This is a genomic window from Streptomyces sp. NPDC006384 (assembly GCF_042870695.1).
GTDB lineage: Bacteria > Actinomycetota > Actinomycetes > Streptomycetales > Streptomycetaceae > Streptomyces.
Map to the genome: position 1 here is coordinate 55,465 of NZ_JBIAHR010000017.1, position 56,853 is coordinate 112,317.

Annotated in this window: 47 protein-coding genes, 1 pseudogene and 1 riboswitch (1 of these 49 only partly in view); of the genes and pseudogenes, 35 read left to right on the forward strand and 13 right to left on the reverse strand. The window is 72.5% G+C overall.

Going from position 1 to position 56,853, the window contains the following annotated elements:
* Positions 1-8 precede the first annotated feature (8 nt).
* The 5 genes from ACFYOJ_RS23135 (at position 9) to ACFYOJ_RS23155 (ending at position 5,018) form a co-directional block, all read left to right on the forward strand.
* The gene (locus ACFYOJ_RS23135) at positions 9-371 is read left to right on the forward strand and encodes a YraN family protein (protein ID WP_356553716.1); all 363 of its coding nucleotides are present in this window, start codon (positions 9-11) and stop codon (positions 369-371) included.
* Positions 371-1,990 carry a YifB family Mg chelatase-like AAA ATPase gene (locus ACFYOJ_RS23140; protein ID WP_356553714.1) on the forward strand — a complete coding sequence of 540 codons (1,620 nt, stop codon included), beginning with the start codon at positions 371-373 and terminating at the stop codon, positions 1,988-1,990. The genes ACFYOJ_RS23135 and ACFYOJ_RS23140 overlap by 1 nt, the downstream gene beginning before the upstream one ends.
* Complete coding sequence (dprA, locus tag ACFYOJ_RS23145) at positions 1,987-3,186, forward strand: DNA-processing protein DprA (RefSeq protein ID WP_388597675.1); 1,200 nt, start codon at positions 1,987-1,989, stop codon at positions 3,184-3,186. The genes ACFYOJ_RS23140 and dprA overlap by 4 nt, the downstream gene beginning before the upstream one ends.
* A gap of 283 nt (positions 3,187-3,469) precedes the next feature.
* Entirely contained in the window at positions 3,470-4,312 is an 843-nt protein-coding gene (gene whiG, locus ACFYOJ_RS23150; RefSeq protein ID WP_356553713.1) for an RNA polymerase sigma factor WhiG, read from the forward strand.
* Positions 4,313-4,463: 151 nt separating this feature from the next.
* Positions 4,464-5,018 (forward strand): helix-turn-helix domain-containing protein, encoded by a 555-nt coding sequence (locus ACFYOJ_RS23155; protein ID WP_356553809.1) that lies wholly within the window; start codon positions 4,464-4,466, stop codon positions 5,016-5,018.
* Between the two features lie 217 nt (positions 5,019-5,235).
* On the opposite strand, the gene ACFYOJ_RS23160 is transcribed toward ACFYOJ_RS23155, so the two are convergent.
* Complete coding sequence (locus tag ACFYOJ_RS23160; RefSeq protein WP_356553807.1) at positions 5,236-5,748, reverse strand: M23 family metallopeptidase; 513 nt, start codon at positions 5,746-5,748, stop codon at positions 5,236-5,238.
* Positions 5,749-6,168: 420 nt separating this feature from the next.
* Here ACFYOJ_RS23160 and rpsB point away from each other — a divergent pair, with 420 nt between their 5' ends.
* The 5 genes from rpsB (at position 6,169) to ACFYOJ_RS23185 (ending at position 10,885) form a co-directional block, all read left to right on the forward strand.
* Positions 6,169-7,074 carry a 30S ribosomal protein S2 gene (gene rpsB / locus ACFYOJ_RS23165; protein WP_356553711.1) on the forward strand — a complete coding sequence of 302 codons (906 nt, stop codon included), beginning with the start codon at positions 6,169-6,171 and terminating at the stop codon, positions 7,072-7,074.
* 93 nt (positions 7,075-7,167) lie between these two features.
* A complete protein-coding gene (gene tsf, locus ACFYOJ_RS23170; protein ID WP_356553709.1) occupies positions 7,168-8,004 on the forward strand; it encodes a translation elongation factor Ts in 837 nt (278 codons plus the stop codon).
* Positions 8,005-8,209: 205 nt separating this feature from the next.
* Positions 8,210-8,968, forward strand: coding sequence for a UMP kinase (gene pyrH, locus ACFYOJ_RS23175; protein WP_356553707.1), 759 nt, complete (start codon positions 8,210-8,212; stop codon positions 8,966-8,968).
* A 187-nt stretch (positions 8,969-9,155) separates the two neighbouring features.
* Positions 9,156-9,713: a ribosome recycling factor gene (gene frr, locus ACFYOJ_RS23180; protein ID WP_356553705.1), complete on the forward strand. Its 558-nt coding sequence runs from the start codon at positions 9,156-9,158 to the stop codon at positions 9,711-9,713.
* Positions 9,713-10,885 (forward strand): phosphatidate cytidylyltransferase, encoded by a 1,173-nt coding sequence (locus ACFYOJ_RS23185; protein ID WP_356553703.1) that lies wholly within the window; start codon positions 9,713-9,715, stop codon positions 10,883-10,885. The genes frr and ACFYOJ_RS23185 overlap by 1 nt, the downstream gene beginning before the upstream one ends.
* A gap of 94 nt (positions 10,886-10,979) precedes the next feature.
* On the opposite strand, the gene ACFYOJ_RS23190 is transcribed toward ACFYOJ_RS23185, so the two are convergent.
* Positions 10,980-11,618 carry a DinB family protein gene (locus ACFYOJ_RS23190; RefSeq protein ID WP_356553702.1) on the reverse strand — a complete coding sequence of 213 codons (639 nt, stop codon included), beginning with the start codon at positions 11,616-11,618 and terminating at the stop codon, positions 10,980-10,982.
* Between the two features lie 155 nt (positions 11,619-11,773).
* Here ACFYOJ_RS23190 and rlmN point away from each other — a divergent pair, with 155 nt between their 5' ends.
* The 5 genes from rlmN (at position 11,774) to ACFYOJ_RS23215 (ending at position 17,744) form a co-directional block, all read left to right on the forward strand.
* Entirely contained in the window at positions 11,774-12,880 is a 1,107-nt protein-coding gene (rlmN, locus tag ACFYOJ_RS23195) for a 23S rRNA (adenine(2503)-C(2))-methyltransferase RlmN (protein WP_356553701.1), read from the forward strand.
* 35 nt (positions 12,881-12,915) lie between these two features.
* A riboswitch (TPP riboswitch) is annotated at positions 12,916-13,021 on the forward strand.
* A 78-nt stretch (positions 13,022-13,099) separates the two neighbouring features.
* Complete coding sequence (locus ACFYOJ_RS23200) at positions 13,100-14,185, forward strand: thiamine ABC transporter substrate-binding protein (RefSeq protein ID WP_356553700.1); 1,086 nt, start codon at positions 13,100-13,102, stop codon at positions 14,183-14,185.
* A gap of 77 nt (positions 14,186-14,262) precedes the next feature.
* Positions 14,263-15,861, forward strand: a complete 1,599-nt coding sequence (locus tag ACFYOJ_RS23205) for an iron ABC transporter permease (protein WP_356553805.1) — start codon at positions 14,263-14,265, stop codon at positions 15,859-15,861.
* 2 nt (positions 15,862-15,863) lie between these two features.
* A complete protein-coding gene (locus ACFYOJ_RS23210) occupies positions 15,864-16,883 on the forward strand; it encodes an ABC transporter ATP-binding protein (RefSeq protein WP_356553699.1) in 1,020 nt (339 codons plus the stop codon).
* A 24-nt stretch (positions 16,884-16,907) separates the two neighbouring features.
* A complete protein-coding gene (locus ACFYOJ_RS23215) occupies positions 16,908-17,744 on the forward strand; it encodes a maleylpyruvate isomerase family mycothiol-dependent enzyme (protein WP_356553697.1) in 837 nt (278 codons plus the stop codon).
* A gap of 72 nt (positions 17,745-17,816) precedes the next feature.
* Here the strand turns inward: ACFYOJ_RS23215 and ACFYOJ_RS23220 are convergent, their stop codons facing one another.
* The 5 genes from ACFYOJ_RS23220 to ACFYOJ_RS23240 form a co-directional block, all read right to left on the reverse strand.
* Entirely contained in the window at positions 17,817-18,224 is a 408-nt protein-coding gene (locus ACFYOJ_RS23220) for a VOC family protein (RefSeq protein ID WP_356553695.1), read from the reverse strand.
* Positions 18,225-18,366: 142 nt separating this feature from the next.
* Positions 18,367-19,815 (reverse strand): hypothetical protein, encoded by a 1,449-nt coding sequence (locus tag ACFYOJ_RS23225; RefSeq protein ID WP_356553693.1) that lies wholly within the window; start codon positions 19,813-19,815, stop codon positions 18,367-18,369.
* On the reverse strand, positions 19,797-20,564 hold the full coding sequence (locus ACFYOJ_RS23230) for an ATP-binding cassette domain-containing protein (RefSeq protein ID WP_356553691.1): 768 nt from the start codon (positions 20,562-20,564) through the stop codon (positions 19,797-19,799). Before ACFYOJ_RS23230 ends, ACFYOJ_RS23225 begins: the two co-directional genes overlap by 19 nt.
* 235 nt (positions 20,565-20,799) lie before the next feature.
* Positions 20,800-22,173, reverse strand: a complete 1,374-nt coding sequence (locus ACFYOJ_RS23235) for an aspartate aminotransferase family protein (protein WP_356553689.1) — start codon at positions 22,171-22,173, stop codon at positions 20,800-20,802.
* 2 nt (positions 22,174-22,175) lie between these two features.
* Entirely contained in the window at positions 22,176-22,691 is a 516-nt protein-coding gene (locus tag ACFYOJ_RS23240; protein ID WP_356553688.1) for an Lrp/AsnC family transcriptional regulator, read from the reverse strand.
* Positions 22,692-22,898: 207 nt separating this feature from the next.
* Here ACFYOJ_RS23240 and ACFYOJ_RS23245 point away from each other — a divergent pair, with 207 nt between their 5' ends.
* From ACFYOJ_RS23245 to ACFYOJ_RS23255, 3 genes are all read left to right on the forward strand, one after another.
* Positions 22,899-24,338 carry a gamma-aminobutyraldehyde dehydrogenase gene (locus ACFYOJ_RS23245; RefSeq protein ID WP_356553686.1) on the forward strand — a complete coding sequence of 480 codons (1,440 nt, stop codon included), beginning with the start codon at positions 22,899-22,901 and terminating at the stop codon, positions 24,336-24,338.
* Between the two features lie 230 nt (positions 24,339-24,568).
* Positions 24,569-25,687: a Gfo/Idh/MocA family oxidoreductase gene (locus tag ACFYOJ_RS23250; RefSeq protein ID WP_356553685.1), complete on the forward strand. Its 1,119-nt coding sequence runs from the start codon at positions 24,569-24,571 to the stop codon at positions 25,685-25,687.
* Entirely contained in the window at positions 25,684-26,643 is a 960-nt protein-coding gene (locus tag ACFYOJ_RS23255; RefSeq protein WP_356553684.1) for a PmoA family protein, read from the forward strand. The genes ACFYOJ_RS23250 and ACFYOJ_RS23255 overlap by 4 nt, the downstream gene beginning before the upstream one ends.
* Before the next feature lies 1 nt (position 26,644).
* Here the strand turns inward: ACFYOJ_RS23255 and ACFYOJ_RS23260 are convergent, their stop codons facing one another.
* Both ACFYOJ_RS23260 and ACFYOJ_RS23265 read right to left on the reverse strand, forming a co-directional pair.
* Positions 26,645-27,379: a glycerophosphodiester phosphodiesterase gene (locus ACFYOJ_RS23260; protein WP_356553683.1), complete on the reverse strand. Its 735-nt coding sequence runs from the start codon at positions 27,377-27,379 to the stop codon at positions 26,645-26,647.
* Positions 27,379-28,440, reverse strand: a complete 1,062-nt coding sequence (locus tag ACFYOJ_RS23265; RefSeq protein WP_356553681.1) for an adenosine deaminase — start codon at positions 28,438-28,440, stop codon at positions 27,379-27,381. Before ACFYOJ_RS23265 ends, ACFYOJ_RS23260 begins: the two co-directional genes overlap by 1 nt.
* Positions 28,441-28,596: 156 nt before the next feature.
* Here ACFYOJ_RS23265 and ACFYOJ_RS23270 point away from each other — a divergent pair, with 156 nt between their 5' ends.
* On the forward strand, positions 28,597-29,319 hold the full coding sequence (locus ACFYOJ_RS23270; protein WP_356553679.1) for a DUF4190 domain-containing protein: 723 nt from the start codon (positions 28,597-28,599) through the stop codon (positions 29,317-29,319).
* 75 nt (positions 29,320-29,394) lie between these two features.
* Positions 29,395-29,844 carry a DUF4190 domain-containing protein gene (locus ACFYOJ_RS23275; RefSeq protein ID WP_356553678.1) on the forward strand — a complete coding sequence of 150 codons (450 nt, stop codon included), beginning with the start codon at positions 29,395-29,397 and terminating at the stop codon, positions 29,842-29,844.
* Between the two features lie 131 nt (positions 29,845-29,975).
* On the opposite strand, the gene ACFYOJ_RS23280 is transcribed toward ACFYOJ_RS23275, so the two are convergent.
* On the reverse strand, positions 29,976-30,671 hold the full coding sequence (locus tag ACFYOJ_RS23280; protein ID WP_388597687.1) for an NADAR family protein: 696 nt from the start codon (positions 30,669-30,671) through the stop codon (positions 29,976-29,978).
* A gap of 179 nt (positions 30,672-30,850) precedes the next feature.
* Between ACFYOJ_RS23280 and ACFYOJ_RS23285 the strand changes: the two genes are divergently transcribed.
* The 7 genes from ACFYOJ_RS23285 (at position 30,851) to ACFYOJ_RS23315 (ending at position 38,653) form a co-directional block, all read left to right on the forward strand.
* Positions 30,851-32,386, forward strand: coding sequence for a gamma-aminobutyraldehyde dehydrogenase (locus tag ACFYOJ_RS23285; protein WP_356553674.1), 1,536 nt, complete (start codon positions 30,851-30,853; stop codon positions 32,384-32,386).
* A 55-nt stretch (positions 32,387-32,441) separates the two neighbouring features.
* Positions 32,442-33,689, forward strand: a complete 1,248-nt coding sequence (locus tag ACFYOJ_RS23290) for a spermidine/putrescine ABC transporter substrate-binding protein (protein WP_356553672.1) — start codon at positions 32,442-32,444, stop codon at positions 33,687-33,689.
* Between the two features lie 5 nt (positions 33,690-33,694).
* Entirely contained in the window at positions 33,695-34,861 is a 1,167-nt protein-coding gene (locus ACFYOJ_RS23295; RefSeq protein ID WP_356553803.1) for an ABC transporter ATP-binding protein, read from the forward strand.
* Positions 34,861-35,790 (forward strand): ABC transporter permease, encoded by a 930-nt coding sequence (locus tag ACFYOJ_RS23300; RefSeq protein WP_356553670.1) that lies wholly within the window; start codon positions 34,861-34,863, stop codon positions 35,788-35,790. Before ACFYOJ_RS23295 ends, ACFYOJ_RS23300 begins: the two co-directional genes overlap by 1 nt.
* Entirely contained in the window at positions 35,791-36,600 is an 810-nt protein-coding gene (locus ACFYOJ_RS23305; protein ID WP_356553668.1) for an ABC transporter permease, read from the forward strand. It begins immediately after the preceding gene.
* A gap of 39 nt (positions 36,601-36,639) precedes the next feature.
* The gene (locus ACFYOJ_RS23310) at positions 36,640-38,067 is read left to right on the forward strand and encodes an FAD-dependent oxidoreductase (RefSeq protein WP_356553666.1); all 1,428 of its coding nucleotides are present in this window, start codon (positions 36,640-36,642) and stop codon (positions 38,065-38,067) included.
* A 127-nt stretch (positions 38,068-38,194) separates the two neighbouring features.
* Complete coding sequence (locus ACFYOJ_RS23315) at positions 38,195-38,653, forward strand: hypothetical protein (protein WP_356553664.1); 459 nt, start codon at positions 38,195-38,197, stop codon at positions 38,651-38,653.
* Between the two features lie 121 nt (positions 38,654-38,774).
* Here the strand turns inward: ACFYOJ_RS23315 and ACFYOJ_RS23320 are convergent, their stop codons facing one another.
* The gene (locus ACFYOJ_RS23320; protein ID WP_356553663.1) at positions 38,775-39,452 is read right to left on the reverse strand and encodes a phosphatase PAP2 family protein; all 678 of its coding nucleotides are present in this window, start codon (positions 39,450-39,452) and stop codon (positions 38,775-38,777) included.
* Positions 39,453-40,019: 567 nt separating this feature from the next.
* Positions 40,020-41,354: a 4-aminobutyrate--2-oxoglutarate transaminase gene (gene gabT / locus ACFYOJ_RS23325; RefSeq protein ID WP_356553661.1), complete on the reverse strand. Its 1,335-nt coding sequence runs from the start codon at positions 41,352-41,354 to the stop codon at positions 40,020-40,022.
* A gap of 250 nt (positions 41,355-41,604) precedes the next feature.
* Between gabT and ACFYOJ_RS23330 the strand changes: the two genes are divergently transcribed.
* The 4 genes and pseudogenes from ACFYOJ_RS23330 to ACFYOJ_RS23345 form a co-directional block, all read left to right on the forward strand.
* Positions 41,605-43,800 carry an ATP-binding protein gene (locus ACFYOJ_RS23330; RefSeq protein ID WP_356553659.1) on the forward strand — a complete coding sequence of 732 codons (2,196 nt, stop codon included), beginning with the start codon at positions 41,605-41,607 and terminating at the stop codon, positions 43,798-43,800.
* Between the two features lie 209 nt (positions 43,801-44,009).
* The gene (locus tag ACFYOJ_RS23335) at positions 44,010-45,692 is read left to right on the forward strand and encodes a PucR family transcriptional regulator (protein ID WP_356553657.1); all 1,683 of its coding nucleotides are present in this window, start codon (positions 44,010-44,012) and stop codon (positions 45,690-45,692) included.
* Between the two features lie 213 nt (positions 45,693-45,905).
* Positions 45,906-47,357, forward strand: a complete 1,452-nt coding sequence (locus tag ACFYOJ_RS23340; RefSeq protein WP_356553655.1) for an aldehyde dehydrogenase family protein — start codon at positions 45,906-45,908, stop codon at positions 47,355-47,357.
* A gap of 789 nt (positions 47,358-48,146) precedes the next feature.
* Positions 48,147-48,713 (forward strand): annotated as a pseudogene (locus ACFYOJ_RS23345) (class I SAM-dependent methyltransferase); the annotation flags it as partial.
* A gap of 90 nt (positions 48,714-48,803) precedes the next feature.
* On the opposite strand, the gene ACFYOJ_RS23350 reads toward ACFYOJ_RS23345, so the two are convergent.
* Positions 48,804-51,650, reverse strand: a complete 2,847-nt coding sequence (locus ACFYOJ_RS23350; RefSeq protein ID WP_356553654.1) for a glycoside hydrolase family 3 C-terminal domain-containing protein — start codon at positions 51,648-51,650, stop codon at positions 48,804-48,806.
* 389 nt (positions 51,651-52,039) lie between these two features.
* Here ACFYOJ_RS23350 and ACFYOJ_RS23355 point away from each other — a divergent pair, with 389 nt between their 5' ends.
* The 4 genes from ACFYOJ_RS23355 to ACFYOJ_RS23370 form a co-directional block, all read left to right on the forward strand.
* Positions 52,040-53,728, forward strand: coding sequence for an extracellular solute-binding protein (locus tag ACFYOJ_RS23355; RefSeq protein WP_356553652.1), 1,689 nt, complete (start codon positions 52,040-52,042; stop codon positions 53,726-53,728).
* A 26-nt stretch (positions 53,729-53,754) separates the two neighbouring features.
* Positions 53,755-54,792 (forward strand): ABC transporter permease subunit, encoded by a 1,038-nt coding sequence (locus tag ACFYOJ_RS23360; RefSeq protein WP_356553650.1) that lies wholly within the window; start codon positions 53,755-53,757, stop codon positions 54,790-54,792.
* Positions 54,789-55,757 carry a carbohydrate ABC transporter permease gene (locus tag ACFYOJ_RS23365; RefSeq protein ID WP_356553648.1) on the forward strand — a complete coding sequence of 323 codons (969 nt, stop codon included), beginning with the start codon at positions 54,789-54,791 and terminating at the stop codon, positions 55,755-55,757. The genes ACFYOJ_RS23360 and ACFYOJ_RS23365 overlap by 4 nt, the downstream gene beginning before the upstream one ends.
* A 153-nt stretch (positions 55,758-55,910) precedes the next feature.
* Positions 55,911-56,853: the 5' portion of a WD40/YVTN/BNR-like repeat-containing protein gene (locus tag ACFYOJ_RS23370; protein ID WP_388597696.1), read on the forward strand. It continues 1,280 nt past the right edge of the window; only the first 943 of its 2,223 coding nucleotides appear in the window; the start codon lies at positions 55,911-55,913; its stop codon lies off the right edge, out of view.

Genomic DNA, 56,853 nt, shown 5'->3' on the forward strand with positions numbered 1-56,853 from the left:
GTGCCGACATGAACGCACGAGGTGCGCTGGGCAAGTACGGCGAGACGCTCGCCGCCCGCCGGCTGGGGGAGGCCGGACTGACGGTCCTGGAGCGCAACTGGCGCTGCGGACGGACCGGCGAGATCGACATCGTCGCCCGGGACGGGGACGTCCTGGTCGTCTGCGAGGTCAAGACCCGCAGGGCCGGTTCGTTCGAACACCCGATGGCCGCGGTGGGCCCCGAGAAGGCCGAGCGGCTGCGGCGACTGGCCGCGCGCTGGATCCAGGCCCACGGGGGAGCCCCGCCCGGAGGCGTCCGCATCGACCTGGTGGGCGTGGTCCTGCCGCGGCGCGGCGCGCCCGTCGTCGAGCACGCGCGGGGGGTGGCGTGATGGGATTCGCACGCACCTGTTCCGTGGCCCTCGTCGGCGTCGAGGGCGTGGTCGTCGAGGTCCAGGCCGACCTGGAACCGGGCGTGGCCGCGTTCACGCTGGTCGGACTGCCCGACAAGAGTCTGAGCGAGAGCCGGGACCGGGTCAGGGCGGCGGTGGTGAACTCGGGCGCCGAATGGCCGCAGAAGAAGCTGACGGTGGGACTCAGTCCGGCATCCGTGCCGAAGAGCGGCAGCGGTTTCGACCTCGCCGTCGCCGCAGCAGTGCTCGGCGCCGCCGAGCGCATCGATCCGCGGGTGCTGTCCGACATCCTGATGATCGGCGAGCTGGGCCTGGACGGGAGGGTGCGTCCGGTGCGCGGCATCCTGCCGGCGGTGCTGGCCGCGGCCGAGGCCGGGTACGAGCAGGTCGTCGTGCCCGAGTGCGCCGCCGCCGAGGCGTCCCTGGTGCCGGGTGTCTCGGTGCTCGGCGTACGCAGCCTGCGCCAGCTGATCGCCGTCCTCGCCGACGAGCCCGTCCCGGAGGAGGAGCAGGACCGTCAGTGCGGGCCCGACCCGCTCATGGCCGGCCTGCGCATGCCCGGCACCGGCGCCGCCACGGGCATGCACAGCATGGGTGCGGCCCAGCACGACCACGACCTCGCCGACGTGGTCGGCCAGACGTCGGCGCGCACCGCCGTGGAGGTCGCGGCGGCCGGCGGGCACCATCTGTTCCTGGAAGGGCCGCCGGGCGCCGGAAAGACCATGCTCGCCGAGCGGCTGCCCGCCGTCCTGCCCAGGCTGGGCCGGGCGGAGTCGCTGGAGGTCACCGCGGTCCACTCGGTGGCCGGCCTGCTGCCGCCCGGCAAACCCCTCATCGACGTCGCCCCCTACTGCGCGCCGCACCACTCCGCCACGATGCAGGCCCTCGTCGGCGGCGGCCCCGGCACGGCCCGGCCCGGCGCGGTGTCGCTCGCACACCGGGGGGTGCTTTTCCTGGACGAAACCCCCGAATTCAGCAGCCACGCCCTCGACGCGCTGCGCCAGCCGCTGGAGTCCGGGCACGTCGTCATCGCGCGCAGCGCGGGCGTCGTGCGGTTCCCGGCACGCTTCCTGATGGTGCTGGCCGCCAACCCCTGCCCGTGCGGGCGCTTCACGCAGAGGGACGGCCTGTGCGAATGCTCGCCCGCGTCGATCCGCCGCTACCAGGCAAGACTGTCCGGCCCGCTGCTCGACCGGGTCGACCTCCGCGTCGAGGTGGACCGGGTCACCCGCCGGGAGCTCGCGGGGGACGGCGCCCGGGGCGACTCCACCGCGACGGTCGCCGATCGGGTACGGACTGCGCGCGAAAGGGCCGCCACCCGCCTCGCCGGCACCCCTTGGCGCTCCAACAGCGAGGTGCCCGGCCGTGAGCTGCGCAGCCGCTGGCACGCGGCGCCGGGCGCGCTGGACGAGGCGGAACGCAGCCTCGAACGGGGCGTGCTCACCGCCCGGGGCCTCGACCGCGTCCTGCGCGTCGCCTGGACCGTCGCCGACCTCGTCGGCCACGGCCGGCCCGACGCTGGGGACGTCGCCCTGGCGCTGCAACTGCGCACCGGGGTGCCGCGCGGCGTGCCCATGGCGTTGGGGGCGCTGACATGACAAGGGACGACGCGATGATCACCAGTGACGGCGACGGCGACGGCAATGGCTCCGCGGAGGCGGAACTGCTCGGCCGGGTCTTCCTCACCCGGGTCATCGAGCCCGGTGACGAGACCGCCGGAAGGTGGGTGCGCGAACACGGCGCCGTGGAAGTGGCGCGGCGGCTGCGGGAGGGCGGGACCGCCCTGTCAGGGGTGAGCGCGAAGCGGTGGGCCGGACTCCGGGCCCGGGCCGAGCGGGCCGATCCGGGCAGGGACCTCGCCGTCGCACGGGCGGCGGGGGTGCGGTTCGTGACGCCCGGCGACACCGAATGGCCCCGGCAGCTCGACGACCTGGGGGACGCCAGACCGCTCGGACTGTGGGTGCGCGGCCGGCCCAGCCTGCGCATGTGGGCGCTGCGGTCGGTGGCCGTCGTCGGCGCCCGCGCCTGCACCGAGTACGGCGCCCACATGGCGGCCACCCTCTCCGCCGGCCTCGCCGAACGCGGCTGGGTCGTGGTGTCCGGCGGTGCCTACGGCGTCGACGGCGCCGCGCACCGGGGCGCCCTCGGTGCCGGCGGGGCGACCGCGGCCGTCCTCGCCTGTGGTGTCGACCGACCGTATCCGCCCGGGCACGCCGGGCTGCTCGCCCGGATCGCCGAGCAGGGACTGGTGGTCGGGGAGCTGCCGCCGGGCGACCATCCCACGGCGAGCAGATTCGTCCTGCGCAACCGCGTGATCGCCGCGCTCACCCGGGGCACCGTGGTCGTCGAGGCCGCCCTCCGCAGCGGTTCGCTGGTCACCGCACGGGCGGCGCAGCGCCTGGGCCGGCACACGATGGGGGTGCCCGGGCCGGCCACCAGCGGACTGTCCGCGGGAGTGCACGAGCTGCTGCGCGGCGATGCCGTCCTCGTCACCGACGCCGCGGAGGTGGTGGAACTCGTCGGTGACATCGGCGAACTGGCCCCGGACCGGCGCGGGCCGGTCCTCCCCACCGACCTGCTGGAGCCCCGGTCCCGGCAGGTGCTCGAAGGGCTCCCGGCACGCGGGGCGGCGGGGGCGGAGGAGATCGCCTGCCGCGCCCAGACCACGCAGGACGACGCGGTCGCGAGACTGTACGAACTTCGAGCACTCGGTTACGTCGAACGACACGGCGACGGCTGGAAGTTGACACGCCAGGCGATGATCTCGGTCCGGGGCGGACGCAGCCCGCGCTGACACAGCGTGTTCGGCCGTCCGGGGGAATCCCTACGCCCTTGGGAATTCCCGTAGTTGAGGCACACGAGTGATCACACCGAGTGATTGCCGTCCCCTCTGCAGAGCGTTCAGCGGAACGTATCTGCGCACGGTCACCCCGCCGCTCTTCGCACACCGCGACACCCCAGTCACGCTACGCTCACGCATACCCCCCACGCGGATCGGCGACAACAGCGACAACCAGACAGCAGACCGGCGACCTGATCCAGGCGCCAGATCACGGCAGAACGGCACAAGGCGACGAATGCCCCAGCACACCTCCGGGCCCGACCGGGCGGCGATCCCCCCAGCCGCCCGCGACGGTGGCAGCGTGCGACCGCCCGCCCCCTCGACGCTCGACGAACTGTGGCGGTCGTACAAGGCGACGGGGGACGGGCGGCTGCGGGAACAGCTGATCCTGCACTACTCGCCCCTGGTGAAGTACGTGGCGGGCCGGGTGAGCGTGGGGCTGCCGCCCAACGTCGAGCAGGCGGACTTCGTCTCCTCCGGGGTGTTCGGACTGATCGACGCGATCGAGAAGTTCGACGTCGACCGGGAGATCAAGTTCGAGACGTACGCGATCACCCGGATCCGGGGCGCCATGATCGACGAGCTGCGGGCGCTCGACTGGATCCCGCGTTCGGTGCGGCAGAAGGCGCGGAACGTGGAGCGGGCCTACGCGACCCTGGAGGCGCGGCTGCGGCGCACTCCGTCGGAGGGCGAGGTGGCCGGCGAGATGGGGATCGCGGTGGAGGATCTGCACGCCGTCTTCAGCCAGTTGTCCCTGGCCAACGTGGTGGCGCTGGAGGAGCTGCTGCACGGCGGGGGCGAGGGCGGGGACCGGCTCAGCCTCCTGGACACCCTGGAGGACACGGCCGCCGACAATCCGGTCGAGGTCGCCGAGGACCGGGAGCTGCGGCGGTTTCTGGCACGGGCGATCAACACTCTGCCCGAGCGGGAGAAGACCGTCGTCACCCTGTACTACTACGAGGGTCTGACCCTCGCCGAGATCGGCAATGTGCTGGGCGTCACCGAGAGCCGGGTCAGCCAGATCCACACCAAGTCCGTACTGCAACTGCGGGCGAAACTGGCGGGATTCGGCCGCTGACCTCGCCGGACGCCACGCGGCCGGCCGCCGCCGCGAAGGGCCCGGCGACCGGCCCGGCGACGGCCCGGTGCCCCCGGCGCCGGGCGGGCGGCTCCCGCACGGGGCGGCGCCTCCGTAAAGTGGTGGCGTGCCAAGGATTCGAGCGGCCTCCGTGGCCGAGCACCGGTCGATGCAGCGTGCCGCCCTGCTGGACGCGGCACGCTCCCTGCTGTCCGACGGCGGGACGGAGGCGCTGACCTTCCCCGCCCTCGCCGAGCGGACGGGCCTGGCCCGTTCCTCCGTCTACGAGTACTTCCGGTCGCGGGCGGCGGTCGTCGAGGAGCTGTGCGCCGTCGACTTCCCGGTCTGGGCCGCGGAGGTCGAGGCGGCGATGGAGCGCGAGGCCACGCCCGAGGGCAAGATCGAGGCGTATGTGCGCACCCAGCTCGACCTGGTCGGCGACCGGCGGCACCGGGCCGTGGTGGCCATCTCCGCGAGCGAACTGGACGCCGGGGCACGGGAGAAGATCCGGGCGGCGCACGGCGGGCTGGTCGCGATGATCGTCGAAGCGCTGGGCGAGCTGGGGCACGGACAGCCGCGGCTGGCGGCGATGCTGCTGCAGGGGGTCGTGGACGCGGCCGTGCGGCGCCTCGAGCTCGGGGCGGAGGAACCGGCGGTGATCACGGAGGCGGCGGTCTCCATGGCGCTGCGAGGCGTACGGGGCTGACCGCCCGGACGGCGGGAGCCACCCCGGCGCCGGACGGGCGCGGCCGGCCGCGGGCCCAGGGCCTCTCGTTCGGCTCAGGCCGGGCTCGTGGGCCCCGGCACCACGCCTCGCCGCGTTGTCGTCGGTTGCCCTGGCTCCGCCATGACGCCCTCCTCCGCCTTGCGATGCACGGCACCGGACCCCGCTCCCTGATCCGGCCTGAGCCGAACGAAAGACCCTAGGCCCGTGGCCGGCCGGGAAGGGGGACTCCCAGCACCGGCAGCAGCCTCGACGGGCCGGTGTCGAGCAGCCAGGGCGGGAGCAGGGAGAGCGGGTCGAGGTAGACGTCGCCGCGCAGCAGGCCCCAGTGCAGGCAGCCCGTGCAGTGCGAGCCGCTCGCCCCGACCGTGCCGAGCACCTCGCCCGCCGCGATCTCCTCGCCCTTCTCCACCGACGCGGTCACCGGCTCGTACGTCGTCCGCAAGGGTGGTTCGCCCGTCCCCGACAGTTCCAGCGAGACCACGCCCCGGCCCGCCACCCGCCCCGCGAAGGACACCCTTCCCGCCGCCACCGCCCGCACCGGGGTCCCGGCCGGTGCGGCGAGATCCACACCGCGGTGCCCCGGACCGTACGGGGACGCCGGGGGCTCCCAGCCCCGCAGGACGGCGGGCCGGGAGCCGACCGGCCAGACCCGGGCCAGAGCCGGCACCGCCGGCGCCGGCTCCCGCAGAGGATCCGCCACCGGGACCATCGCCGCCCCCGCCGAGCCCGCCGAGCCCGCCGAGCCCGTCGAGCCCGAGTCCGCCGGCCCCGGAAGCCCGGGGTGCGACGGCCCGGCGAGCACGACGGCCGACAGCACCGCCACCCACGTACACACACCCACGCATCGTCTCGCTCGCATACGGGAACCGTCCCGCACCGGCACCGGCCGCCGCCCGGCCCTGTGGACCACGCCCCGCTTGTGGAAAGCCGCGTCACCCGGCGCCCCTCGGGTCCCGTACACTTCTGGTGGCGACCCGGGTGACCGGGTCGACTTCGCACGCCCCGACACGAAGCCCCCCAGGCTCGTGGCAGCGCCCCTCGGTCCTCAGCGGCACGGCGCATCGCGGGCGTCAGGCGTGGAGGCCGTCCGGCTTCCGCGGCACAACCGAGAACTCAAGGAGATACGGCCATGGCCGTCGTCACGATGCGGGAGCTGCTGGAGAGCGGCGTCCACTTCGGTCACCAGACCCGTCGCTGGAACCCGAAGATGAAGCGCTTCATCTTCACCGAGCGCAACGGCATCTACATCATCGACCTGCTCCAGTCGCTGTCGTACATCGACCGCGCCTACGAGTTCGTCAAGGAGACCGTCGCCCACGGCGGCACGGTCATGTTCGTCGGCACGAAGAAGCAGGCGCAGGAGGCCATCGCGGAGCAGGCCACCCGCGTCGGCATGCCCTACGTCAACCAGCGCTGGCTGGGCGGCATGCTCACCAACTTCTCGACCGTCTACAAGCGCCTGCAGCGCCTGAAGGAGCTCGAGCAGATCGACTTCGAGGACGTGGCCGCCTCCGGCCTCACCAAGAAGGAGCTGCTGGTCCTCTCCCGCGAGAAGGCCAAGCTGGAGAAGACCCTCGGCGGTATCCGCGAGATGTCCAAGGTGCCCAGCGCCGTCTGGATCGTGGACACCAAGAAGGAGCACATCGCGGTCGGCGAGGCCCGGAAGCTCAACATCCCGGTCGTCGCCATCCTCGACACCAACTGCGACCCCGACGAGGTCGACTACAAGATCCCGGGCAACGACGACGCGATCCGCTCCGTCACCCTGCTCACCCGCGTGATCGCCGACGCCGTGGCCGAGGGCCTCATCGCCCGCTCCGGTGTCGCCACCGAGGGCAAGGGCGACAAGGCCGCCGGCGAGCCGCTGGCCGCGTGGGAGCGCGACCTGCTCGAGGGCGAGAAGAAGGCCGACGAGGCCGAGAAGCCCGCCGAGGCCGCTGCCGAGGCTCCGGCCGAGGCCCCCGCCGAGACGCCCGCGGAGGCTCCGGCCGAGGCTGCCGCCGAGGCCCCCGCCGCGGACGCCGAGCAGGCCTGACCCCTCACCCCCTTCGGGTTCTGGACGGCGGGGATCACACAGTCCCCGCCGTCGGCCCGTAGATCTTCAGACTTCGAGAGAGATTCCGGAATCATGGCGAACTACACCGCCGCCGACGTCAAGAAGCTCCGCGAGCTCACCGGCGCCGGCATGATGGACTGCAAGAAGGCGCTGGACGAGGCCGAGGGCAACGTCGAGAAGGCCGTCGAGGCGCTCCGCATCAAGGGCCAGAAGGGCGTCGCCAAGCGCGAGGGCCGCTCTGCCGAGAACGGTGCCGTCGTCTCGATCATCGCCGACGACAACACCTCGGGCGTCCTCGTCGAGCTGAAGTGCGAGACGGACTTCGTCGCCAAGGGCGAGAAGTTCCAGAACGTCGCCAAGGCCATCGCCGAGCACGTCGCCAAGGCCGCCCCGGCCGACATCGAGGCGCTGCTCGCCTCCGAGATCGAGCCCGGCAAGACCGTCCAGGCGTTCGTGGACGAGGCCAACGCCAACCTCGGCGAGAAGATCGTCCTGGACCGCTTCGCGCAGTTCTCCGGCGGCTTCGTGACCGCGTACATGCACCGCACGATGCCCGACCTGCCCCCGCAGATCGGTGTCCTCGTCGAGCTGGACAAGCCGAACGCCGAGATCGCCAAGGGCGTCGCCCAGCACATCGCCGCCTTCGCGCCGAAGTACCTCTCCAAGGAGGACGTGCCGGCCGAGGTCGTCGAGTCCGAGCGCCGCGTCGCCGAGGAGACCACCCGCGCCGAGGGCAAGCCCGAGGCCGCCCTGCCGAAGATCGTCGAGGGCCGCCTCAACGGCTTCTTCAAGGACGCCACGCTGCTGGGCCAGCCCTACGCGCTCGACAACAAGAAGTCCGTCCAGAAGGTCCTGGACGAGGCCGGTGTCACCCTGAAGCGCTTCACGCGCATCAAGGTCGGCATCTGAGTCCGTACCGCGACGGACGCGCGACCCCGGTAGGGTCGGCAGCAGTCGTCCGCGCCGTTGCCGTCCGCCGCCGCGCACACGCGTGCGGCGGCGGACGACAGCAGAACTGACGAGGAGGCCATTGCCGCGTACGGGATGCGAACACGCCCCCACCGGCAATGGCCTTCTTCGTGTGTGTGACCCACGTAGAAGAGGCGAGATCTCCATGACCACCAAGGCCGAGAAGAGCGACGACGGCAAAGTACGCGGCCGCTTCATGCTGAAGCTGTCCGGAGAGGCCTTCTCCGGCGGCGGGGGCCTGGGCGTCGACCCCGACGTGGTGCACGCCATCGCCCGCGAGATCGCGGCCGTCGTCCGCGACGGCGCGCAGATCGCCGTCGTCATCGGCGGCGGCAACTTCTTCCGCGGCGCCGAACTGCAGGTGCGCGGCATGGACCGCGCCCGCTCCGACTACATGGGCATGCTCGGCACCGTCATGAACTGCCTGGCCCTCCAGGACTTCCTGGAGAAGGAGGGCGTCGACTGCCGCGTGCAGACCGCCATCACCATGGGCCAGGTCGCCGAGCCGTACATCCCGCTGCGCGCCGTGCGCCACCTGGAGAAGGGCCGCGTGGTCATCTTCGGCGCCGGTATGGGCATGCCGTACTTCTCCACCGACACCACCGCCGCCCAGCGCGCCCTGGAGATCGACGCCGAAGCCCTGCTCATGGGCAAGAACGGCGTGGACGGGGTCTACGACTCCGACCCGAAGACCAACCCGGACGCCGTGAAGTTCGACGCGCTCGGCTACGGCGACGTCATCACCCGCGACCTGAAGGTCGCCGACGCGACGGCCGTCACGCTCTGCCGTGACAACAGCCTCCCCATCGTCGTCTTCGAGCTGCTGAAGGAGGGCAATATCGCCCGCGCCGTCAAGGGTGAGAAGATCGGCACGCTCGTGGGCGACCACGGCAGCCGGGACTGACCGGAGAACCACCCCCTGTCCGCGGACGCCACCTGTCCGGGGGACGGACGGGACGGGACCGGGCCGGGGGATGGACAATGTCCCGCCGGTCGGGAACCGTGCAGGAAGAAGACGCGACGCAGCCGGCCGCGGCTCCGACCAGGAGCAGAAAGCGGCCGGGCCTACTCAAGACACGCAGGAGCAAGTGGTGATCGAAGAGACCCTCCTCGAGGCCGAGGAGAAGATGGAGAAGGCCGTCGTGGTCGCCAAGGAGGACTTCGCCGCGATCCGCACCGGCCGTGCGCACCCGGCGATGTTCAACAAGATCGTGGCCGACTACTACGGCGCGCTGACGCCGATCAACCAGCTGGCCTCGTTCTCCGTGCCCGAGCCGCGCATGGCCGTGGTGACCCCCTTCGACAAGAGCGCCCTGCGCAACATCGAACAGGCGATCCGCGACTCCGACCTGGGCGTCAACCCCAGCAACGACGGCAACATCATCCGGGTCGTGTTCCCCGAGCTGACCGAGGAGCGCCGCCGCGACTACATCAAGGTCGCCAAGAGCAAGGGCGAGGACGCCAAGGTGTCCATCCGCTCCGTGCGCCGCAAGGCCAAGGACACCATCGACAAGATGGTCAAGGACGGCGAGGTCGGCGAGGACGAGGGCCGCCGTGCGGAGAAGGAGCTCGACGACACCACCGCCAAGTACGTCGCCCAGGTGGACGAGCTCCTGAAGCACAAGGAAGCCGAACTGCTCGAGGTCTGATGAACGACTCTTCCTGGGGAGCGCCGCCACAAGCCGGGTACTGGGGGCCGTCCGGCCAGGGGCCCGTCCAGGGGGCCGCCCCGGCGGGTTCCGCGTACGATGCGCACCACGCGCAGCAGACTCGCCCCATGCCCATCGTGCCCGACCTGCCCGAACACGGCGGAGACCAGGATGACGACCGGGGGGCCGCCCAGCCGGGCGGCCCCCTGTTCCGAGACGAGCCGTTCCGCGACGACCCGTATCGCGGCGAGAACCCGTCGGCGCAGCCGTATGCGGCGGCGGCGCCGCAGAATCCGGAGCCCATGCCCGACGCCTCCCGGCCGGCACAGCAGCCGCCGCCGTCGCAGCCGCAGAAGAAGAGCGCGGGGCGTGACCTGGGGGCCGCCATAGGGGTGGGCGTCGGACTCGGCGCGGTGATCGTCGCGTCGCTGTTCGTCGTCAAGTCCGTCTTCGTCGGCGTCGTCGCGGTGGCCGTCGTGGTGGGCCTGTGGGAACTGACCACGCGGCTGCGGGAGCGCAAGGAGATCAAGGCGCCCCTCGTGCCGCTCGCGGCCGGCGGCGCGGCGATGGTCGTCGCCGGGTACGTGCGCGGTGCCGAGGGCGCGTGGGTCGCCATGGCGCTCACGGTGCTGGCCGTCCTCGTCTGGCGGATGACCGAACCGCCGGAGAACTACCTCAGGGACGTCACGGCGGGTGTCTTCGCGGCGTTCTACGTGCCGTTCCTGGCCACCTTCGTCACGATGATGCTGGCGGCCGACGACGGCCCCTGGCGCGTCCTGACCTTCCTGCTGCTGACGGTCGTCAGCGACACCGGCGCGTACGCGGTCGGGTGGCGCTTCGGCAGGACCAAGCTCGCCCCGCGCATCAGCCCCGGCAAGACCCGCGAGGGCCTGCTCGGAGCGGTGGCCTTCGCGATGGCGGCGGGCGCGCTGTGCATGCAGTTCGCCATCGACGGCGGCACATGGTGGCAGGGGCTGCTCCTCGGCCTCGTGGTCGCCGTCAGCGCCACCCTGGGCGACCTCGGCGAGTCCATGATCAAGCGGGACCTCGGCATCAAGGACATGGGCACGCTGCTGCCGGGCCACGGCGGCATCATGGACCGGCTGGACTCGCTCCTGCCGACGGCACCGGTGGTGTGGCTGCTGCTGGTGGTCTTCGTCGGGGCGGGCTGACCCGCTGCTCCGTCCGGCCTGTTCGAGAGGGACCCGTTGCGCCACAGGGCGCCGGGTCCCTCTTCGTACGTCCGGACGGTGGCGCCCCGGCGTGTCACGCGCTCCGTGTGCCGTACCAGCGCCACTCGGTGAGGCGTGGGCGATCGGGCAGGGCGGTGCGGCCCGTCGCCCACAGCAGGGTCTCCCATGCGTCGGGACCCATGGGGACATGAGGAAAGAGCCTCTTCAGGACCCGTTCGCACAGCTCCCTCGGCGGCGACCACTCCAGGTTCAGTCCCTGGCCGATGTCATGGGTGTGCACGAGGGTCTCGACGACGGCCATGGCGGCGAACCCCTCGGGGTCCGAGGGCCCGAAGACGTGGTGGGCGACGGTGTCCGAGGGGGCGGTGTGCAGGACGGACGCGAGCAGGCCACCGCACGCCTCCAGGACGGTCAGGATCCCTTCGAGGCCCGAGTCCCGCTCGACGAAGAAGACGTTGGCCGGCCCGCCGTCCCGGTCGCTGCTCGTCCTGAAGGGCAGCAGCGAGGACATCGGCGGCTTCGCGAGCCCGAACCTCGCGGCGTAGGTGAACAGGTCGTCGGCCAGGTGCTCGAGCGTCTCCCAGCACGTCCACTCGAGCGTTCCCGCCCTGGCGTCCAGGTCCCCGGGGTCCGCATGCCGCAGGGTCTCGACGGCCAGGCGGACGACCCGGCGCACATCCTCACCGTCGACCGCGGTGTCCGTTTCACACATGCCGAAGATCGTAACAATGCGTGTACATGCCGAACGGCCGGTCCGTCCCGGCATGCTTCCGCGCTGCCGCCGGAGGCCACCGACCGTCGCCGGCGGCGGCCATGACGGGCGACGGACGCAGGTCACCCGAGTGGATCTGCGACACTGGTCGAGTCATGCCTAAGCCCGGAGAACTCACATTCGTCGCCCCGCGCGGAGCCAAGAAGCCGCCGCGGCACCTCGCCGACCTCACGCCCGCCGAGCGCAAGGAGGCCGTCGCCGCGATCGGCGAGAAGCCGTTCCGCGCGAAGCAGCTCTCGCAGCACTACTTCGCGCGGTACGCCCACGACCCCGAGCAGTGGACGGACATCCCGGCCTCCTCGCGCGAGGGTCTCCGGGACGCGCTGCTGCCCGACCTGATGTCGGTCGTGCGGCATCTGTCGACCGACCAGGGCACCACCCGCAAGACGCTGTGGAAGCTGTTCGACGGGACGCTCGTCGAGTCCGTGCTCATGCGCTACCCGGACCGGGTGACCATGTGCATCAGCTCCCAGGCGGGCTGCGGCATGAACTGCCCCTTCTGCGCCACCGGGCAGGCCGGCCTGGACCGGAACCTGTCGACCGCCGAGATCGTGCACCAGATCGTCGACGGCATGCGGGCGCTCCGGGACGGCGAGGTCCCCGGCGGCCCCGCGCGGCTGAGCAACATCGTGTTCATGGGCATGGGCGAGCCCCTCGCCAACTACAACCGGGTCGTCGGAGCCATCCGCCGCCTCACCGACCCCGAGCCCGACGGGCTGGGGCTGTCCCAGCGCGGCATCACCGTCTCGACGGTCGGTCTGGTCCCCGCGATCCACCGGTTCGCCGACGAGGGCTTCAAGTGCCGCCTCGCCATCTCGCTGCACGCCCCCGACGACGAGCTGCGCGACACCCTCGTCCCCGTGAACACGCGGTGGAAGGTGCGCGAGGTGCTGGACGCGGGCTTCGAGTACGCCGCGAAGTCGGGGCGCCGGCTGTCCATCGAGTACGCGTTGATCCGCGACATCAACGACCAGGCGTGGCGCGGCGACCGGCTCGGACGGCTGCTCAAGGGCAAGCCGGTGCACGTCAACCTGATCCCGCTCAACCCGACGCCGGGCTCCAAGTGGACCGCCTCGCGGCCCGAGGACGAGAAGGCGTTCGTGGAGGCCATCGCGGCGCACGGTGTACCGGTGACCATCCGGGACACCCGTGGACAGGAGATCGACGGGGCGTGTGGTCAGCTCGCCGCGAGCGAGCGGTAACCTGACCGGCGTACAACTTCACATCCGACATCTTCATATTCCGACAGGGGAGCGCCACAGCGCTGAGAGTGCGGCACCGGCCGCAGACCCTCCGAACCTGGCCCAGGTCATTCTGGGTAGGGAGATCGGTCATCACTCGAGCTGTTGCGCCCTGCCCGGGATCCTCGTCAGAGGTCCCGGGCAGGGCCGCGTCTTCTCCTGGTCACCCAGGAGGAATCAGTGAGCATCACCAAGAAGGCCAGTGTCCTCGCCGTCGGGCTCGGGCTCGTCGGCGGGCTGACCGCCTGCGGGTCGTCGTCCGGCGGCGACGGCGACGGGTCCGGTTCGAAGACCGTGACCCTCGTCAGCCACGACTCGTGGGCCGCGTCCGAGAAGGTCATCGCGGACTTCGAGAAGAGCTCCGGCTACAAGGTCAGGGTCCTGGAGGACGGCGACGCCGGGCAGGCCGTCAACAAGGCCCTCCTGACCAAGGACAACCCGCAGGGCGACGTCTTCTTCGGCGTCGACAACACCCTGCTGTCCCGGGCCCTCGACAACGGGCTGTTCCAGCCGTACGAGCCCAAGGGCTCGGACACGCTCCTGCCCGAGTACCGGGCCGACCAGGGCAAGCACCGGGTCACGCCCGTCGACACCGGGGACATCTGCGTCAACTACGACAAGGCGTACTTCAGCGAGCACAAGCTGACCCCGCCCGACTCCTTCGACGACCTGACCAAGCCGGAGTACAAGAACCTCCTGGTCACCGAGGACGCCGGCAGTTCCTCGCCCGGGCTCGGTTTCCTGCTCGGCACCGCCGCCGAGTACGGGGACGAGGGCTGGCAGGACTACTGGAAGAAGCTGAAGGCCAACGGCGTCAAGGTCGTCGACAGCTGGGAGCAGGCGTACAACGAGGAGTTCTCCGGCTCGGCCGGCGGCAGGAAGGCGAAGGGCGACCGCCCGCTCGTCGTCTCCTACGCCTCCTCGCCGCCCGCCGAGGTCATCTACGCCGACCCGAAGCCGGACACCGCGCCCACGGGCGTCGCCGCCGGCACCTGCTTCCGCCAGGTCGAGTACGCGGGCCTGCTGAGCAACGCGAAGAACCCCGAGGGCGGCAAGGCGCTGCTGGACTTCCTGATCAGCAAGGAGTTCCAGGAGGACATGCCGCTGAACATGTTCGTGTACCCGGTGCGAAAGGAAGCCCAGGTCCCGCCGGAGTTCGCGAAGTACGGGCCGCAGGCCGAGGACCCGCGGACCATGGCCCCGGAGAAGATCGCCGACAACCGTGACCGGTGGGTCAAGTCGTGGACCTCGCTCCTCCTGAAGTGACCCAGGTGACCAAGTCCGCCGGGTCCGCCCGCGCCGCCGGCACCCGGCGGCGCGGGAACGCGGCGCGGCTCGCCCTGATGGCCGGCCCCGTCGCGTTCTTCGCGGTCTTCTTCGCCTACCCGGTCGCCGCGATCGTCGCGCGCGGACTGAAGGCCGACGGGACCTGGCAGCTCGGACGGGTCTGGGACGTCCTGGCCCAGCCCGACGTCCGGCACGTGCTGTGGTTCACCACCTGGCAGGCCCTCGCCTCCACCGCGCTCACCCTGCTGGTCGCCCTGCCCGGCGCCTACGTCTTCGCCCGCCTCGACTTCCCCGGCAAGCAACTGCTGCGGGCCGTGGTGACCGTGCCGTTCGTGCTGCCGACGGTCGTGGTGGGCACGGCGTTCCTGGCGCTCGTCGGACGCGGCGGGCTGCTCGACGAGCTGTGGGGCGTACGCCTGGACACCACGGTGTGGGCCATCCTGCTCGCGCACGTCTTCTTCAACTACGCCGTCGTCGTGCGCACCGTCGGCGGGCTGTGGGCACAGCTCGACCCGCGCCAGGAGGAGGCGGCGCGGATGCTCGGCGCCTCCCCCCTGCGGGCCTGGCGGCGGGTCACCCTGCCGGCGCTCGCGCCCGCCGTGGCCGCCGCCGCGCTGATGGTGTTCCTGTTCACCTTCACCTCCTTCGGCGTCGTCCAGATCCTCGGCGGGCCCGCCTTCTCCACCCTGGAGGTGGAGATCTACCGGCAGACCTCGCAGATCTTCGACCTGTCCACGGCCGCCGTGCTGACGCTGATCCAGTTCGCCGCGGTCTGCGCCGTCCTCGCCGTGCACGCCTGGACGGTACGGCGGCGCGAGAGCGCCCTGCGGCTGGTGGACGCCTCCCGCACCGCGCGCCGGCCGCGCGGGGCCGGACAGTGGACGCTGCTGGCGGGCGTCCTCGTCACCGTCGCCGTCCTCGTCGTGCTGCCGCTCGCCGTGCTGGTGCAGCGGTCGTTCGGCGGCGGCCTCGGCTACTACCGGGCGCTGACCCGGGAGGACGGCGGCACCTTCCTCGTCCCGCCGGTGCACGCGGTCGGCAACTCCCTGCAGTACGCCCTCGTCGCCACCGTCATCGCCGTGGCCGTCGGCGGTCTGGCGGCGGCCGCGCTGGCCCGGCGCGACGCGGGCCGCCTGGTGCGCGGCTTCGACGCGCTGCTGATGCTGCCGCTCGGCGTGTCCGCCGTGACGGTCGGCTTCGGGTTCCTGATCGCGCTGGACGAGCCCCCGCTGGACCTCAGGTCCTCCTGGATCCTGGTGCCGCTCGCCCAGGCGCTGGTCGGCGTCCCCTTCGTCGTACGGACCATGCTGCCGGTGCTGCGGGCGGTGGACGTACGGCTGCGGGAGGCGGCGGCGGTGCTCGGGGCGTCGCCGTGGCGGGTGTGGCGGGAGGTCGATCTGCCGATGGTGCGGCGGGCGCTGCTGGTCGCCGCCGGGTTCGCCTTCGCGGTGTCGCTCGGGGAGTTCGGGGCGACCGTGTTCATCGCCCGGCCCGACAACCCGACGCTGCCGGTCGCCGTGGCGCGGCTGCTGGGGCGGCCCGGTGACATGAACTACGGGCAGGCGATGGCCCTGTCGACGATTCTGATGGTGGTGTGCGCCGTGGCCCTGGTGGTGCTGGAGCGGCTGCGGACCGACCGGAGCGGGGAGTTCTGAGGATGCTGCTGAGTCTGCGGGACGCGACCGTCCGCTTCGGCGGTCGGGCCGTGCTCGACGCCGTCGACCTGGACGTCGCCGAGCACGAGGTCGTGTGCGTGCTGGGGCCCAGCGGCAGCGGGAAGTCGACGCTGCTGCGCGCGGTCGCCGGCCTCCAGCCGCTGGACGCCGGGCGGGTGGAGCTCGACGGACGCGACCAGTCCGGGGTGCCCGCGCACCGGCGCGAGGTCGGGCTGATGTTCCAGGACCATCAGCTGTTCCCGCAGCGGGACGTGGCCGGGAACATCGCCTTCGGACCGCGGATGCGCGGGGCGTCGCGGGCCCGGCAGCAGGAGGACGTACGGGAGCTGCTGGAGCTGGTGGGGCTGCCGGGGGCCGGCCGCCGGTCCGTCGCCGCGCTCTCCGGCGGTGAGCAGCAGCGGGTGGCGCTGGCCCGCGCCCTCGCCCCCCGGCCCCGGCTGCTGATGCTGGACGAGCCGCTCGGCCAGCTCGACCGCTCGCTGCGGGAGCGGCTGGTGGTGGAACTGCGCGAGCTGTTCGGCCTGTTGGGCACCACCGTGCTCGCCGTGACGCACGACCAGTCGGAGGCCTTCGCGCTCGCCGACCGGGTGGTGGTGATGCGGGACGGGCGGATCGCCCAGGAGGGGACGCCGCTCCAGGTCTGGCAGCGGCCGGCGGACGCCTTCGTCGCCCGCTTCCTCGGCTTCGACAACGTGACCGAGGCGAGCGTCACCGGACAGGCCGCGGTCACCCCCTGGGGCAAGGTGCCGGTCCCCGAGGACGCCCCCCAGGGGACGCGGACCGTGCTGGTGCGGCCCGCCGGGGTCCGGCTCGTCCCCGCCGACGCCGGACTGCGCTGCACGGTCGCCGCCCGTACCTTCCGCGGCACCCACGTCGCCGTCCAGCTGCAGCCCGGGGACGCGCCGCGCCTGGAGGCGGCGTGCGCGCTGCGGGACGCACCCGAGGTCGGGGACGTGGTCGGGGTGGAGTTCGACGGGGAGGAAATCGTGGTGCTCGGTTGATCGCCCGCTCCTAGGATGCGGCGTATGACATCACTGACGTACGAGCGCTATTGCGAGGAAATCGCCCGCCAGGCAGGCGAGTTGAGGGAGCTGGTGACCTCCGGCGCCGACCTCGCCGCCACCGTCCCGACCTGCCCGGACTGGTCCCTGGAGGAGTTGGTCCGGCACACGGGCGGCGCCCTGCGCTGGGTGGAGCTGCTGGTACGCACCCGGGCGAAGGAGAACATCCCCGACGAGGAGGTCCCCGGCGTCGAGGGACCGGAAGCCCGGGGTGACGCCGCCGCGCTGGACGCCTGGCTGGCGGAGTCGGCCGCCGCCCTCGTCGGTGCGCTGCGCGAGGCCGGCCCGGACGCGAAGGTCTGGTCGTGGGGCGAGCGGCACGACACCGGTTTCTGGGCCCGCCGGATGACGCACGAGATCACCGTCCACCGCGCGGACGCCGTGCTCACCGCCGGACAGCCCTACCGCGTCGCGCCGGACGTGGCCGCCGACGCGATCGACGAGTGGCTGGAGATCGTGCAGTTCGTGCAGCGGACCGGCGCGCTCCCCCGGGCGACCGAGCTGCGTGGCCCCGGCCGCAGCATCCTCCTGCACGCCACCGACGCCGACCCGGGGCTGAACGCCGAGCGGAGCGAGACGGGGGTCCCTCCGGCCGAAGGCTGGGGGAGGCTGATCGAGCTCGGCGAGGACGGCGTCACCTGGCGCCGCGGACACGAGAAGGCCGACGTCGTCCTGCGGGGGCCCCTGACGGACGTCCTGCTCGCCTTCTACCGCAGGCTGCCGCCGGACGCCCCCGGGCTGGAGGTGCTCGGCGAGCGCGAGCTGCTGGACTTCTGGCTGGAGCGGGCCTCCTTCGGCTGACCCGGCCGGCGGCCCGCCCCCCGGCCTTCCGCCGGCCGGGGACGGGCCACCGCACGCGCGGTCACCGGCGGTTCAGCCCTGGACGGCCGCCGGGTCCATCCAGACGACCTCGAAGGTGTGGCCGTCGACGTCGTCGAAGGCGCGGCCGTACATGAAGCCGTGGTCCTGGGTCTCGCCGGAGACCGAGCCGCCGGCCGCGACCGCCTTGTCGATCATCTCGTCGACCTTCTCGCGGCTCTCCGCGCTCAGCGCGATCAGCACCTCGCTGGACTTCGTCGAGTCCACGATCTCCTTCTTCGTGAACTGGCGGTACTTCTCCGGCGTGTGCACCATCACGACGATGGTGTCGCTGAGCGGGATCGACGCGGTGGTGTCGTCGCTGAACTGGGCGTTGATCTCGTAACCGAGGCCGGTGAAGAACTTCTTCGAGGCGTCGAGGTCGTCGGTGGCCAGGTTCACGAAGATCATCTGCTGGTACATGGGGGCCTCTCCCGTCATCGCGGTGCGCTGTCGTGCCGTTGTGGTGCCGTTGTGGTGCCGTTCGCTGGATCAGACGGGAGAGGCGGGCGGAAGTCATCGGCGGACGGGAGATTTTTTCCGGGACGTTCTTCGGCAGCGTTCCTCAGCGGGCCAGGGGCAGCGCGGCCAGCGCCGCGACGAGCAGGGTCAGCGGGCCGAAGAGGACCAGCAGCGCGCCGGCCCGCACCGCGGCGGCGGCACGCAGCGTCGACGCGGGCGCGCCCAGCCGCAGCAGCGCGGCGGTGGTGTCGGCGCGGTTCTGCCTGGCCTCGACGGCCGCGGTGAGCAGGGTGGCCACGGCGCAGCCCGCGACGACCGCGGCGCCGAGGGTGCCCAGGGGGCCGGGGAACGGTCCGTCCGTGTCGTACAGCGTCGCCACCGCGTAGGCCGCGGACGCGACGGCGCAGACCACGCCCAGGGGGCGGCCGACACGGTCCGACTCGGCCATCAGGACGCGGCCGGCGAGGAGGCGCAGGGCGCCGGGGCGGACGGCCTGCAGGAGGCGGCCGCACAGGTGGGTGAGGCCGGGGCCGGCCAGGGCGAGGCCCAGGGCGGTCAGGGCGAGGCCGAGGAGGACGCCGGCGGAGGGGGCGGAGGCGGCCGTGTCACCGGCGTAGGTCTCCACGGTGAGGCCTGCGGCCAGGACGGTGATGCCCCAGGGGAGGGTGGTGGTGCCCCGGCGGGACGGGGCGGCCGGGGGGCCTGCGGAGTCCGGGGTGCCCGGTGCGGGCGGGGGGACGTCCACCGCGGCGGACGGGGGACGGGATCCGCCCGCCGGGACGAGCGGGGCGCCGCCCCCGGAGGAGGAAGCGCCGGCGCCCGCCGTCGCCTCGGCGGTACGGCGGCTCGCGGGCTCCGCGGCGTGGGCGTCGACGAGTTCCGCGCCGCACACGCCGGGCGAGCCGGCGGGAGTCGCGGCGGCGGGGCCGGGGGCCCGGCGGGCACCGTAGCGGCCGTAGGCGCCGAAGGTCTCGCGGGCCGCGCCCCAGGCGTACGCGCCGAAGCGGCCGTAGCGGCGGGTGCCGGTGGCGGTCGTACGTGTCTCGCGGGGCCGCAGGGTCAGGGCCACCGCGGCGGACGCGGTCGCCGGGACCAGCGTCAGCAGGGTGACGGCCGCCGGGTAGGGGAGGGACAGGCCGACGGCGAGGGAGTCGGCCACGGCGCCGTCGACGGGCCCGCCGGACAGGTCGCCGCGCAGGCGGAGGAAGGCGAGCAGGGCCGCCAGCGAGCCGAGTGCCGCGGCCAGGGCCGTGGTCGTCGCGGAGACGGCCATCAGCCGGCCGGGGCCGAGGCCGACGGCCGACAGACCGGGCCGGGGCCGGGTGCCCGGGTCGGTGCGGGCCACGGCGACGGCGAAGTACACGGTGGCGGCGAGCGGGGCCGCGCACCAGGCCAGCCGGAGCGCGGAGGCGCCGGGCGCGTGAGGGTGGCCCATCGCGTGGCCGAGGGCGCACAGCAGCAGGAAACCCGTGCCCGCCGAAGCGGCCGTCACCAGCAGGCGGCGCAGCTGGACGGCGAGCCGGGCGCGACGGGTCAGACGGAGAGCGAGCACGCCGCCCGGCCTTCCGTCGCGGGGCCGCCGGAGGCCACCGTGGTCTCGGCCACCGGCGGCAGGTGCACGGTCCGCACCCGACGCCCGTCGAGCAGGGACACGGTGCGGTCCGCGAGGGCGGCGGTCTGCGCGTCGTGCGTGGCGAGCACGACGGTGATGCCGTGCGAGCGGGCCGCCGTGGTCAGCGTGCGCAGCACATGGGCGCGGTCGGCGCGGTGCAGGGGGGCCGTCGGCTCGTCGGCGAAGAGCACCGAGGGGGCGACCGCGAGCGCGCGGGCGATGCAGACGCGCTGCCTCTCGGCCTGCTGGAGTTCGTGCGGGCGCCGGCGGGAGACGTCGCCGACGTCGAGGCGCTCCAGCCACTCGGTCGCCGCCGTCCTGGCCCGGCGCCGGCCGGTGCCGCGCAGCATCAGGGGCAGGGCGGTGTTCTCCCAGACGTTGAGTTCCGGGACGAGGACGGGGGAGGGGTCGATCCAGGCGAACCGGTCGCGGCGCAGCCGTTCCCGGCCGAGCGGGCCCATGGTGTGCACGGGCACGCTGTTGAACCACACCTCGCCGTCCTGCGGCCGGACCAGACCGGACAGGCAGCGCAGCAGGGTCGTCTTGCCGCTGCCGCGCGGGCCGCCGACGGCGAGGATCTCGCCCTCCCGGACGCCGAGCGAGACGCCCTGCAGGGCGGGCGAGCCGTCCTGGTGCTGGAAGTGCAGGGCGCGGGCCCAGAGCACGTCGTTGTCCGGCCGAGCCTCCATGGGCGTACACCTCGGTTCTGATCCGTGTTTCCCCGTCACGTCCTCCGTCCGGGTGAACGAAGGCGGGGCCGATCGGTCACGAGGCACCGTAGGCAGCGGCCGGTCGGGGGCCGGACAGCACGCGGCCCCGGGCCGCCGTTTCTCACTCGAACGGTCGGCGCCGGGGCCGGTGATGATCATCCGTAAGGATGACCGGAGCTCCGTGGTGCGCGCGCCGGGGTGCGGCGCCGCGGGATCAGAGCTTCGTCCACGCCTCCGTCAGCGTGGCGCGCAGGATCTGCTCGATCTCGTCGAAGGTCTCCTGGTTGGAGATCAGCGGCGGGGCGAGCTGGATGACCGGGTCGCCGCGGTCGTCGGCACGGCAGTACAGGCCGTTGTCGAAGAGCGCCTTGGAGAGGAAGCCGTACAGGACGCGCTCGGTCTCCTCGTCGTTGAACGACTCCTTGGTGTTCTTGTCCTTGACCAGCTCGATGCCGTAGAAGAAGCCGTTGCCGCGGACGTCGCCGACGATCGGCAGGTCGAGCAGCTTCTCCAGGGTGGCGCGGAAGTTGCCCTCGTTGTCGAGGACGTGCTGGTTGAGGCCCTCGCGCTCGAACAGGTCGAGGTTGGCGAGGCCGACCGCGGCGGAGACCGGGTGGCCGCCGAAGGTGTAGCCGTGCAGGAAGGTGTTGTCACCCTTGTAGAACGGCTCGGCCAGGCGGTCGGAGACGATGCAGGCGCCGATCGGGGAGTAGCCCGAGGTCATGCCCTTGGCGCAGGTGATCATGTCCGGGACGTAGCCGAACTTGTCGCAGGCGAAGGTCGTGCCGAGGCGGCCGAAGGCGCAGATGACCTCGTCCGAGACGAGCAGCACGTCGTACTGGTCGCAGATCTCGCGCACGCGCTGGAAGTAGCCGGGCGGGGGCGGGAAGCAGCCGCCGGCGTTCTGCACGGGCTCCAGGAAGACGGCCGCGACGGTGTCCGGGCCCTCGAAGAGGATCTGCTGCTCGATCTGGTCGGCGGCCCAGCGGCCGAAGGCCTCCGGGTCGTCGCCGAACATCGGGGCGCGGTAGATGTTGGTGTTCGGCACCTTGTGCGCGCCCGGGACGAGCGGCTCGAAGGGGGCCTTCAGGGCCGGCAGGCCGGTGATCGACAGGGCGCCCTGCGGGGTGCCGTGGTAGGCGACCGCGCGGGAGATGACCTTGTACTTGGTCGGCTTGCCGATCAGCTTGAAGTACTGCTTGGCGAGCTTCCAGGCGGTCTCGACCGCCTCGCCGCCACCGGTGGTGAAGAAGACCTTGTTGAGGTCGCCGGGGGCCTCGTTCGCCAGGCGCTCGGCCAGCTCGACGGCCTTCGGGTGGGCGTAGGACCACACCGGGAAGAAGGCGAGCTCCTGCGCCTGCTTCGCGGCGGCCTCGGCGAGCTCCGTGCGGCCGTGTCCGGCCTGGACCACGAACAGGCCGGCGAGGCCGTCGAGGTAGCGCTTGCCCTTGTCGTCGTAGATGTGGGTGCCCTCACCGCGGACGATGGTGGGGACGGGGGCGTTCTCGTACGACGACATGCGGGTGAAGTGCATCCACAGGTGGTCGTAGGCGGTCCTGCTGAGGTCCTTGGGGCTGTCGGTACTCACGATTATCGGGTTCCCCACATGTAGGTCTGCTTCTTGAGCTTGAGGTAGACGAAGCTCTCGGTGGAGCGCACTCCGGGTACGGCCCGGATGCGACGGTTGATGACCCCCAGGAGGTGGTCGTCGTCCTCGCAGACGACCTCCACCATCAGGTCGAAGGAGCCCGCGGTCATCACCACGTACTCGCATTCGGGCATGGCCGCCAGCGCGTCGGCGACGGACTCCACGTCGCCCTCGACGTTGACGCCGACCATCGCCTGCCGGCGGAAGCCCACGGTGAGCGGGTCCGTCACGGCGACGATCTGCATCACGCCCTGGTCGAGCAGCTTCTGGACGCGCTGGCGCACGGCCGCCTCGGACAGGCCGACGGCCTTGCCGATCGCGGCGTACGGACGGCGGCCGTCCTCCTGGAGCTGTTCGATGATGGCGAGGGAGACGGCGTCCAACTGGGGTCCGCCGTTCCTGGACTCGCGGGAGTCCCTGGGGTCTGCGCTTCGACTGGCCACGACTTCACTGTGCACGACGTATCGACAGTTTTGCAAGGCGAGATCGATGAAATCCGTTGTCTGGAACTCTTCAGTCTGCGGATTTCGCAATCCCGAGGGGAGCAGGGGTGTTGAAAACGTCGGCTCTGCGTCTAGGGTGGTGTCTCAGTGTTCGGACACCCGGCTCCCCGGGGTCCCGGCGCTGACAGATCCGAAGTAGACACCGAACTTGGAGGGCCGGCTGTGAGCACCGAGCTGCGTCGTCTGCGCAACTACATCGACGGTGAGTTCCGGGACGCCGCCGACGGACGGACCACCGAGGTGGTCAACCCCGCGACGGGCGAGGCCTACGCGACCGCCCCCCTGTCCGGGCAGGCGGACGTCGACGCCGCCATGGCGGCCGCCGCGGCGGCCTTCCCGGCCTGGCGCGACACGACCCCGGCCGAGCGGCAGAAGGCCCTCCTCAAGATCGCGGACGCGTTCGAGGAGCGGGCCGAGGAACTGATCGCGGCGGAGGTGGAGAACACGGGCAAGCCCATCGGGCTGACCCGCTCCGACGAGATCCCGCCGATGGTCGACCAGATCCGCTTCTTCGCGGGTGCGGCCCGGATGCTGGAGGGCCGCTCGGCCGGCGAGTACATGGAGGGCCTGACCTCCATGATCCGCCGCGAGCCGATCGGCGTCTGCGCGCAGGTCGCGCCGTGGAACTACCCGATGATGATGGCCGTGTGGAAGTTCGCCCCGGCGCTCGCCGCGGGCAACACGGTCGTCCTGAAGCCCTCGGACACCACCCCCGCCTCCACGGTCCTGATGGCCGAGATCATCGGCTCGATCGTGCCCAGGGGCGTCTTCAACGTCGTCTGCGGCGACCGCGACACCGGCCGCCTGATGGTCGAGCACGAGACCCCGGCGATGGCCTCCATCACCGGCTCGGTGCGGGCCGGCATGTCGGTCGCCGAGTCCGCCTCCAAGGACCTCAAGCGCGTCCACCTGGAGCTGGGCGGCAAGGCGCCGGTCGTGGTCTTCGAGGACACCGACATCCCCAAGGCCGTCGAGGGCATCGCGGAGGCGGGCTACTTCAACGCCGGCCAGGACTGCACCGCCGCCACCCGCGTGCTGGTCCACGAGTCGATCCACGACGAGTTCGTGAGCGCGCTCGCGAAGGCCGCGTCCGAGATCAAGACCGGCATGCCGGACGACGAGGACGTCATGTACGGCCCGCTCAACAACCCGAACCAGCTCAAGCAGGTCTCCGGGTTCATCGAGCGGCTGCCCGCCCACGCCAAGGTCGAGGCCGGCGGCCACCGGGTCGGCGACAAGGGCTACTTCTACGCCCCCACCGTCGTCTCGGGCCTCAGGCAGGACGACGAGATCATCCAGAACGAGGTCTTCGGCCCGGTCATCACCGTCCAGTCCTTCCGCGACGAGGACCAGGCCGTGGAGTGGGCCAACGGCGTCGACTACGCGCTGGCCTCCTCGGTGTGGACCAAGGACCACGGCCGCGCCATGCGGATGTCGAAGAAGCTCGACTTCGGCTGCGTGTGGATCAACACCCACATCCCGCTGGTTGCCGAGATGCCGCACGGCGGCTTCAAGAAGTCCGGCTACGGCAAGGACCTGTCGGGCTACGGCTTCGAGGACTACACGCGGATCAAGCACGTGATGACGTCGCTGGACGCGTGACACCCGTGACACCACCGGACGCGTGACGCGTCCGCCGTACGGCCCCGGACGGGAGGTGACGTCCGGGGCCGTTCTGCTGTCCGCGGGGCGTTCCGCTCCGGGGTGTTCCGTTCGGGCCGGGGCTGTTACGGGCCCTTGTCCGGAGCCCGCCTCCCGCCTAGGGTCACGGGGAAAGTGAGAAAGCGCTTTCTAGCCTCTTTCCCGCCGCCATCCCACCGAGGACCCGCCGCATGCCATCCCCTTCGCCCGCCCCGGCCCCCCGCCTCCGTGCCGCCGTCGTCGGCACCGGCGCCATCGTCACCGGCAGTCACCTCGAGGCCCTCGCCGCCCTGAGCGAGCGCGTCGAGCTCGTCGCGGCCGTGGACGTGGACGCCGGGCGTCTCGACGCCTTCCGCGTAAGGGCCGCCGAGGCCGGTTTCCCCGGCGTCACCGGGCACACCGGCCTCACCGAGATGCTCGACCGGGCGCGGCCGGACCTCGTCCTCATCGGGACGCCGCCGGTGTTCCACCGCGAGCAGACCGTCGCCGCCCTGAAGGCCGGCGCCTGGGTGCTGTGCGAGAAACCGCTGACGCTCTCCCTCGCCGAGTACGACGAGATCGCGGCCGCCGAGGAGGCGAGCGGCGCGTACGCGTCGGTCGTCTTCCAGCACCGCTACGGCTCCGGCGCGGTGCACGCCCGCGAACTGCTCGGCGCGGGCACGCTCGGCCGCCCGCTGGTCGCCCACTGCCAGACCACCTGGTACCGGGACGCCGCGTACTACGCGGTGCCCTGGCGCGGCCGGTGGGCCACCGAGGGCGGCGGACCGGTGATGGGCCACGGCATCCACCAGTTCGACCTGATGCTGCACCTGCTCGGCGAGTGGACCGAGATCCGGGCGATGGCGGCCCGCCTGGTGCACGACACCGAGAGCGAGGACGTCTCCACCGCGCTCGTGCGTTTCGGGAACGGCGCCCTCGCCACGGTCGTCAACTCCGTGCTCTCGCCCGACGAGACGAGCCGTGTCCGCATCGACTGCGAGAGGGCCACGGTCGAGCTCACGCACCTGTACGGGCACGGCAACGACGACTGGCGCTACACCCCGGCCCCCGGCGCGCCCGAGCCGCCCGCGCCCGCCGCCGACGTGCCCAGCTCGCACACCGCGCAGCTGGCCGCGCTGCTCGACGCGTACGACGCCGGCACCCGTCCGCCCGGCAGCGGCGCCGAGGCCCGCACCACGCTGGAGTTCGCCGCCGCGCTGTACAAGGCGGCCTTCACCGGCGGCACGGTCCTGGCGGGCGAGATCGGCCCCGGCGACCCGTTCTACACCGCGATGCACGGCGGCCACCCGGACTGGAGCCCGAAGCGATGAGCGATGCCCCCGAGTCCCCCATGACCTCCAGGGCCCTCGAGGTCACCCACGTCCACGGCGAGCGCATCACCGTGCGCGCCACGGCCACCGGCACGGACCTGTTCTCGTACGTCTACCGGCCGGACCCGGACCCCTTCGAGGCGCCCAAACCCTACGTCCATCCGCTGCGCACCCTGTCCGGCAACCTGGTCTCCGGCTACCGGCCGAACGACCACCGCTGGCACAAGGGCCTGCAGATGACCGCCAGTCACCTGTCCGGGCAGAACTTCTGGGGCGGCAACAGCTATGTGCACGGCGAGGGTTACCTCCGGCTGCCCGGACGCGTCGGCTCCATGCGGCACGACGCGTTCGACGCCGTGGACGTCACGGGCGGCGAGCTGTCCTTCACCGAGTCGCTGACCTGGACCGAGAACGGCGGCACCGAGTGGGCCCGCGAGAGACGCGGTGTGCGGGTGCACTCCGTGGACCCCGGATCCGGTTCGTACGCCGTCGACTGGTCGATCGGGCTGACGAACACCCGCGCCGACGGTGAGCCGCTGCGCTTCGGCTCACCGACCACGGCGGGCCGCGAGATGGCCGGCTACACCGGACTGCAGTGGCGCGGCCCCCGAGACTTCACGGGCGGCACGGTCTTCGGCCCGCGCCCCGGTCTCTCGGGCGGCGAGCTGATGGGAACGCGGGGTCCGTGGCTCGCGTTCACCGCCGAGCACGACGAGGTCGACGCGCACTCGACGCTGGTCTTCGCGCACGCCCCCGAGAACGAGCACGCCGTCAACGCCTCGCACTGGTTCGTGCGTTCGGAGCCGGTCCCGACCGTGGCGTTCTCCTGGGCGTTCTTCGAGGAGTTCGCCCTCGGCGCCGGCGAGACCTTCCGCTACCGGTACCGGATCGTCGTCGCCGACGGCGCCTGGGACCGCGACCGGGTCGCCTCCCGCCTCGCGGAACTGCCGTGGTGAGTCAGGTGACTTGAGGCCCCGGCCCCGGCGCCCCCTGAGCTCCCGCGGTGCGCAGGGCGTGCAGGACGTCGACGCGGTTGGTGGTGACCGAGTCGACGCCCAGGGCGAGGAGCCTGCGCATGGAGCGCCGGGTGTCGGGCGTCCACGCGGACAGCAGATATCCGTCGCGGTGGACGCGGTCGGCCAGCGCCCGGTCCACCAGCGGGAACCGGTAGTTGAGCCACCGCGGCCGGAGCGCCGCCAGCAGGGCGGGCCTCGGCGGCGCGGCCGTCGTCCGGGTCAGCGCGATCTCGGCGGCCGGGTCGACGGCGCGCACGGTGAGCATGGCGGCGGCGCCCGCGCAGTAGTACACGCGGTCGCCGGCGCCGCACTCGCGCACGGTCTCCACCACCCGGCGCACGGCCTGTTCGCCGGGGCCGCCCGGCAGGTCCAGCATCACGCGGCTGCCGTCGGTCGCGGCCAGCGCCGCCACGAGCGTCGGCACCCCGCCCCCAGACAGCTCCTCCACCTCCCGCGCCGTCAGCGAGCGCAGCGGCCGGTCCCGCCCCCACAGCCGCTTCAGCGTCTCGTCGTGCAGGAGCACGGGGACGCCGTCCCGGGTGAGGCGTACGTCGACCTCGACCGCGTCCGCGCCGCGGTCCAGGGCGGAGCGCAGCGAGTCGAGGGTGTTCTCCCGGCAGCGGTACGGGTCGCCGCGGTGGCCCACGGCGGTCACCTCGCGCACGGCGGCGGCCATCAGGAGGCGAGCCAGGCGGTCGTGTACGTGTCGATCTCGTCCCGCAGCCGGGCCTTGCCCGGTCCGTCGAGGAAGGACGCCTCGACCGCGTTCTTCGCCAGTTCGGCGACACCCCGTTCGTCGAGGCCGAGGAGCCGGGCGGCGACGGCGTACTCGTTGTCGAGGTCGGTGCCGAACATCGGCGGGTCGTCGGAGTTGATCGTCACCAGCACCCCGGCGCGCGCGAACTCCTTGATCGGGTGCTCGTCCAGGGTGCGCACCGCGCGGGTGGCGATGTTGGAGGTCGGGCACACCTCCAGCGGGATCCGGTGCTCGGCGAGATACGCCAGCAGCTTCGGGTCCTGGGCGGAGCTGGTGCCGTGTCCGATGCGCTCGGCGCGCAGATCGGTGAGGGCGTCCCACACCGTCTGCGGGCCGGTGGTCTCGCCGGCGTGCGGCACCGAGTGCAGGCCGGCGGCGATCGCCCGGTCGAAGTACGGCTTGAACTGCGGCCGCGGCACGCCGATCTCGGGGCCGCCGAGGCCGAAGGAGACCAGGCCCTCGGGGCGCAGCCGGTCGTCGGTGGCGAGCCGCGTCGTCTCCTCGGCCGACTCCAGTCCGGCCTCGCCGGGGATGTCGAAGCACCAGCGCAGCACGGTCCCGAACTCGGCCTCGGCCGCCTTGCGGGCGTCCTCGATGGCGTCCATGAAGGCGCGTTCGTCGATGCCGCGCCGCGTGGAGGAGAAGGGGGTGACGGTCAGCTCGGCGTAACGCACCTGCTGGCGGGCCATGTCGCGGGCCACCTCGTACGTCAGCAGCCGTACGTCCTCCGGGGTGCGGATCAGGTCGACGACGGACAGGTACACGTCGATGAAGTGCGCGAAGTCCGTGAAGGTGAAGTAGTCGGCCAGGGCCTCGGGGTCGGTGGGGACCTTGGAGTCGGGGTGACGGGCGGCCAGTTCCGAGACGATGCGCGGGGAGGCGGAGCCGACGTGGTGGACGTGCAGTTCGGCCTTGGGCAGTCCGGCGATGAAGGCGTGCAGATCGCGCGGGACGGCGGGGTCGACGAGGTGCTCGGTCAAGGGGTTCCTCCCCGGGAACGGCGCCCGGCACCGGCGGGTGCGGCGGGACGCGGATGATCGGCTGATCGGTGGTCCGGAGATCATCGTAGGCCGGTCGTACTCCGGGAGGCCGGAGAACGTACCATGGCGGGCACGATCGACCCAGGGGGACACGACATGACGGACGCACCACGGCCCGGAGGGGATTCCGGCGGCGGTTACGACCCCTGGGCCCCGCCCGAGGGCGGGCCGTCCCTGGACAAGACGCCCCGGGCGGACGCGGGTCAGCCGCAGCAGCCCGCCGGCGGGATCCCCGGGCAGCAGCAGCCGCCCTCCGACCGGATCCCTGGGCAGCAGCCGCCCTCCGTGCACGACCAGGCCACGGTCACCTCGATGCCCGCGGCCGGCTTCCCGCCGCCCGAGTCCGCCGTGCCGCCGCCTCCGGTCGCGCCGGGCGGTCCGGGCGTCCAGGGCGACTACGGCTACCCGGGCTACCCCGGCTACCCGGGCTACCCCGGCTACCCCGGCTACCCCCAGGGATACGGCTGGTCCGGCGGCCAGACGGCACCGCAGAACGGCATGGGCACCGCGGCGATGGTGCTGGGCATCCTCGCCTGCGCCCTGTTCTGCATGTACGGCGTCGTCTCCCTGGTGCTCGGCGTCCTCGCCGTGGTCTTCGGCGTCAAGGGACGCCGGAAGGCCGAACGCGGCGAGGCCAACAACCACGGGCAGGCGCAGGCCGGTTTCGTCATGGGCATCATCGGCATCGTCCTGGGCGTCGCCGTGATCGTCCTGCTCGCCGTCGGGATCACCGCCGCGTTCAACGAGGAGTCCGGCTACGAGGACCCGTACTACGGCTCCGCGCGCCCGGTGGCGACGTCCGTGGCCGCGGAGCGCTGATCCCCCCCTCTCGCCGGGCTCCTGTGCGTGGGGGCTCCTCTACGATGACAACCGCCAACGAGGGGAGATCAGTTCATGTCGCAGACCAATCCCGGCCCCAACGGGTTCGGGGAACCGCCGCAGCTGAGCCAGCCGCCGGCGGGCGGGTACGCGTACCCGCAGTCCGCTCCCGGGTACGGCTACCCGGGCCAGCAGCAGTCCTACCCGGCCGCACCGTCGGTGGGCTACCCGCAGGCGCCCGGTTACGGCATGCCGATGCAGCCGAGCAACGGCATGGGCACCACGGGACTGGTGCTGGGCATCATCGGCGTGGTGTGCAGCCTGACCTTCTTCCTGTGGTTCTTCGGCGTCGTCCTCGGCATCCTCGCGATCATCTTCGGCGCGATCGGCCGGGGCAAGGCCAACCGGGGCGAGGCCACCAACAAGGGCGCCGGGACCGCCGGTCTGGTGCTCGGCATCGTGGCCACGGTGGTCCTGCCGGTGCTCGGCTTCGTCGCCTTCGCGAGCCTCATGAGCGTCTCCTGAGACCTGGGCGTCGTGCGCGTCCGGTCCTCACGGGACCGGACCGGTGACCGGGAAGGGGGCGGCCGCACGGCCGCCCCCTTCAGCCGTCCTCCGAGCCCCGGCCGTCGCTCCGGCCGACGGCGACAGCCGTCCTACCGCGCCTCGGCCGCTCCCCGCAGCCGCTCCCGCGCCGTCATCAGCGCGAAGCCCAGCAGGTTCGCGCCGCGCCACCGCTCCGGGTCCGTCGCCGCCTCGTCGTCCGCCGCCAGGCCGATGCCCCACACCCGGTCCACCGGGCTCGCCTCCACGAGAATCCTCCCCCAGCCTCCGGCCGGGGGGACCCCCGTCTCGCTTCGCTCGCCGGTGTTCAGCAGAAACTCACGCAGCGCCGGGTCCGAGGCGAACTTGTGGACGCTGCCCTCGACGACGATCCCGAACCGCTCCCGCTCCCACACCGCCTCGTCGAAGCCGCGCACCAGCCGGCCCGCCTTCTTCGCCTCCGCCGGATGTCCCGCGGCCAGCACCCGCCGCTCCGCCTCCGCGTCCTCGAAGAGCCGCGCCTTGCCGGCCATCATCCAGTGCTCCGCGGTCGCGTACTCCACCCCGTCCACGGTGAACGGCGACGGCCACCACTGGCTCAGACAGCCCGGTCCGATCCGGCCGTCCGGCAGCGGCCGGTGCCCCCAGAAGCACAGGTACTCGACTCTCACGCCCGACCGGATGTGTCCGAGCAGTGCTTCCCTGCTGTAGACGATCCCCGCGTCCCCCGCGTCCCCCTTCACGTCCCCCGCGGTCCCTTCCGGCGCCCCTGTGTTCCTTCGCATGCACGCGAGTCTGGCACGCGCCACGGACACTGCGTCCGGCCTTTTCCGCTGTCGCTCGACACCTGGTCGACAGATTCCGTCGCGTAACCAAATGGCAACAACGGAATCACTTGTTGGTGGTCGGGTGCTCTGTCAGGATCGGCACTCACATCGAGCCCGAGCCACACCGGCCCCCGTTCCTGGGGAGACCGAGGAGAGCCGACATGCACAACCCGGGCAACGCCACCCCGGACCGATTCCCGGCCCAGGACCGCTTCGCGGACGGGGCCCAGTACATCGCGGGCCGCCTGATCAAGGGCACCTCCGGACGCACCCACACCGTCGTCGACCCGGCGACCGGCGAGGACGTCCTCACCTACGAACTGGCCGGCCCCGACGACGTCGACGCGGCCGTCGCCGCCGCGCGGGAGGCCTTCCCCGGCTGGGCCGGCGCCACCCCGGGCGAGCGTTCCGACGCCCTGCACCGTTTCGCCGCCGTACTCGCCGACCGCGCCGAGGACTTCGCCCGCGCCGAGTCCCTGCAGTGCGGGAAGCCGCTGAAGCTGACCCGCGAGTTCGACGTGCCGGGCACGGTGGACAACGCGGCCTTCTTCGCCGGCGCCGCCCGGCATCTGCAGGGCCAGTCGGCGGGGGAGTACTCCGGCGACCACACCTCCTACGTGCGACGCGAGCCGATCGGCGTCGTCGGTTCCGTCGCGCCCTGGAACTACCCGCTCCAGATGGCCGCCTGGAAGATCCTCCCGGCGATCGCCGCGGGCAACACCATCGTGCTCAAGCCCGCCGAGATCACCCCGCTCACCTCCCTGATGTTCGCGCAGGCGGCCACCGAGGCCGGCATACCCGACGGCGTCGTCAACATCGTCACCGGCACGGGGCGGGAGGCGGGCGAGCACCTCGTCGGCCACCCGGACGTCGCGATGACCTCGTTCACCGGCTCCACCGCCGTCGGCAGGCGCGTCGCCGAGGTCGCCACCGCCACCGTCAAGCGCCTCCACCTGGAGCTCGGCGGCAAGGCACCCTTCCTCGTCCTCGACGACGCCGACCTGGACGCCGCCGTGAACGGCGCGGTCGCGGGCGCGCTCATCAACACCGGCCAGGACTGCACGGCCGCCACCCGCGCCTATGTGCAACGGCCGCTGTACGAGGCGTTCGTGGAGAGGACCGCCGCCCTCATGGACACCGTCCGCGTCGGCGACCCCTTCGCCCCGGACACCGACCTCGGCCCGCTGGTCAGCCACGTGCACCGTGACCGCGTCGCCGGCTTCGTCGACCGGGCACGCTCCTACGCGCGCGTGGTGACCGGCGGCGAGGCCCCGCAGGGCGACCTGAAGAAGGGCGCCTACTACCGGCCCACCCTCATCGCCGGCGCCGCGCAGGACAGCGAGGTGGTCCGGTGCGAGATCTTCGGGCCGGTCCTGGCCGTGCTGCCCTTCGACACCGACGACGAGGGCATCCGGCTGGCCAACGACACCCCGTACGGGCTCGCCGCCTCCGTCTGGAGCCGGGACGTGTACCGGGCGAACCGCGCCACCCGCGAGATCGAGGCGGGCTGCGTATGGGTCAACGACCACATCCCGATCATCAGCGAGATGCCCCACGGCGGATACAAGGCGTCCGGCTTCGGCAAGGACATGTCCGCCTACTCCTTCGAGGAGTACACACAGGTCAAGCACGTCATGTACGACAACACCGCGGTGGTCCGCAAGGACTGGCACCGCACCGTCTTCGGGGACCGATAGCCGTCACGCCAGGCCGCCGACCACGGCCGACCCACCCGAAAGGGCAACCACGCGCATGGAGCAGTACGAGCCCGACCGCCTGTCCCCGGCCCAAGTGGCCGCCATGCGGCGCAGTTTCACCAATGGCAGGGCCGCCCTCACCCGTCGTTCACTGCTGCGCGCCTCCGCGGGCGGCGTGCTCGCGGCCGGCGGACTCGGGACGCTGGGCGCCTGCGGCATCCCCCCGGCCGGCAAGACCGAGGGCGGCGTCTCCTCCGAGGACCGGTCCGAGAAGGAGAAGGAGATCTCCTTCTCCAACTGGACCGAGTACATGGACGTCGACGAGAGCGGCAAGCGGCACCCGACACTGGACGCGTTCACCGCGCGCACCGGCATCAAGGTCAAGTACACCGAGGACATCAACGACAACAGCGAGTTCTTCGGCAAGATCCAGCCGCAGCTCGCCGCGGGCCAGGAGACGGGCCGCGACATCATCGTGCTCACCGACTGGCTGGCCGCCCGGCTGATCCGCCTCGGCTGGGTGCAGAAACTGGACCCGTCCCGCCTGCCGCACGCCTTCACCAACCTGTCGCCGCAGTTCCGCAACCCGGACTGGGACCCGGGCCGCGCCTACTCCTACCCCTGGCAGGGCATCTCGACCGTCATCGCCTACAACAAGAAGGCGCTGGACGGCGTCGAGGTGAGGACGGTCTCCGACCTGCTCGACAACCCGAAGCTCAAGGGGCGCGTCGGCTTCCTCACCGAGATGCGCGACTCCGTCGGCATGACGCTCCTCGACATGGGCAAGGACCCGGCCCGCTTCACCGACGACGACTACGACGCGGCGATCGCCCGCCTCCAGAAGGGCGTCGACAGCGGCCAGATACGCCGCTTCACCGGCAACGACTACACCTCCGACCTGACCAAGGGCGACTTCGCGGCCTGCCTGGCCTGGGCCGGGGACGTCGTCCAGCTCAAGGCGGACAGCCCGGACATCGACTTCATCATCCCGGACAGCGGCTACCTCACGTCGAGCGACGCCATGCTGATCCCCAACAGGGCGAGGCACAAGACGAACGCCGAACGGCTCATCGACTACTACTACGAGCCGGGTCCGGCCGCGCAGCTCGCCGCCTACATCAACTTCGTCTGTCCCGTGGACGGGGTGAAGGACGAGCTCGCGAAGATCGACGAGGAAGCGGCGAACAACCCGCTGATCATTCCCGACAAGGCCATGCAGGCCCTCTCCCGGTCCTTCCGCTCACTGAGCGCGAAGGAAGAGACGGCCTACGAAGAGAAGTTCGCGAAGCTCACGGGGGCGTGACGACGATGAACACGACGAAGACGACAGACGCGGCGGACCGCGGCGGCGACGTCCGCCTGACCGGCATCAGCAAGACCTACGGCTCCTTCACCGCCGTGCACCCGCTCGACCTGACCGTGCCCCAGGGCTCCTTCTTCGCCCTGCTCGGCGCCTCCGGCTGCGGCAAGACCACCACCCTGCGCATGATCGCCGGCCTGGAGGAGCCCAGCAGCGGCACCGTCCACCTCGGCGACCAGGACGTGACCGCGCTCCCGCCCTACAAACGGCCCGTGAACACGGTCTTCCAGTCCTACGCCCTCTTCCCGCACCTGGACATCTTCGAGAACGTCGCCTTCGGCCTGCGCCGGCGCGGCATCAAGAGCGTCAAGAAGCAGGTCGGGGAGATGCTCGACCTCGTCCAGCTCGGCGAGCAGGCCCGCAAGAAGCCGCACCAGCTCTCCGGCGGCCAGCAGCAGCGCGTCGCCGTCGCCCGCGCACTGATCAACCACCCCCGGGTGCTGCTCCTGGACGAACCGCTCGGCGCCCTCGACCTCAAGCTGCGCCGCCAGATGCAGCTGGAGCTCAAGCGCATCCAGACCGAGGTCGGCATCACCTTCGTGCACGTCACCCACGACCAGGAGGAGGCCATGACCATGGCCGACCAGGTCGCGGTGATGAACGCCGGACGCGTCGAGCAACTGGGCGCCCCCGCCGACCTGTACGAGAACCCGCGCACCACCTTCGTCGCCAACTTCCTCGGCACCTCCAACCTCATCGAGGCCGAGGTCGTCTCCGCCGACGGCGACGACGTCGTGGTGAAGGCGGCCGGCGGCAAGCTGGTCCTGCCCGGCGCCCGCTGTTCCGCGCCGGCCCGGGCGGGCGGCAAGGTCCTGGTCGGCGTGCGCCCCGAGAAGATCAGCATCACCCACGCCGACGAGGCCGGCTCCGTCCCCGAGGGCCGCAACCGCATCACCGGCAAGATCAGCAACACCAGTTTCATCGGCGTCTCCACCCAGTACGTGGTCGACTGCGCGGCCTGCCCCGAGTTCGAGGTCTACGCCCAGAACATCGACCGCGACGCCCGCCTCGCCCCCGGCGCCGAGGTCGTCCTGCACTGGAACCCGGCGCACACCTTCGGCCTCGACGCCGACCAGGACATCGACGCCGGAGTCACCGAGGGCGAGGCCGCCTGATGTCCACCCTCACCGAGGCGCCACCACCGCTCACCCCGGTCGCACCGACGGGGAGACCCCCGCGCAGGAGGGGCCGCTGGACGCCGTACTGGCTGCTGCTGCCCGGCATCCTGTGGCTGCTCGTCTTCTTCGCCGCGCCGATGGTCTACCAGGCCTCCACCTCCGTGCAGACCGGCTCCCTGGAGGAGGGCTACCAGGTCACCTGGCACTTCGCCACCTACTGGGACGCCCTGTCCGAGTACTGGCCGCAGTTCCTGCGCTCGGTCGCCTACGCCGCCTCCGCGACCGTGCTGTGCCTGCTGCTCGGCTACCCGCTCGCCTACCTGATCGCCTTCCGGGCGGGCCGCTGGCGCAACCTGATCATGATCCTGGTGGTCGCGCCGTTCTTCACCAGCTTCCTGATCCGCACCCTGGCCTGGAAGACGATCCTCGCCGACGGCAGCCCGGTCGTCGACGTCCTGAACACGCTGCACGTCCTGGACGTCACCGGCTGGCTCGACTGGACCTCCGGCGACCGGGTGCTGGCCACACCGCTCGCGGTGGTGTGCGGCCTGACGTACAACTTCCTGCCGTTCATGATCCTGCCGCTGTACACGTCGCTGGAGCGCATCGACGGCCGGCTGCACGAGGCGGCGGGCGACCTGTACGCCAAGCCGTCCACCGTCTTCCGCGAGGTCACCTTCCCGCTGTCGATGCCCGGCGTCGTCTCCGGCACCCTGCTCACCTTCATCCCGGCCACCGGCGACTACGTCAACGCCTCCCTGCTGGGCTCCGCCGACACCGGAATGATCGGCAACGTGATCCAGGCGCAGTTCCTGCGGGTGCTGGACTACCCGACGGCGGCGGCGCTCTCCTTCCTCCTCATGGCGGTGATCCTCGCCATGGTCGTCGTCTACATCCGCAGGTCCGGCACGGAGGATCTGGTCTGAATGCCTTTCGTCAACTGGCTCAAGCGCAATCTGGTCGTCATCGCCGGACTGCTGACGCTCGCCTATCTCCTGCTGCCCAACGTCATCGTCACGGTGTTCTCGTTCAACAAACCGAACGGGCGCTTCAACTACGAGTGGCAGCGGTTCTCCACGGACGCCTGGAAGGACCCCTGCGGCGTCTCCGGGCTGTGCGGCTCCCTCTCGCTCAGCCTCCAGATCGCCCTGTGGGCGACGCTGGGCGCCACCGTTCTCGGCACGGCGATCGCCTTCGCGCTCGTCCGCTACCGCTTCCGGGCGCGCGGCGCGGTCAACTCGCTGATCTTCCTGCCGATGGCGATGCCCGAGGTGGTGATGGCCGCCTCGCTGCTCACCCTGTTCCTCAACATGGGCACCCCGCTGGGCTTCTGGACGATCCTGATCGCCCACGTCATGTTCTGCCTCAGCTTCGTCGTGACGGCGGTGAAGGCGCGCGTGATGTCGATGGACCCGCGGCTGGAACAGGCGGCGCAGGACCTGTACGCCGGGCCCTTCCAGACCTTCGTCCGCGTCACCCTGCCCATCGCCGCCCCCGGCATCGCCGCCGGCGCGCTGCTCGCCTTCGCGCTCTCCTTCGACGACTTCATCATCACCAACTTCAACGCCGGCTCCACCGTCACGTTCCCGATGTTCGTCTGGGGATCGGCGCAGCGCGGAACGCCCGTGCAGATCAACGTGATCGGTACGGCCATGTTCGTGATCGCCGTGCTGTTCGTCCTGTTCTCCACGGTCGTCGGCAACCGCCGCGGCCGTCGCCACCGCCACCACGCGTGACCGCGCCGACACGCCTGCCTTCCCTAGGGAGTTGAGATCATGGCCCCGAGCGCCATGAGCCGCAGCAACGACTGGACGACATCCCTCTCCGACGCCCGGCCCGTCCCGTACTGGCTGGACGACCCCGCCCGCCCCCGCCCCGAGCCCGCCCTCACCGGCGCCGAGACCTGCGACCTGCTGGTCGTCGGCGGCGGCTACAGCGGACTGTGGACGGCGCTGATCGCCAAGGAGCGCGACCCCGGCCGGGACGTGGTGCTGCTGGAGGGCCGCGAGACGGGCTGGGCCGCCTCCGGCCGCAACGGCGGCTTCTGCGCCGCCTCCCTCACCCACGGCCTGTCCAACGGCCTCACCCGCTGGCCGGACGAGATCCACCGGCTGGAGGAGCTGGGCGCCCGCAACCTCGACGCCATCGAGGCGGCCGTCGCCCGCTACTCCCTCGACTGCGACTTCACGCGCACCGGCGAGATCGACATCGCCACCGAGCCCTACCAGGTCGCGGAACTCGAGGAGTGGTACGGACGGATCCGCGCCGAGGGCCTCGCCGACGACGTCGAGTACCTGGACACCGAGGCCGTGCGGGCACAGGTCGACTCGCCGACCTTCCGGGCCGGCCTGTACGACCGCCGGGGCGTGGCCCTGGTCAACCCGGCCAGGCTCGCCTGGGGGCTCAAGCGGGCCTGCCTCGGCCTCGGCGTCCGCGTCTACGAGCACACCCCGGCGCTCACCCTGCGGCCCCACGGCGCCGGCATGGCCGTACGCACCCCGTACGGCGGGGTCCGCGCCCGCACGGTCGCGCTGGGCACCAACGTCTTCCCGAACCTGGTCAGACGGGCCCGCTCCTACACCGTCCCGGTCTACGACTACGCCCTGATGACCGAGCCGCTCACCGGCGGCCGGCTCGCCTCGATCGGCTGGCGGAACCGGCAGGGCCTGGCGGACAGCGCCAACCAGTTCCACTACTTCCGGCTCACCGCCGACGACCGGATCCTGTGGGGCGGCTACGACGCGGTCTACCCCTACGGCGGCCGGGTGCGCGCCGAGTACGACCACCGCCCGGAGACGTACGCCAAGCTCGCCGGGCACTTCTTCACCTGCTTCCCGCAGCTGGAGGGCGTCCGCTTCACCCACGCCTGGGGCGGCGCGATCGACACCTGCTCCCGCTTCTCGGCGTTCTTCGGCACCGCGCACCGGGGCCGGGTGGCCTACACGGCCGGGTACACGGGGCTCGGGGTCGGCGCCACCCGGTTCGGGGCCGAGGTGATGCTCGACCTGCTGGCGGGGGAGCGCACCGAGCGCACCGCCCTGGAGATGGTCCGCAGGAAGCCGCTGCCGTTCCCGCCCGAGCCCTTCGCCTGGGCCGGCATCGCGCTCACCAAGTGGTCGCTGGCCCGCGCGGACGCGCACGGCGGCCGGCGCAACCTGTGGCTGCGGACCATGGACAGGCTGGGGCTGGGCTTCGACAGCTGACCCCGACGGCTCCTGTGGTGTGACCCGGTTCACTCCAACGAGGCGGGGCGACCCGCGTAATGCCTCACAAAGACCTCCCTCTCCCTCGTGACGCACCCCGCGTCGACGAGTGAAAGGGAGGTCTCACATGCCTGGTGCGAAGACGGCGGTCGGGTGGCTGGCATCCGTCGCACCGGATCCCGAGTCGTGCCGGCGGGAGTGGCGGCGCAACCCCCGGGCGGTCGTGCTGCTGCCCGCCGGCAAGGCGTGGGACGTGCTCATCCTGCCGAGCAGGCTCGGCTGTCCGACCCTCGACGTGCTCTTTCGCGTCCTGGACCAGCCCGGCCCGGTCCTCGCCGGCTTCGGGGACGCGCACACGGGCTTCCTCGTCCCGCCCGGCACCGCGGCCCGCTGGCTGGGCACAGGGGTCCGCACGGCCGGTCCGGGCACCTGGATCGTCGTACCCCACCCGGAGCGCACGGCGGCCGGCGGGATCCGCTGGCTGGTCCCGCCCGACGGGTCCGGCACCCTCACCGATCCGGCCCTCCTCGAACTGGCGATGCACGAGGCGGCGGCGGATCTCGCCGCGGGGGAGGACGGGCGGTGAACCGCGCGGAAGGCTGACCGCCGCACGGGCCCGGGAGGGCTCCGGCCCTGGAACGGCCTCGGCCCGGACCGGCTTCGGACCCGGGCCGGCCCCGCCCCGGCCCCGCGCCCCGGCGGAGCGGTCAGCCGGGGCCGGTACGGGAACCGGGAGTTCCGGAGGGGCGCTGCCGGTGCGTGCGCCGGCCGAGCACCGGCGACACCCCCACCAGCAGCACCGCCCCCAGGCACCAGCCGGCCACCACGTCCAGCGGCCAGTGGTAACCGCGGCGCACCAGCCCGTAGGAGGCGCCGAGGACGAGCACGGCGCACAGCGCCACCAGCAGGCGGCGGACGGCCGGCGAACGCAGCACCCCGAGGAGCAGCAGCGTCGCCGCGCCGTACGCCACGAGGGCCGTGGTGGTGTGCCCGGAGGGGTAGTAACCGACGGCCGGCGGCACCGCCGGGGTGCCGGGGCGGTCGGTCCACTCCTTCAGCGGGACCACCAGCACCGGCACCAGTACCATCGCCGCCGCGCCGGCGAGCGGCGGCAGCCACCAGCGGCCCGCCCCGCCGGCCCGCCCCCGCCAGGCGGCGTACGCCAGGGCCAGGACGAGGACGGGTACCGCCACCTGCACGTTGCCGAGGTCGGAGAGCAGCTCGGAGAACCGGTCGGGGTGGACGAGCGCCCGGCTCGCCCGCTCGTCCAGCCCCACCAGCGGCCCGTCGGCGACCACCTGCCAGGTGATCAGGGCGAAGAGCGGCACGAGGACGGCGAGCAGACCGAGCGGGACACGGAGCGTGCGGGACGAGGAGACCGGCATGCCCACCAGCCTGTCAGGTCCCCGCGTCCCCGTGCCGCGCCCGCTCCGCGCACGGGGACGGGGCCGGCGCGCGGGCCGGCGTACGGGCGGCCGCAGGAGGGAATGCCGAAGGGCCGGCACAAGGGGGGGAGTGTGCCGGCCCTTCGGTGAACCACCGTCCCGGGTGCCGAGGCGGCCGTCCTGACCGGAACGCCGCGCGCCCCGGGGGGTGTGGGGCGGGCGACCGTCCGATCGGTGAGGAGACCCGGAACCCTCGGGTTCCGGTTGTGTGCGCGAGGCACGACCAGGTCGAAGCTGGGGATGCCCCGGCCCGGCTTCCGCCCGCAGTCCCTGCGGGCGGGGTGTATCTCTCATCTGCGTAGAACCTACGACAGGGCGGAGGCCGGGGACAGGGGAATCGGCTCCCTGCCATCCACCCCGCACACGTTCTTCACACCGTCTGCGGTTCACCGCGCCGGGCGGGCGGACCGCAGCCCGGACGTGCGAGGCGCGGCCCGGACACGCGTTCGGCGACTCGGGCGCGCGGTCGTACCCGCAGGGTGCGGATGCCCGCGCGCCCGTGCCCGGTCAGATGCGGGCGAAGCCCTGCTCGATGATGTCGAGGCCCTCGTTGAGCAGGTCCTCGCCGATGACCAGCGGCGGCAGGAAGCGCAGCACGTTGCCGTAGGTGCCGCAGGTCAGGACCAGCAGACCCTCGGCGTGGCAGGCCTTGGCGAGCGAGGCGGCCGCCTCCGGGTTCGGCTCCTTGGTGGCGCGGTCCTTGACCAGCTCCACGGCGATCATCGCGCCGCGGCCCCGGACGTCGCCGATGATGTCGAACTTCTCGGCCATGGCGGTCAGGCGGCCCTTCATGACCTCCTCGATCCGCTTCGCCTTCGCGTTGAGGTCGAGCTCCTTCATCGTCTCGATCGCGCCGAGCGCACCCGCGCAGGCGACCGGGTTGCCGCCGTAGGTGCCGCCGAGGCCGCCGGCGTGGGCGGAGTCCATGATCTCGGCGCGGCCGGTGACGGCGGCCAGCGGCAGACCGCCCGCGATGCCCTTGGCGGTGGTGATCAGGTCGGGGACGATGCCCTCGTCCTCGCAGGCGAACCACTGGCCGGTACGGCAGAAGCCGGACTGGATCTCGTCGGCGACGAAGACGATGCCGTTGTCGTTGGCGAACTTCACGATCGCGGGCAGGAAGCCCTTGGCCGGCTCGATGAAGCCGCCCTCGCCGAGGACCGGCTCGATGATGATCGCGGCCACGTTCTCCGCGCCGACCTGCTTGGTGATCTGGTCGATGGCCTGGGCGGCGGCCTCCGGGCCGGCGTTCTCCGGGCCGGTCGGCCAGCGGTAGCCGTAGGCGACCGGCACGCGGTACACCTCGGGCGCGAACGGACCGAAGCCGTGCTTGTACGGCATGTTCTTCGCCGTCAGCGCCATCGTCAGGTTGGTGCGGCCGTGGTAGCCGTGGTCGAAGACGACGACCGCCTGGCGCTTGGTGTACGCACGGGCGATCTTCACGGCGTTCTCGACGGCCTCGGCACCGCTGTTGAACAGCGCCGACTTCTTCGCGTGGTCGCCCGGCGTCAGCTCGGCCAGCGCCTCGGCGACGGCGACGTAACCCTCGTAGGGCGTCACCATGAAGCAGGTGTGGGTGAAGTCGGCGAGCTGCGCGGACGCCTTGCGCACGACGGCCTCGGCGGAGGCGCCGACGGAGGTCACGGCGATGCCGGAACCGAAGTCGATCAGGCTGTTGCCGTCCACGTCCTCGATGACGCCGCCGCCGGCGCGCGTGACGAAGACGGGCAGCGTGGAGCCCACGCCCTGCGCGACCGCGGCGGTCCGGCGGGCCTGCAGCTCCTGCGACTTCGGGCCGGGGATGGCGGTGACGACGCGGCGCTCCTGCGGAAGTGCGGTCATGGGGGCTCCTGTGGATCTTTTCGGACGCTTGCCTTCTTTTCTCGCAGGCTAGGACCGCGAGCGGAGGGCGGGCATGCTCCATGTGGGCGTTGTCCGCGACGCCCGTTGTCCGCGGTGGACAGATGGCCGGGGCGGCGTCTTCGGGACACGTGGGCGCGGGCCCGGCCGCGTAAGCGGTGAACTCCCCTTGGCAGGGCGTTAGATTGGCTCGCTGATGGTGGACGGAGCGGCTGGTCAGGGGGCAAGGGCGATGGACAGCGACGGTGAGCGGGACGCGCGGGGTACGCACGCGAATCCTGTGCCGCGCCCGGCGGGGCCTCCCGAGGTGCCCGCGGTACCGCCGCGGCCGGCCCGGACACCCGGAACGCCGGGTGTGCCGGGTGTGCCGGGGGTGCCGGGGGCATCGGGTGTGCCAGGGGTGCCGGGTGTGCCGGGTATGCCTCCACCGCCGGACGGCTCGGCGTTCCTGGCCTGGCTGCGCACCCCCCGCCCCGAGGCGCAGCCCGGCGTATGGCGCTTCGGGCACCGGCCGCGGCCCGCGGAGGAACCCGAGCGGACCCCGGGCCGGCAGCTGCTGAGCGGGGCGCTCATCGCCTTCCTCGTCGGCTGGCTGATCTGGTCCCTGCTGTGGAACGGCTACCTCGGCGGCTGGTGGCTGCTCCCCCTCTACGCGATGATCCCGGACTCCTGGGCCGAGCCCCACAGCTTCGGCGCGGTCGTGGCCGTCTACGCCTACTACGCCCTGGTCGCCGGGATCATCATGGTCGGCGTCGGCCGGCTGGGCCGCTGGAACGAGATCTGGCGCCGCTACGGACCCCCCGCCTGGCGCCGCCCCGCCCCGGGCGACGGCCCCCCGCCCGCCCCCGAGGAGGACCCCGCCGCCTGGCCCGCCCTGCGCGCCGCCGGAGCCGTCGACGCCGCCGAACGGCTCGCCGCCGACGCGCGGCACGGGCTGATGCGCGACGTCGACCACGCCCGCATCGCCCGCGCCTGGCAGGGCGTCGCCCGCGGCCGGCACAGCCTCGCCACCTTCACGAGCGCGGTGCTCACCCACGGCGCCGCCGCCTGCCCGCACCCCTCCGGCGCCCGCGACCTGCCCGCCCGGCAGGCCCGGCACGACCTGGTCACCGGACAGGTACGGCTCGGCACCACCGCCGACGACACCCGCAACCCCTACGCCTACCGCGGCACCGGCCTCGCCCTCGGCCCCGACCTGCTCGGCACCTCCCTGCTCGCCGTCGGACCGGCCGGCTCCGGCAAGACCGGCTCCGTCGTACGGCCGCTCGCCGAGTCCCTGTGCCTGCACGCCCTGGCCGGCCGCGCCGCCGTCGTCGTGGTCGGCGCGGCCGGCGCCGGGCTCGGCCCGGCCGACGCCTACGACGTCGTCGTCCGCATCGGCAACCCGGACTCCGTGTACGACCTCGACCTCTACGGCGGCACCACCGACCCCGACGAGGCCGCCGCCGTCCTCGCCGAAGCCCTGGTCGGCGACCTCGCCGACCCCCACCCGGGCAGCGACACCCGCCGCTCCACCACCGTCCTCGCCCAGCTGCTCGGCCCGTTCCGCGCCGTGCACGGCCGCTTCCCCGGCGTACCGGAACTGCGCCGGCTGCTCGACGGCACGCCCGAACCGCTGGCCGAGCTGCGCCGGGGCCTGCAGAAGGCCGGGCAGGCCTCGCTCCTGCGTGAGCTGGACGCCCGCGAACGCCAGATGGGCCACCCCGGCGACGTCGGCGCCGTCCTCGCCGACCGGGTGGCGCTTCTCGACCGGCCGGCCTTCGCCCCCTTCTTCGACACCTCGGGGCAGACCCGGCCGTTCTCCCTCAAGGCCCTCGACCACCCGGTACGCGTCCGCATCGACCTGCCCGCACGCGGCCACGCCGACGCCTCGCGCATCCTCGCCCGCCTGGTGCTCGCCCAGTTCACGGCGAGCGTGACGGTACGGGAGGACCGGTCGCTGTTCGCCTGCCTCGTGCTGGACGACGCGAGCGGCGTCGTCACCCCGGAGGCCGTCCGGGGCGTCCAGCGGCTGCGCTCCGCGGGCGCCGGGGTCGTTCTGACCCTGCGCACCCTGGACGACGTACCGCGTCCGCTGCGCGGGCCGCTGCTCGGTTCCATCGGGTGCCGGATGGCGCTGTCCGGGCTCACGCCCTGGGACGGGCAGGACTTCGCCGAGGTGTGGGGCAAGGAGTGGACCGAGGCCCGCGACGTCACCGACCGGCAGATCATCGCCGAGACCCCCGCGGGCAAGGCCGTCCACATGCTGCGCCGGGTGATCACCGGCAAGGCGCCCACCGCGCGGGCGGTCACCGTACGGCAGGTCGAGCGCGAGCGCTGGTCCGCCTCCGAGCTGGCGCACGCGGTACCGGCGGGGCACGCGGTGCTGTCGCTGACCACCGTGAACGGCGAGCACGCGCCACCGCTGCTGGTGAACCTGCGGGAGTGAGGCCCGGGCGGACGTGGGCCCCGGGGTGAGGCCCGGGCCGGGGCGGCCGCGGGGACGGTACGGCGAGTGCCCGCGGGGACGGTACGGCGAGTGCCCGCGAGCGATCGTACGGTGAGGCACAATCGACACAGGCCGTTCATACACGGCGGCCAAAAGATCACCGAGACTCCGCACCGCCCCCGCACACCCGACGCCGACCTGAAGGCCCCATGCCCCCGACGCTCGCCTCGCTCGTCCACCACTCCGCGCTCAGACTGACCGTGCGTGCGGGCGAGGACCGCCTCGACGTACCCGTCCGCTGGGCCCACTCCAGCGAGCTCGCCGACCCCGTGCCCTACATGGAGGGCGGCGAGCTCCTGCTGATCACCGCGCTCAAGCTGGACGCGGAGGACCCCGAGGCGATGCGCCGCTACGTCAAGCGGCTGGCCGCCGCCGGAGTGGTCGGCCTCGGCTTCGCCGTCGGCGTCCACTACGACGACATCCCCGAGGCCCTCGTCGAGGCCGCGCGGGCGGAGGGCCTGCCCCTGCTGGAGGTGCCGCGCCGCACACCCTTCCTCGCCATCAGCAAGGCCGTCTCCGCCGCCATCGCCGCCGACCAGTACCGGGCGGTCACCGCGGGCTTCGCGGCCCAGCGGGAACTGACCAAGAAGGCGCTGACCGACGGCCCGGAGGGGCTGCTGGCCGTGCTGGCCGCACAGGTCGACGGCTGGGCCGCGCTGTACGACACCGCCGGCGCCGTCGTCGCCGCGGCGCCCGAGTGGGCGGGCCGCAGGGCGGCGCGGCTCACCGCCGACGTCCAGCGGCTGCGCGAGCGGCCCGCGCCCGCCTCCTCCGTGGTCGGGGGCGGCGCGGACGACGCCGGCCACCCCGAGAACGCGGACCGCGTCGAACTGCACTCCCTCGGCACCTCCCGCAAGGCCCGCGCGGCGCTCGCCGTCGGCACCGCCGCCACCCTCGGCACCGCCGAGCGGTACGCCGTCCACTCGGCCATCGCCCTGCTGACCCTCACCACGGAACGCTCCCGCTCCCTGCACGCCGCCGAGCAGCGCATCGGCACGGCCGTCCTGCGCATGCTGCTCGCCGGCGAACCGGACCACGCCCGCACGGTCGCCGGCGACCTGTACGGCGGCCTGCTCGACGCCCCCTTCCGGATCGTCGTCGCCGAGCCGGCCTCCGCCTCGGCCGCCCGGGCGCACACCGCCCCGCCCGCGCACGTGCCCGACACCAGGCCCCCGGCCACGGCGCGGGCCGCCGCCGACACCCACGGCGGCCCGCTCGGCGCCCTCGCCGAGGCCGTCGAGTCGGCGGCGGCCCGCGCCGGCGAGGCCGTCCTGGTGGTGCCCGAGGGGGAGCGGCTGGTCGTCCTGGCCACCGACGGAGGCGCGGCCGTCGCCGCCTGCACCGCGTACGCCTCGGCCCTGGAGTCGGCCCGCCCGGCGCGGCAGCCGGCCGCGGGCGGCGACGAGGAGGGACTGGTCGCCGGCCTGTCCGCACCGTCCGGCCCCATCGCCGCGTCCGCCGCCTACAAGCAGGCCGAACAGGCCCTGTCGGTGGCCCGGCGGCGCGGACGCGTCTGCGTCGAGCACGAACACCTCGCGACCGGCTCCGTGCTCCCGCTGCTAGCCGACGACGCCGTACGGGCCTTCGCCGACGGCCTGTTGCGGGCCCTGCGCGACCACGACGCCACCGGCCGCGGCGACCTGGTCGCCTCCCTGCGCGCCTGGCTCTCCCGCCACGGCCAGTGGGACGCCGCCGCCGCCGACCTCGGCGTCCACCGCCACACCCTGCGCTACCGGATGCGCCGCGTGGAGGAGATCCTCGGCCGCTCCCTGGACGACCCGGACGTACGGATGGAGCTGTGGCTGGCACTGAAGGCGACGGCGGCCGAATAGGCGGTCCGGGGTCCGGGCAGTTCGGGCGGTCCGGGCGGTCCGGGCCGTCCGGCACCACCGGTCCGACCGGGGAGCACCCCTCCCACCTCGCCAATCCGTCGAACCCCCGCTCCCCACCACTACAGCTCGGACAAACGTCCCCCGTCGCCCCCCGCCCTACCGTGGACTCCGCACAGCCGTCCACCCACCCCAACGCGGAAGGGCCGGAGCCCCATGACTTCCACCACCGCCACCCCCTTCTGGCTCGCCGGCCGCCAGGCCACCGGCGAGGCCGCCTTCGACGTCACGTCCCCCTGGGACAGCCGCACCGTCGCCGCCGTGAGCGTGCCGACCGACGCCCAGGTCGAGGAGGCCGTCGCCGCCGCGTACGCCGTACGGGACGAGTTCGCCGCCACCCCCGCCCACGTCCGCGCCGCCGCCCTGGACCACGTCAGCCGCCGCCTCGCCGAGCGCACCGAGGAGATCGCGCGGCTCATCTCCGCCGAGAACGGCAAGCCGATCAAGTGGGCCCGCGGCGAGATCGGCCGCGCCGTGTCCGTCTTCCGCTTCGCGGCCGAGGAGGCCCGCCGCTTCAACGGCGGCGACGCCCAGCGCCTGGACACCGACGCCGGCGGCCAGGGCCGTCTCGCCCTCACCCGCCGCTTCCCCAAGGGCGTCGTCCTCGGCATCGCGCCGTTCAACTTCCCGCTGAACCTGTGCGCCCACAAGGTCGCCCCCGCGATCGCCGCCGGCGCCCCGATCATCCTCAAGCCGGCCCCCGCCACCCCCCTGTCCGGCCTGATCCTCGGCGACCTGCTCGCCGAGACCGAGCTGCCCGCCGGCTCCTGGAGCATCCTCCCGGTCACCAACGACCGCATGCCCGCCCTCGTCCAGGACGAGCGCCTGCCGGTCATCTCCTTCACCGGCTCCGAGACGGTCGGCTACGCGATCATGGACTCGGTGCCGCGCAAGCACTGCACCCTGGAGCTGGGCGGCAACGGCGCGGCCGTCGTCCTCGCCGACTGGGCGAGCGACGAGGACCTGGACTGGGCCGCGACCCGCATCGCGACCTTCTCCAACTACCAGGGCGGCCAGTCCTGCATCTCGGTGCAGCGCGTGATCGCCGACGCCGCCGTCTACGACCGCCTGCTGCCGCGCATCGTCGCCGCCGTCGAGGCCCAGGTCACCGGCGACCCGAACGACGACGCCACCGACGTCGGCCCGCTGGTCAGCGAGGCCGCCGCCGAGCGCGTGGAGTCCTGGGTCGACGAGGCCGTCGCCGCGGGCGCGAAGCTCCTCACCGGCGGCAAGCGCGACGGCGCCACCTACGCGCCGACCGTCCTCACCGACCTGCCGGCCGGCACCACCCTCGCCTGCGAGGAGGTCTTCGGCCCCGTCCTCAGCGTGCAGAAGGTGAACGGCGAGGACGAGGCGTTCGCCGCCGTCAACGACTCCAAGTACGGCCTCCAGGCGGGCGTGTTCACCCACGACCTGCAGACCGCCTTCCGCGCCCACCGCGCCCTCGAGGTCGGCGGCGTCGTCATCGGCGACGTCCCCTCCTACCGCGCCGACCAGATGCCGTACGGCGGCGCCAAGCAGTCCGGCGTGGGCCGCGAGGGCGTCAAGTACGCGATGGACGACTACACCTACGAGCGCGTCCTGGTCCTGACGGGCCTCGCTCTCTGACCCACCCCGAAGGATCCGACGGCCCGAGCCCACTGTGCGGGGGCTCGGGCCGTCGGCGTGCGCGAAGCAGGGGCCGAACGTTCGGGCACGTCAGCCGCAAGCAGCTGCTCGACGCGGTGAGGCCCTGACGGCAGCAGCGGGCGAGGGCTCGTCACGCAGCCGGTTCGGACTTCGCTCGAGATGCTTCAGCCCACAGGGGGAGGAGCCGTTCGTGCTCGGCGGTCCGCGTGCGGCTGGTAGGTGGATGGCGTCCCGCCGAGTGGTGCGGTCGATCGAACTGGCGGAATCCCCAGGTCGCGGCCCGAACCGCCCTTGCTGGAGGCTCTGTTGGGGCTTGCCGGGCCGGGGGCCGGCGGTGGTCGCACGGCGGCTGGCTGCGGCACGTACCGGACGGCTCCGGGGCGGAAGCGAGGGACCGTGTTCGGCTGCACCACGACCGGGGACGCGGCCGAGCGGCCTGTTCCGGTGGGTTGGGGGTGTGGGTGCCTTCTTGAAAAACGTGAGCAGTTGGCGGCCAAGTGTCATCTTGGCGCTCGGATGAGCGCCCCGATGACAGTCGGAGGAGAAATGCTCACGTTTTTTGGTGAGGTGCATGGCGTCCCGCCGAGTGGTGCAGTCGATCAGACTGACGGAATCTCCAGGTCGCGGCCCGTATCGCCCTTGCTGAGGGCCCTGTTGGGGCTTGCCGGGCCGGGGGCCGGTGGTGGTCGCACGGCGGCTGGCAGCGGCACGTGCCAGACGGCTCCAGGGCGGAAGCGAGGGACCGTGTTCGGCTGCACCACGACCGGGGGGATCACCAACGTCACGTTCACGCAGGGCGACGCGCAGGTGCACCCCTTCGGGCCGGGCACGTTCGACGCGGCGATCAGCCGCTACGGGGTGATGTTCTTCGCCGACCCCGAAGCGGCCTTCCGCAACATCGGCCGCGCGCTGCGGCCCGGCGGGCGCCTGGCCTTCGTCTGCCCCGCCGACCCGTCCCTCAACGACTGGGTGACGGCCCTGGCGGCACTGCGCGGTGTCCTGCCGCTCGGCGATTTCGGCGCGCCGGGGCGGCCGGGCATGTTCTCCCTGGCGTCCCCGGACCGGATCCGCTCCGTCCTCACCGCGGCGGGCTTCTCCGGCGTGGCCGCCGACCGGGCCGACGCATACGGGACGTGGGGGAGCGGAGCCGAGGACGCGGCGGAGTTCCTGCTGGACACGGGGCCGGGCCGGCACGCGCTGGAGCAGGTCGACGAGGCCGCCCGCGTCCGCGCCCGCCGCGCGCTGACGGACCACCTGCGCGCCCACGAGGCGCCCGACGGCACCGTCCGCCTGCGCAGCACGTCCTGGCTGGTCACGGCGGACCGGACGGGCTGACGCGAGAACCGGGCCCGCCCCGGCGGGCCGAGGCCCGGCGCCGGTGCGACCGGGGCCGGGCCTCTTCCTCCCGTCGCCTTCTCCGGACCCTCAGCCGGAGAAGGCGACGTGCGCGAGCCGCAGGGGGCCGCGCAGCCTGACGGTCAGGTCGTGCACGCCCTCGGCCTCCAGGGCGGCGCCGAGCTCCACGTAGTCGTACGGGCCCGGTGTCGGGGCGTCCGGGGAGAGCACCGCCACCGACGGGCCCCCGTCGAGGGCGAGTTCCACGGTGCCGGAGCCCGCGACCGTGACGGTCACCCCCGTGACGCCGGTGCCGAAGTCGCAGGCACGGTAGAGGAGTTCACCGGTGCCGCGGTCTGCGGACGGGGTCACCGCGTCGCCCGCGGTCTTGGTGCGGTCCACGATCTCCGTGCCGCTCTGCTCGTCGAAATCGGCTGCCTCCAGGCCGCGTTCGTGCACCGGGCGCGGCGCGGCGGGCTCCCCGTCGAGGACGACGGTCCCCGACAGGCGCACGTCCTCGCTGGAGGCGCCGGCCAACAGGGCGTACGGGCCCGGCTCCAGCCGCCACCGGCCGTGCGCCACGTCCCAGAACGCGAAGGCGGACAGCGGCACCTCGAAGGAGACCTCGGCCCGCTCGCCCGGGGCGAGGGTGAGCCGCCGGTGGGCCAGCAGCTCCCGGCGTGGACGCGGGACCGAGGGCGTCTCGGCGCGGGCGTAGAGCTGGGCCACCTCGTCGGCGGTGACGTCACCGGTGTTGGTGACGGTGAAGGACACCCGCACCGAACCGTCCGTGACCCGGGCGTCCAGGTCCGCGTAGGCGAAGGACGCGTAGGACAGGCCGTGTCCGAAGGGGAACAGCGGGGTCCCCTCGAAGTACAGGTAGGTCTGGCGGCCGCCGATCACGTCGTAGTCGAGCAGATCGGGCAGGTCGGCGTCGTCGGCGTACCAGGTCTGCGGGAGGCGTCCGGCGGGGGAGACGTCACCGGCGAGGACGCGGGCCAGCGCGGTGCCGGCCGCCTGGCCGCCGTGCGCGGTCCACAGCACCGCCGGCAGGTTCCCGGCGTCGACCGCGTACGGGTAGGCGGAGACCAGCGTCAGCACCGTGCGCGGGTTGGCGGCGCGGGCCGCGCGCAGCAGGCGTTCCTGGTGGGCCGGCAGGCGCAGGGTCGTACGGTCCTCGGTCTCCCGGCCGTTGATGTGCGGGTCGTTGCCCGCCACGACCACGACCACGTCGGCCCCGGCCGCCGCCCGCGTCACCGCCTCCTCGCCGCGCTCCGTCACGACCAGTTCGAAGACCTCGCCGTCCGTGTCGCCGGCGCCCTCCGCGGCAACCTTCACGCCGTCGGCGGCGACACAGACGGGGCGACCCGTTCCCAGGTGCCGCAGGAGGTGACCGTCGCCGTGGGGTTCGAGCCGGAAGGTCTCCTGCACGACCCAGCCACCGGGCTGGTCGGCCGAGGCGCGGACGAAGCCGTCCTCGGCGACGGACAGGTACCGGCCGTCGGGCGCGCGCAGGGTGAGCACGCCCCCGCCCCAGTCGACCAGCGCGAGTTCGCTGCCGGTGGCGTCGGCGGTCAGCGGCGGCAGGTCGGTGCGGCCGGCGATCAGGGCCGGGTCGAGGGCGCCCTCGGCACCGCGCGCCTCCTCGGACGCGCCGTCCGCGGCGGGAACCCGCAGGAACGTGCCCGCGGCGGTCTTCAGCCGCACCCGGTCCACACCCTCCGCGAAGTCGACGCGCTCGGCGCCGAACCGTTCGCGCAGACCCTCCAGCGGGGTGGAGCGGTGCAGCAGGGTGCCGCTGTACCAGTCGAGCTTGCACTCGTCGGCGAGCAGGCCGACGACGGCGATCCGGGCGCCGGCGGCCAGCGGCAGCGTGCCGGCGTCGTTCTTGAGCAGGACGATCGCCTGCTCGGCGGCCTGAAGGGCCAGCGCGCGGTGCTCCGGGGTGTCGAAGGCGCCCGGCTCGTCGTACCCGTCGAACTCGCCGAGGCGGAAACGGACCGACAGCTGGCGGCGCACGGCCGCGTCCAGGTCGGCCTCGGTCAGCAGGCCCCGCTCCAGGGCGCCGCGGATCCGCGCGGTGATCTTCGAGGAGTCGGTGCCGTGGTCGGTGAAGCTGTCCACGCCGGCGCGCAGCGCGGCGGCGGTCGCCTCCTCGTGGGTGTCGAAGTAGTGCTCGGAGTCGACCAGGTTGGAGGGGGCGCCGGCGTCGGAGCAGACCAGCAGCTCCTCCCCGGTCCAGGTGCGCAGGTGCTCGGCGAGGTACGGGGAGACGTGGTTGGGGCGGCCGTTGACCAGGTTGTACGCCGGCATCACGCCGGCCACCGCGCCGGCCTCCACGGTCTCGCGGAAGGCGCGCAGGTCGTACTCGTGCAGGACGCGCGGGCGGACGGACGACGACGCGGTGTCCCGGTCGGTCTCGTTGTTGTGCGCGAGCCAGTGCTTGAGGACGGGCGCGGTGCGCCAGTACACGGGGTGGTCGCCGCGCAGGCCGCGGGTGTAGGCGGTGGCGATGGCCGAGGTGAGCTTCGGGTCCTCGGAGTAGCCCTCCTCGTTGCGGCCCCACAGGGGGTGGCGCAGCAGGTTGACGGTGGGGGACCACACGTTGAGGCCGACGCGTTCGTCGCGGGCGCGCATGGCCCGGGTCTCCCGGGACACCGCCTCGCCGACGCGGCGCACGAGGTCCTCGTTCCAGGTCGCGCCGAGTCCCACGGCCTGCGGGAACACGGTCGCCGGGCCCATCCAGGCCACCCCGTGCAGTGCCTCCTGGCCGGTGCGGAACGCGGCGATGCCGAGCCGTTCGACGGCCGGCGCGAACTGGTGGAGAAAGGCGACTTTCTCGTCGAGCGTCAGCCGCGACAGCAGGTCGTCGACGCGCTTTCCGAACGGCAGGTGCGGGTCGCGGAAAGGCGGCGCGGGCGGCGTGGATGCGGTCACGTGAGGTTCCCCTTGCGATGGAGCGGCGAGCGCTTTCGAAGCGCTTCGATGCTCATTCGGCTCCGGGGCGGGTGTCAAGCCATATCAACGGACCGGCCCCGACCTTTCGCCGTAATCCAAGTGTTGTATGAGCGTGACTCGTTACTCGAGGACCCGGGAACCGCTCGGAGGAATCTTGGAAGCGAGTCTTGTGTGCCCCCACACGTTCACTTAACCTCGCAGCAACATCGAAGCGCTTCGACTCCGGGGGCGGTGAACCGCGGGCGCACCCAGGTGCATCCGGACCGCGTTTTCCTCCGACGACCGCTTCAGCTCAGCCAGTTCCAGTGAAGACACCGCAGCCGACGGCCTCCGCCGGGTGTCCTGGTGCGCCATGAAGGGTTGACGCAATGACGCCGAACGCCGCCTCCGGTCCCAGCCGGAGAAAGTTCCTCTCCTCCACCGCGGCCGTCACCGCAGCGGTGGCGGGCGGGATACCGCTGCTCTCCGCCTGCGGTGGCGGGTCCGACGGGGGTTCGCGGGACGGCACCACGTCGGGCAAGGACGCCAAGAAGCTGCTGCCGGCGTACGTCGCCAGCAACGTGGTCACCCCCGACATCCCCAGCAGGAACGGTTCCGCGGTCGGCTTCACCGGCAAGCTCGACATCGCGGGCCTGAAGACCTCGGTGCCCAAGAAGCTCGGCAAGGGCGGCAAGGTCACCGTCATGTCCCCGTTCTGGGGCTCCCCGCCGAAGGGGGACAACGCCTACTACAAGGCGATGAACGACCTCATCGGCGTCGACGTGGTCTGGCAGAACCAGGACGGCAACACCTACGACCAGAAGCTCGGCGCGGTCCTCGCCTCCAGCGAGGTGCCCGACGTGGTGGTCGTCCCGGGCTGGAACATGACCGGCAAGATCCCCAGCGCCATCATCGGCAAGTTCGCCGACCTCGGCCCCTACCTGTCCGGGGACGCGGTCAAGGAGTACCCCAACCTCGCGGCGATCCCCACCGACGCCTGGCAGCGGTCCATCTTCGGCGGCAAGCTGCGCGGCCTGCCGATGCCGTCCTCGTACGTGACCGGCATCGTGCCGCTGTACCGGCGGGACATCTTCGAGAAGGAGGGTTACGAAGTCCCCCGCTCCTGCGACGAGTTCATGGCGTTCGCCAAGGAGGCCACCAGCGCGAAGGCCAAGCGCTGGGCCTGCCTGGACATGAAGTGGACCGCCTTCAACGCCTTCGGCGTGTTCAACGGCAACGAGAAGTCGCTGGGCTGGAACCAGGTCGACGGCAAGCTGGTCCACCGCGCCGAGACCGAGGAGTACCTCGAGGCGCTGGAGTGGACGCGCAAGCTGTTCGCCGCCGGGGTCGTGCACCCCGACGCCAACCTGGGCAAGAGCAGCGCGACCGACCCCGGCCCCAAGTTCGCCGCCGGCGAGTTCCTCGTCTACAACCAGGACATGTCGCAGTGGTGGAGCCGCACCGCCGAACAGGCCACCCAGAACCCGGAGTTCAGGATCTGGGGCATGGACATCTTCGGGCACGACGGCGGTGACCCGACCCTGTGGGCGCAGAACCCGGCCGGCATCTTCGCCTTCGTCAACAAGAAGGCGTCCGAGTCCGTGATCCGCGACGTGCTGGCCGTCGCCAACGTCACCGCCGCGCCGTACGGGACCAAGGAGTACATGGCCACCAACTACGGCGTGGAGGGCACCCACTACACCGTCAAGGACGGCGTGCCCACCAAGACCGACCAGGGCAACATCGACGTGATGAACGCCTACGTGATGATCGCGAGCCCCGCTCCGACCATCGCCCACCCCGACTTCCCCGAGGTCGCCAAGGGACAGGTGGAGTGGCAGCAGCGGATGGGCGCCTTCACCAAGAAATCCACCTTCTACGGCATGCAGATCGTCGAGCCGGCCCGCTGGACCAACCTCTCCAACGACTTCGAGCAGCTGGAGGACGACATCGTCCGCGGCCGCAAGAAGATCAGCGACATGCAGCAGGCCGTCTCCGACTGGAAGAGCAAGGGCGGCGACCAGCTGCGCGACTGGTACAAGAAGCTGCTCGACGAGAGCGGCCCGGCGGCGGGCTGACCGGTACCGAGGCAAGGAGAACGGCCGTGTCCCACAGCACGGTGCCCCGGTCCCGCACCGAGGCCGACACGACGAAGAAGACCCCGGCGGCGTCCGGTGACGCCGCCGGCCCCCGCAAGGGCAGGGCGCCCACCGGGAAACTGAGCCTGCGGCTGAGGTTCCGGCGTGACCGCGTACTGCTGCTGATGACACTGCCGGCCGTGCTGCTGGTACTGCTCTTCAACTACGTACCGATCCTCGGCAACGTCGTCGCCTTCCAGGAGTACGACCCCTACATCAGCGACAACGGGATCGTCTCCATCATGAACAGCCCCTGGGTGGGGCTGGAGAACTTCGAGCGGATCTTCGAGGACTCCGCGTTCTGGAACTCGGTGCGGAACACCCTGGTCCTCTTCGTGCTCCAGCTCGTCCTGTACTTCCCCGTCCCCATCCTGCTGGCGCTGCTCATCAACAGCGTGGTCCGCCCCCGGGTGCGGGCGATCGCGCAGGCCGTCCTCTACCTGCCGCACTTCTTCTCCTGGGTGCTGGTCATCGCCGTCTTCCAGCAGCTGCTCGGCGGGGCCGGGCTCCTCTCCCAGCTGCTGCGCGACCACGGCTACGACGGCCTCAGCCTCATGACCGACCCGGACACCTTCAAGTTCCTGGTCACCGCGCAGAGCGTGTGGAAGGACGCCGGCTGGGGGATCATCGTCTTCCTCGCCGCGCTCGCCTCGGTCAGCCCCGACCTGTACGAGGCCGCCGCGATGGACGGCGCGAACCGCTGGCGCCGCATGTGGCACGTCACGCTGCCCGCGCTGCGCCCGGTGATCGCCCTGCTGCTGGTGCTGCGCGTCGGCGACGCCCTCACCGTCGGCTTCGAACAGATCCTGCTGCAACGCGACGCCGTCGGACCGGGGGCCGCGGAGGTCCTGGACACCTTCGTGTGGTGGAACGGCGTCCGCAACCAGGACTTCGGCTACGCGGCGGCCGCCGGACTGGTCAAGGGCGTCATCAGCCTCGGCCTGGTCCTCATAGCGAACAAGGTGGCCCACCTCATGGGCGAGCAGGGGGTGTACAAGAAATGACCGCCGTCCGAGAAGCGACCGCTGTCCGGGAAACGAACGCCGTCGGCAAGCCCGTGCGCAGGCCGAGCCCGTGGGCGGCCCCGCCCCGGCCGGTGTGGGAGGAGAAGCCCAGCCGGGCCGGACTCGCCGGAAAGGGCCTGGTCCTGTTCCTGGCCTGCCTGGCCATCCTGTTCCCGCTGTGGATCGTCGTCGTCACCAGCGTCTCCTCGCGCAGGACCATCGACGAGGCCGGCGGACTGGTGATGATCCCGAAGGACATCACCTTCGTCGCCTACCAGGAACTCCTCAGCGGCGGCCAGGTCACCCGCGCCGCACTCGTCAGCGTCGGCATCACCCTGGTCGGCACCCTGTTCTCCATGGCGGTGTCGGTGCTGTGCGCCTACGGACTGTCCCGCAGCGGCTCGCTGGGCCACCGCTGGATCCTCATGGTGCTGCTGGCCACCATGTTCTTCAGCGCGGGCCTCATCCCCACCTACCTGCTGGTGCAGTCCCTCGGCCTGATGGACAGCTACCTCGCGCTGATCCTGCCCAGCGCGGTCAGCGTCTTCAACATCCTGGTGCTGCGCGGCTTCTTCATGGGCATCTCGCAGGAACTGGTCGACAGCGCCCGCATCGACGGCGCCGGGGACCTGCGCATCCTGTGGCAGATCGTCCTGCCGCTGTCCCGCGCGGTCGTCGCGGTGATCACCCTGTTCTACGCCGTCGGCTACTGGAGCGCCTGGTTCAACGCCTCCCTGTACCTCAACGACCAGGACATGCTGCCCCTGCAGAACGTCATGATCCAGCTCGTGCAGAAGCAGGAGGCGCCGGTCGGCCTCGGCCAGGCGATCAAGACCGGTGAACTCTCCGGCCTGGCCGTGCAGATGGCCGTCATGGTCATGGCCCTGCTGCCCGTCGCCGTCCTGTCGCCCTTCGTCCAGCGCCACTTCAAGAAGGGCATGCTCACCGGCGCGGTGAAGGGCTGACGCCCCGCCCTCACCCCGGCTTCACCCCGCCCTCGCCCCGGCCCGTCGTGGCCGGCCGCCCCCGACCGGCGGCCGGCCACGGCAGGCCGTACGCCCGTACGCCCGTACTCCCCTCCCGAGCCGCCCAGAACGAGGTAGGTCATGTCTGCGCCCATGTCACGCCCGAGCCGGCGTACCGTCCTCGCCGGCACCGCGGCCGCCGCCGCGCTCACCGCCGTCCCGTTCGCCCCCGGACACGCGCACGCCGCCGGGGAGAAGGCGGACGACGCCACCGCCTACCGCTGGCGCAACGTCGTCATCGGCGGCACCGGCTTCATCACCGGCGTCCTCTTCCACCCCCGAGTCCGCGGCCTCGCCTACGCCCGTACCGACATCGGCGGCGCCTACCGCTGGGACGACCGCGCCGCCCGCTGGACCCCGCTCCTGGACCACCTCGGCTGGGACGACTGGAACCTCCTCGGCGTCGAGGCGATGGCCGTCGACCCCGCCCACCGGGACCGCATCTACCTGGCCTGCGGCACCTACGCCCAGGCCTGGGCGGGCAACGGCGCGATCCTGCGCTCCGACGACCGCGGCGCCACCTGGCGGCGCACCGACCTCACCGTGAAGCTCGGCGCCAACGAGGACGGCCGGGGCGCCGGCGAACGGCTCCTGGTCGACCCCCGGGACTCCGGCACGCTGTGGCTGGGCACCCGGCACGACGGCCTGTGGAGATCGACGGACCGCGGTGCCACCTGGAGGCCCGCCCCCGGCTTCCCGGCCACCCCGAGCCCCACCGGCCAGGGCGTCACCCTCCTGGTGGCCGCGGGCCGCACCCTGTACGCCGGCTGGGGCGACGCCGGCGGCACCGCGCCCAACCTGTTCCGCACGGCCGACGGCGCCACCTGGGAGCCCGTCCCCGGGCAGCCCGCCGGCACCGCCGCGCGAGTGCCGATCCGCGCCGCGTACGACGCGCACACCCGCGACCTGTACGTGACGTACGCCGACGCCCCCGGCCCCAACGGCCAGTCCGACGGCAGCGTGCACAAGCTGCAGACGATGAACGGCCGCTGGACCGAGGTCACCCCGGCCCGGCCGGGCGGTACCACCGACGACG

Bases quoted from the DNA above. Each gene is read 5' to 3' on its own strand.
- ACFYOJ_RS23340 (WP_356553655.1), top strand. From the start codon at position 45,906: ATGACTTCCACCACCGCCACCCCCTTCTGGCTCGCCGGCCGCCAGGCC.
- ACFYOJ_RS23300 (WP_356553670.1), top strand. From the start codon at position 34,861: ATGTCCACCCTCACCGAGGCGCCACCACCGCTCACCCCGGTCGCACCG.
- ACFYOJ_RS23190 (WP_356553702.1), bottom strand. From the start codon at position 11,618: ATGTGTGAAACGGACACCGCGGTCGACGGTGAGGATGTGCGCCGGGTC.
- ACFYOJ_RS23185 (WP_356553703.1), top strand. From the start codon at position 9,713: ATGAACGACTCTTCCTGGGGAGCGCCGCCACAAGCCGGGTACTGGGGG.
- ACFYOJ_RS23295 (WP_356553803.1), top strand. From the start codon at position 33,695: ATGAACACGACGAAGACGACAGACGCGGCGGACCGCGGCGGCGACGTC.
- ACFYOJ_RS23140 (WP_356553714.1), top strand. From the start codon at position 371: ATGGGATTCGCACGCACCTGTTCCGTGGCCCTCGTCGGCGTCGAGGGC.
- ACFYOJ_RS23220 (WP_356553695.1), bottom strand. From the start codon at position 18,224: ATGTACCAGCAGATGATCTTCGTGAACCTGGCCACCGACGACCTCGAC.
- pyrH (WP_356553707.1), top strand. From the start codon at position 8,210: ATGACCACCAAGGCCGAGAAGAGCGACGACGGCAAAGTACGCGGCCGC.
- ACFYOJ_RS23270 (WP_356553679.1), top strand. From the start codon at position 28,597: ATGACGGACGCACCACGGCCCGGAGGGGATTCCGGCGGCGGTTACGAC.
- ACFYOJ_RS23335 (WP_356553657.1), top strand. From the start codon at position 44,010: ATGCCCCCGACGCTCGCCTCGCTCGTCCACCACTCCGCGCTCAGACTG.
- ACFYOJ_RS23355 (WP_356553652.1), top strand. From the start codon at position 52,040: ATGACGCCGAACGCCGCCTCCGGTCCCAGCCGGAGAAAGTTCCTCTCC.
- ACFYOJ_RS23160 (WP_356553807.1), bottom strand. From the start codon at position 5,748: ATGGTCCCGGTGGCGGATCCTCTGCGGGAGCCGGCGCCGGCGGTGCCG.
- ACFYOJ_RS23275 (WP_356553678.1), top strand. From the start codon at position 29,395: ATGTCGCAGACCAATCCCGGCCCCAACGGGTTCGGGGAACCGCCGCAG.
- ACFYOJ_RS23135 (WP_356553716.1), top strand. From the start codon at position 9: ATGAACGCACGAGGTGCGCTGGGCAAGTACGGCGAGACGCTCGCCGCC.
- ACFYOJ_RS23255 (WP_356553684.1), top strand. From the start codon at position 25,684: ATGAGCGATGCCCCCGAGTCCCCCATGACCTCCAGGGCCCTCGAGGTC.
- ACFYOJ_RS23290 (WP_356553672.1), top strand. From the start codon at position 32,442: ATGGAGCAGTACGAGCCCGACCGCCTGTCCCCGGCCCAAGTGGCCGCC.
- dprA (WP_388597675.1), top strand. From the start codon at position 1,987: ATGACAAGGGACGACGCGATGATCACCAGTGACGGCGACGGCGACGGC.
- ACFYOJ_RS23210 (WP_356553699.1), top strand. From the start codon at position 15,864: ATGCTGCTGAGTCTGCGGGACGCGACCGTCCGCTTCGGCGGTCGGGCC.
- rlmN (WP_356553701.1), top strand. From the start codon at position 11,774: ATGCCTAAGCCCGGAGAACTCACATTCGTCGCCCCGCGCGGAGCCAAG.
- rpsB (WP_356553711.1), top strand. From the start codon at position 6,169: ATGGCCGTCGTCACGATGCGGGAGCTGCTGGAGAGCGGCGTCCACTTC.
- ACFYOJ_RS23250 (WP_356553685.1), top strand. From the start codon at position 24,569: ATGCCATCCCCTTCGCCCGCCCCGGCCCCCCGCCTCCGTGCCGCCGTC.
- ACFYOJ_RS23310 (WP_356553666.1), top strand. From the start codon at position 36,640: ATGGCCCCGAGCGCCATGAGCCGCAGCAACGACTGGACGACATCCCTC.
- ACFYOJ_RS23205 (WP_356553805.1), top strand. From the start codon at position 14,263: ATGGCCGGCCCCGTCGCGTTCTTCGCGGTCTTCTTCGCCTACCCGGTC.
- ACFYOJ_RS23305 (WP_356553668.1), top strand. From the start codon at position 35,791: ATGCCTTTCGTCAACTGGCTCAAGCGCAATCTGGTCGTCATCGCCGGA.
- gabT (WP_356553661.1), bottom strand. From the start codon at position 41,354: ATGACCGCACTTCCGCAGGAGCGCCGCGTCGTCACCGCCATCCCCGGC.
- ACFYOJ_RS23320 (WP_356553663.1), bottom strand. From the start codon at position 39,452: ATGCCGGTCTCCTCGTCCCGCACGCTCCGTGTCCCGCTCGGTCTGCTC.
- whiG (WP_356553713.1), top strand. From the start codon at position 3,470: ATGCCCCAGCACACCTCCGGGCCCGACCGGGCGGCGATCCCCCCAGCC.
- ACFYOJ_RS23230 (WP_356553691.1), bottom strand. From the start codon at position 20,564: ATGGAGGCTCGGCCGGACAACGACGTGCTCTGGGCCCGCGCCCTGCAC.
- ACFYOJ_RS23215 (WP_356553697.1), top strand. From the start codon at position 16,908: ATGACATCACTGACGTACGAGCGCTATTGCGAGGAAATCGCCCGCCAG.
- ACFYOJ_RS23365 (WP_356553648.1), top strand. From the start codon at position 54,789: ATGACCGCCGTCCGAGAAGCGACCGCTGTCCGGGAAACGAACGCCGTC.
- tsf (WP_356553709.1), top strand. From the start codon at position 7,168: ATGGCGAACTACACCGCCGCCGACGTCAAGAAGCTCCGCGAGCTCACC.
- ACFYOJ_RS23260 (WP_356553683.1), bottom strand. From the start codon at position 27,379: ATGGCCGCCGCCGTGCGCGAGGTGACCGCCGTGGGCCACCGCGGCGAC.
- ACFYOJ_RS23285 (WP_356553674.1), top strand. From the start codon at position 30,851: ATGCACAACCCGGGCAACGCCACCCCGGACCGATTCCCGGCCCAGGAC.
- ACFYOJ_RS23330 (WP_356553659.1), top strand. From the start codon at position 41,605: ATGGACAGCGACGGTGAGCGGGACGCGCGGGGTACGCACGCGAATCCT.
- ACFYOJ_RS23315 (WP_356553664.1), top strand. From the start codon at position 38,195: ATGCCTGGTGCGAAGACGGCGGTCGGGTGGCTGGCATCCGTCGCACCG.